The sequence below is a fragment of the Streptomyces sp. SA15 genome, from assembly GCF_002291145.1.
Lineage (GTDB): Bacteria > Actinomycetota > Actinomycetes > Streptomycetales > Streptomycetaceae > Streptomyces.
This window is the reverse complement of the sequence record NZ_NTGE01000026.1, coordinates 1-57,671: the sequence shown is the minus strand read 5'-3', so window position 1 is coordinate 57,671 and position 57,671 is coordinate 1. Positions and strand designations below refer to the sequence as shown.

Genomic DNA, 57,671 nt, shown 5'->3' with positions numbered 1-57,671 from the left:
GGCCGTCGGGGAAGTGGTCGCGGACCAGGGGCTGTTGCCAGGCTTCGTCGTTGTCCAGGAGGTCCTCACCGAGGGTGTTGCTGCCTACGTACTGGCGCAGGAAGCGGTGGGAGAACCACGGTTCGTCGTCCGTCTCACCGACCGCGCCCTGGGCGGCGCCCAGACGGTGGGCGTGCTCCACGTGCCGGGCGATCGACCAGCCCGTGGCCGGCTCACCGCGCACCCGCTCCAGCCACAACGCCACATCGCCGTCCGGCCGTTCGACGCGAGCCAGTAGCCGGGGCGAGCGGATGCCGTACGGCTGCCAGACCTGGGCGAGCCCCGAGGCGTACGCGTCGGCCTCGCGGCGCCAGTAGTTCCAGTGGCGGGGGTCGTCGGAGGCGGCCCAGCGTCCGGTGGCCGGCTTGTTGCGGGTGAGCACCTTCAGTACGGCGGAGTGGTCCCCGGCGGTGACGGCCCAGACGCCGCCGGTGACGCCGTTGTTGGGGTTGTGGGTGACGGGCGCCAGGAAGGCCGGGCCGGTGAAGGGGCCGAGGACCTCCCGGGCCTCCGTATACACGCCGTCGGCATCGCGGGCATCGACGTCCGGGGCCTCGGTGTCAGACATGCCCCAACCTTAGGCAGGGGGCTCCTCCGTCGCCCCGCGTCCGCGCAGCCACACGTACACCGGAATCCCCGCGAAGAGGAACAGCACGCCCTGGTAGACGGCCGCGTAGCCGGCGCCCGCGATCAGCCAGAAGGAGAAGGCGAAGGAGAGGGCGGCGACGATCAGGTCGCGGACCAGGCCGGCCGGGCGGACCTGTTCCCGGGTGCCCTTCGCCAGCCAGTACAGCTGGGCGGCGGCCGAGAGGAGGTACGGCACACATCCCGTGAACGTGGTGATCAGGACGAGGACGCGGAAGGTGGTGTCCGGGCCGGCTGTGTAGTTGAGCGCGATGAGCAGTGTGCCGAGGACCGCTACCGCCCAGACGCCGAAGCCTGGCACCCCGCCCTTGCCCACGCGGGCGAAGGGTGCCGGGAAGAGCCCGTCGCGGGCGGCGGCGTACGGCATCTGCGCGGCGAGCAGGATCCAGCCGTTGAGGCAGCCCGTGATCGAGGCGACGGCGACCAGGGCGATGGCGGTGCCGCCCCAGGTGCCGCCGGTGATGGTGTTCACGGCGTCGGCGAAGGGGGCGCCGGAGTCGACCAGCTTGTCGTGCGGGACCAGGCCGAAGACGGCGACCGTGCCGAGGATGTAGACGAGGGCGGAGCCCAGCGTGCCGAGGACACTCGCGCGGCCGACCGTGCGTTCGGGGTCGCGGACCTCGCCGGCGCTGACGGCGGCCGACTCCACGCCGAGGAAGCTGTAGAGGAGCAGCGCGGCGGAGGCGGCGAGAGCGCCGGGGACGCTGTCGCCGGAGGCGTTGAACGGGCCGAAGTTGTCCGTGTCGATGAAGAAGAGGCCGATCGTGGCGACCAGCAGCAGCGGCACGAACTTCAGGACGGTGGAAACGACTTGGACCGTGCCGACCCAGCGGGTGCCGGCGAAGTTCGCGGCGGCCGGCAGCCACAGCGCGGCGAGGGCGACCAGGGCTTCGAGGGTGTGGTTGCCGTGCAGCGGTATGAGGACGTCGACGTAGCCGACGACCGCGACGGCCAGGGCTGCGATGCTGACCCAGCACATCGTCCAGTACGACCATGCCGACAGGAAGCCCGCGAAGGGGCCGAAAGCGTCGCGCGGGTACACGTACAGGCCGCCGGTGACCGGGCTGCGCCGGGCCAGCTTGCCGAAGAGCAGCGCGAGCAGCACCGCGCCGACCGACAGGACCACGAAGGCGAGCAGGCTGACTCCGCCGTACGGGGCTACGGTGGCGGGCAGCACGAAGATGCCGCCGCCGATGATGTTGCCCATGACGAGGGCGGTGGCGGCGGTCACGCCGAAGGTACGGCGGCGCGGGGCGGCGGCCGGATCCGCCTCGGGCTCGGTGGGCTCGGCGGCCTCGGTGGAACTGGGGGCAGTCATGGCGGTTTTCCCTGGGGGACGGGGGCGGGACAGGGGGCGGGGGCGGGACAGGGGGCGGGGAGGGCGTGATCGTAACCCGGCATCCCACATGCTGGGCGACCTGTTCATGTAATGGACACATACGGCTGCCCCTCGCCGCTTCGACTAGCGTCGTGACATGACCAGCGACACGCCCATCTCGCCCGACACGCCCCTCGCCGACGCCCTCGCCGCCGGAAGGACGGTCGTCCTCGACGGCGGCATGTCCAACCAGCTCGAGTCCGCCGGGCACGACCTGAGCGACGAGTTGTGGTCGGCGCGGCTGCTCGCCGAGCGGCCCGAGGCGATCGCCGAGGCGCACCTCGCCTACTTCCTGGCGGGCGCGGACGTGGCGATCACCTCCAGCTACCAGGCGACCTTCGAGGGCTTCGCGAAGCGCGGGATCAAGCGGGACCGGGCGGCCGAACTGATCGGTCTGAGCGTCGAGTTGGCCCTCGACGCGGCGATGGAGGCACGGGCGAAGGGCGTCACCCGGCCGCTGTGGGTGGCGGCCTCGGCGGGCCCGTACGGCGCGATGCTCGCCGACGGCTCCGAGTACCGGGGCCGGTACGGGCTGAGCGTGGCCGAGCTGGAAGCCTTCCACCGCCCCCGCCTGGAGGTGCTGGCCGCCACCGGCCCGGACGTCCTCGCCCTCGAGACGGTCCCGGACGCCGACGAGGCCGAGGCGCTGCTGCGGGCGGTGCGCGGGCTCGGGGTGCCCGCCTGGCTGTCGTACAGCGTCGCGGGCGACCGCACCCGCGCCGGGCAGCCCCTGGAGGAGGCCTTCGGTCTGGCCGCCGACGCGGACGAGGTCATCGCGGTCGGCGTGAACTGCTGCGTCCCCGAGGACGTCGACCGCGCGATCGAGATCGCCGCCCGCGTCACCGGCAAGCCGGTCGTGGTCTACCCCAACAGCGGCGAGACCTGGGACGCCGAGGCCCGCGCATGGGCCGGCCGCTCCACCTTCGCGCCCGAGGAGGTGCGCCGCTGGCGGGAGTCGGGGGCGCGGCTGATCGGCGGGTGCTGCCGGGTGGGGCCGGAGGCGATCGCGTCGATCGCGGGGGCGTTGGCGGCGGCGTGAGTCCACGACCGCTGACGACCGCCGACCGACTACTGAAGACCGACTACCGACTACTGAAGATCGACAACTGAAGACTGACGACTGACGCCCGCACAACTCCTGCCAGTTGGCCGCTCCCGCTGCTAGCCTCCGTTCGGGAACCGGTTTCCATCCATGTTGCCGCAGTTCCCGAGGGGTGGGCGACGACGCCCGGGGAGAGGGACGAGGCAGGCATGACGAGGAAGAGCGAGGACGCGAGCCGGAGCACGATCCGGGATGTGGCGGCCCGCGCGGGGGTGTCCGCATCGACGGTGTCGCGGGTGCTCGGCGGGGTCTATCCGGTGAGTTCGGCGACCCGCGCGCGGGTGATGCGGGCGGTCCGCGACCTGGACTACGTCGCCGACGCGCGCGCCAAGGCGGTCGCGGGGGTCGGCACGCCCACGCTGGCGTTCGTGCTTGAGGACATCACCGGTCCGTCGTTCGCGCTCATGGCGCACGGCGTGGAGCGCGAGGCGACGCGGCTCGGCCATCTGTGCCTGGTGTGCAGTACGGAGGGCGATGTGCGGCACGAGCTGGAGTTCGTGGAGATGATGCGCTCCCAGCGGGCGGCCGCCGTGATCCTGGTCGGCGGCACCGCCGACACACCCGAGTACCGAGAACGCACCCGCCGTATGGCTGACTCGCTGGCGTCGGCCGGCTCCCGTCTGGTGCTGTGCGGCCGCCCGCCGCTGGGCCCCGGGGCGCCGGTGACGGTCATCGAGTACGACAACGAAGGCGGCGCCTACGCCCTGGTCGCCCACGTCCTCGCACAGGGCCACCGGCGGATCCTCTTCCTCGGGGGCGCGCCGGACCACACCACGGCGCAGGGCCGCGAGCGCGGCTATCTGGCCGCCCACCGCGCCCGTGGTCTGGAACCCGATCCGGCGCTGCTGCTGCACGGCGACTTCACCCGGGACGCCGGTCACCGACTGATGCGGGAGACGCTGAAGAACGGGCTGGAGTTCACGGCGGTGGTGGCCGCCACCGACATGGTCGCGGCCGGCGCCCTGACCGCCCTGCACGAGGCGGGCCTGGACGTGCCGGGCGACGTCTCGCTGGCCGGGTACGACGACATCCCGTTCGCCCGCGACCTGCACCCGGCCCTGACCACGGTCCACGTGCCCTATGAGGAGCTGGGCCGCCTCGCGGTGCGTACCGCGCTGGGCCGCACGTCCGAGGCCCCGGACGAGCATCTGCTGCTGGGGACGCACGTGGTGGTGCGCGACTCGGTGACGGCAACCGGTTCCTGACCTGCTCCGGCACCGACTCGGGTCAGGTGCGGCGGACCGAGCCGGGCAGCCGCAGCCGTCGTACCACCGACCGCAGCTCCACGCTCCGGGCGGGCACACCGTCCGCGGTCACGCCGTCCGCGGCCACGCCGTCCGCGGGCCCGCCCACCACCGCCTCGGCCTCCCGGGCGGCCGCGTCCGCCGTCCAGACCGCGAATTCACGATCCCGTGGACCGTATACCGTATGCGGTGCACCGTCGCCGAAGATCCGCACCGGATGCGAGGCGTCCCACCGCTGCCAGCCGGGGTCGCCGTCGGCGGCGAACCGCACCCAGGCCCCGTGCATCGCGTCGGCGAGGTCCTGCGGCGCGCCCCAGCCCGCCAGCTTGGCGGACTCGGGGACCTCGCCGGTGTCGAAGACGAAGCCGAGTTCCAGGGCGTGGCAGGAGCCGAGGTCGGGCAGCAGCGAGCGCCAGGCGAACTCGTAGACGTACGCGGGGTCGGGACGGGCCTCGGCGAGGCGGTGCAACGGGATGCGCAGCAGGTGGTCGGTGACCATCTGGCCGACGATCTCGGCGGTGCCGGCCTCGGGGTGCAGGGCTCGGTAGCCGCGTACCACCTCGTGGCCGCAATGGCAGCGGGCCATGGCGCCGGCCAGGGCGACCGGACCGAGCCGGTCGACGCGCTCCAGCAGGCCGCCCGGGACCAGCCACAGCCGGTACTCGTCGCGGGTCCAGCCCATCATGAGCTCGACGTGCCGCGCCGCGTCACCTTCGACCAGGGCTTCCAGGGGGTCGCGCGGGACGAGGTCGCCGTCGACGACGATCCCGAAGGCGGGTCCGCCGAGCACGGGGCTGCTGAGCCGTCCCACCTCGGCCTGGGTGCGCAGCAGCACGTCCCGGTCGACCTCGGCGAAGGCGGCGGCGGTGGCGGGGATCTTCAGCCGGGTCGCCATACGGCGCACCATCCGCCGTACCTTGTCACGGTCGCTCGCCTCGGGCGGCCCGCTCTGCAGGACCGCGCGCCGGAACAGCCCCTGGGCCTGCGGTGCGGCCAGCAGGGCCCCTGTGCTGATCGCCCCGGCGGACTGGCCACTGAGGGTGACCCGGTCCGGGTCGCCGCCGAAAGCCTCGATCGATTCGTGCACCCACTTCAGGGCGGCGAGCTGGTCGCGCAGGCCGAGGTTGGCGGGGGCGTCCGGGAACAGTCCGTAGCCCTCCACGCCCAGTCGGTAGTTGACCGAGACGAGGACGACGCCGTCGCGGGCGAAGGAGTGCCCGTCGTACACGGGCACGGCGGAGGAGCCGCGGGTGAGGGCGCCGCCGTGCAGCCACACGAGCACCGGGAGCCGGGCCCCAGGGCCCGGCTCCGGTGTCCACACGTTTAGATTGAGGCAGTCGTCACCGGGCACGACCGGGTCGGACAGGTACTGCGCGAAGGCCTCGGAGTACGGCGGTTTCGGCGGCGTCGGCCCGAAGGCGCCCGCGTCGCGCACGCCGCCCCAGGGTTCGGGCGGCTCGGGCGGCCTGAACCGTCGGGGGCCGAAGGGCGGGGCCGCGTACGGGATGCCCCGGAACACCGCGACGCCGTGTTCGTACCGGCCGCGTACGGCCCCGTACGGCGTCCTGACCACAGGTTCTTCTGCCTGGACTGCTGCCGTCATACGCCCACCAGCCTCCCGTGCCGCGCTCGTGCACCGTGAACTTCAGAGCACCACAGGGTGGCTCGGTATTCCGGCGCGCGAGCGCGGTTTTGCGGCTATACGGGCGACGTGCTCACGGGGCGTACACAGTATACACGGACATGTACACGAGTCACTTCGCGTACATCAGCGTGCCGAACCCCAGCTGGTCGAAGCCGCCGCTGTTGGTGCCGTAGTCGCCGCCACCTCCCTCCGGGTAAACCGTCGCGGCGATGCGCTGGAGGTAGGGGACGGACAGGTTGCGGCGCCGCCGGTAGTGGGAGTCGAGCATGGCCCACACCGGGCGGACCTGGCCCCGCGCGATGTCGGAGATGACGGTGTGCTCCCGGTAGTCGCAGTTGACGCCGGTTCCCCAGGTGTACTTCGTGAAGGGCACGGTCTCACCGAGGTTGTACTTGGCGACGTACTGAGCGGCCTTCATGAACCGGTTGCCGTCCCAGCCGTACAGGTCCTCGCCCTGATTCCAGGCCATCTCGCAGATCGCGCCCATCTGGCCCATGCCCATGATGCTGTGGCCCTGGTCCCGGCCGGACTCCTGCCACTGGCCGAGGTTGTCCGGGTGCAGGAACGGTACGGCCTTGCCGATGGCGCCGTTGCCCGCGCCGTTCTTGAAGTAGTTCACGGCCTGGTCGTACTTGGCGCCGTCGTCGCACAGGATGCCGATGGCCAGGACGGACGCCATGTTGCACAGGTCCCAGTTCGCCCAGTAGTTGGTGATGCAGGCGCCGTTGTGCTGGGTGAGGAACTGGTTGTTGAGCGGGTAGAAGACGTTGCGCATCATGTTCTGGAACCGGCCGAGGTCGAAACCGGCGTATCCGCGCATGAGTTCGGCCGCGTTGGCGAACTGCCAGCCGTAGATCCCCGCGGCGAGGAACCGGTCGGCGTTTCCGGTGATGGTGGTGAGCCTCGACGACCAGGCGTTGAGGATCCGCACGGCGCAGTCGGCGTTGTCGCGGGTGCCACCCACCTGCCAGCGCAGCGCGTTCTGGTAGGCGGCGGCGATGTCGTTGTAGAGGATTCCGTAGTTCTGGCCGTCGCCGCCGCGGATGATGGTCTCTTGCGGGTTGGCGGTCCAGGTGGACCGGGAGTGGGAGTTGGCGGTCAGCCGGTTCCAGCCGGACAGCCAGGGGTCGTCGCCCGCGGCGACCCTGACCTTGGCGCGGTTGATGTCGCCGGCGTTGTGCAGCATGCCGGGGTGGGTGAAGGTGGCCGGCGCCGCCTCGGCCGCGCCCGTGAGGGCGGTGGCCGAGGCGCCGACGGCGAGGGCGGCGGTGAGGCCGCCGGCGGTCTTCAGCAGACCGCGGCGGCTCACTTCGGTGTGCTGGAGGTGCTGGTGGGGGGAAGTGCGGCTCATTGCAGTGCAGCTCCGATCCATGACGGATTACATGGGAGTGATGCTCACCTCGTCGAACTCGGTGGTGCTGCGGACCAGGGGGCTGCGGGAGCAGACCACGAGGCCCACGTAGTAGGGGGCGTCGCCGAAGCCGGGGATCTCTCCCTCGGCGAGGGGGGTCCAGCTGACGCCGTCATCGGTGGAGGCGTACGCGGTGAAGCGCGTCCCGGTGCGCTTCAGCCGCAGCAGGCAGGGGGCGGTGACCGCCCCGTTGCCCGTGAAGGCGGATCGTCCGGCCACGGCGGTGCGCAGCATGAGCTGGGCGCTGGTGCCGCCGGTGACGATCGCACCGGCCGCCTGGTCGAACGGCGACAGGGACTTGGCCATGAGCAGGCCCACCCGGTCGCCGCTCGCACCGGTACGGGAGACCAGCCGGGCGGTGACCTGGCAGTCGCCGGTGACGGGCCGCCGTACGAACTGGCCGGTCATTCCCTGGTTGTTGACGGTGAGGTCGGTCCCGGCGCCCCGTACCACGAAGGTCCCGTCCTCGTGGGAGGTGCTGCCGGGGGTGCGGACGACGGCCACGCCGAAGGTGGCGAAGGCGCGGTCGTCGAGGACCACGTCGCCGAGGTCGCCGTACGTCCAGGGCTCGGGCGGCGGGGTGCCGACCGTGAGGGTGAGGGTGCCGGTGGCGGCTCCGGCGGCGTTGCCCGCGGTGGTCGTGACGGTGAACTCGCCGGTCTCGGTGGGTGTTCCGGAGATCAGGCCGGTGCGCGGGCCGACGTGCAGGCCGTCGGGCAGGCCCTGGGCGGTGAAGCGGACGGGCTCGTGCGCGGCTCGCAGCACGTGCCGGAACTCGGCGCCCTTGTTCGCGAACGCCGTGGCGGCGGAGGTGAGTTCGGGGACGGAGGGCTTCGGCATGGCGGCCGAGGCGGGTGCCGAGCGCGGGCCCTTGCCGCCCGCGTTCGTCTTGGCGACGGCGTAGTGGTACGTCGTGCCGGGCGTGCCGGTGGCGTCGGTGTACCGGATGCGGGTGCCGAAGCCGACCGGGCCGACCTCCATGGCGAGGGGGCGGTAGGGGCCGTCCGCGCTCTCGGCGCGCAGCACGGTGTAGCGGGCGGCCGGGTCGGGGTCGGTCCAGGCCAGTTCGACGGCGTCGGCGCCGGTGGCCGCGCTCAGCCCGGCCGCGGTGTGGGCGGGGCGGGGCACGGACCAGACCTCGCCGGTCGTGGAGGTCACGGTGACGTTGTCGAAGGCGCCGGTGCCGGTCTCGGCGTACTCCGCGTCCACGCCGAGGCAGGAGGTGAGGACGAGACCGGCGTATACGGTACGCCCCATACCGTCGACCTCGGTCGTACCGACTACGGTCCACTGCATACCGTCTGCCGAGATCTCCCCCGTACACGACCGACCCTTGCGGGTCACCCGCACCCAGTACGGCTCGCGCAGCCGGTAGCCGTCGCCCGCGCCCTCGACGTACGGCGCCTGGAGCGGCGTGGCCGACTCCGGCAGCGTCCCGAGGCTGGAGATCGGGAAGGCGGCGGACGTGGTGATCGCCTGCTGCTGGGAGGGCGGCACCGGTGTACTGCCGGTCGCGGACACGGACGCGCCGGCCTTCGGACGTACGGTCCACACCCCGCTCCAGGTGTGCAGCGGCAGCCCCTGGATCAGCATGGCGGCATGTGCCGCGTCCGCGTCCAGGCCCGCCCGCACGGTGACGCCGATCTTGGAGTACTGCGAGCTGAGCGGGAACACGATCCGCGCGGTGACCGTGCCGTCGCCGGGCAGCGGCAGATACGCCATGCGGTAGGTGTCGGCGGTGCCGGAGGCCTCCAGCACGAACCGCTCGCCGTCGAACACGGCCGAGCCGGGGATCCTCACGTCCCCGATGTCCCGGGTCGACCAGGGCGCGGGGAGCCCGGCGGCCGCGGACGCCCAGGCCGAACCGCGGCTCTTCCCATGGGAGTTGGCGGCGCTGACGGTGTAGTAGTAGGCGCGGCCCGCGCGGACGCCGCGGTCGGTGTACGTCGGCTTTCCGACGCCGGAGGCGACGGTCTCGTACGGCCCGTCGGGGCTGGTGGCCCGGCGTACGGTGTAGCCGCTCGCCCAGGCGGTCGGCAGCCAGGACACGGTGATCGCCCGGTCGGCGCCGGTCGCCGTGATGCCCGCGGGTGCCGTCGGCGCGCCCGGCGCGGCGGCCTTCGTACCGGCGTAGGTGAGGGTGCCCCAGCCGGGGTGGTCCTCGTGGTAGCCCTCGGTCACACGGGTGCCGTTCGGGCCCCGGAAGACGGCCTTCTCGGTGTACGGCGCGGAGATGCCGAGGCGGCCCGCGTAGTGCGCGTACCCCATCTCCCACACCGGCCGGAACGCCCCGCGCTGCCGGTCGGAGACGGCCGTCTTGACGTATTTGCCGGTGCGGTCGAGGTCGGGGGTGAACGGAACCGAGTCGTCGCCGAGGTTGTAGCGGGCGAAGTACTCGAAGTTGGCGAGGATCCGGCTCTCGGCGAAGCCGTACAGGTCGACGCCCTGCTGCCAGGCGACCTCGGCCGCGTCGGCGAGCAGGCCGACGGCGAGCTGTTCGTGGGCCTGGTCGCGGCCGGACTCCTGGCCCTGGCCGGCGGGGGTGACGATGCGGTGCAGCACGGAGCCGTTGCCAGCGCCGGTGGCCGCGAACCGCAGGGCGTCCTCGAACATCACGGGGTGGTCGCAGAAGACGGCGATGGCGAGGATGGTGCGCAGCGCGGCGATGTCCCAGTTGCCGTTGGCGTACAGGCAGTAGCCGGACAGGGCCGGGTACCAGACGTCGGTGAAGGAGCGCTCGCAGCGGCTGATGGATTCCGCGGACCAGCCGTCGTATCCGGAGTGCCGCAGGATCTCGGCGGCGTTGACGAACTTGAAGCCCTGGATCCCGGCGCCGAGCTGGCCGTCGGCGCCGGTGATGCCGGTGAGGGAGGCCGCCCAGACGTCGAGGATGTCGCGGGCCTTGTCGGCGTGGCGGACGTCGCCGGTGATCGCCCACATCAGGGCGTTCTGGTAGGCGGCGGCCGCGTCGGTGACGGCCTGGCTGGTGTTGTCGGTGGGGCCGCGGCCCCAGGTGCGGATCTGTCCGGTGTTGCGGACGGCGTAGGTGTGCTGGGAGCGGAAGTCGGCGGCCAGGGCCGCGAATCCGGTGGCGATCGGGTTGCTCCCGTCCGCGACGGCGGAGCGCATCCGCTCCAGGTCGGCGCGGGAGTGGAGGAGCCCGGGGTGGGCGAAGGCGTACGCCTGCTCGGCGGCCTGGGCCCAGGCGGGCGAGGCGACGGCGGACAGCAGTCCGCCCGCGGCCACGCCCGCGAGCCCGGCGGCGCCGAGGAACGTCCGTCGGCTGAGGGATTGCACGGATGACTCCTGGCTTACGCGTTCTGCACGGTGAGGGTGACGGACTGGGTCGCCGTAGCGGCGGTGTTGGTGGCCTTGACGGTGACCGTGTAGGTGCCGGGGACCTGCGGGATACCGGAGATGAGGCCGGTCTTCTCGTCGATCGTCAGGCCCTTGGGCAGTTCCTCGGCGCCGAACGAGGTCGGCAGCGCGCTTGCGGTGATCAGGTAGTTGAAGACCTGCTGCTTGACGGCCGTCGCCGTGCCGGCGCTGGTGATCTCGGGCGTGGCCGTGGAGGCCGCGGTGGCCGCGTCGAGGAAGCGGAGGTTCTTCACGTGCTCGTTGGCGAACGCCGGCACCATGTCGGTCGTCAGGTACCAGCCGGGCTTGCGCATCTTGTCGTGGACGACCGTGCCGTTGATCGCCAGGTTCTGGAAGGTGAGGTTCTTGATGGGGCGGTCGGCGTCGTAGCCGGTCAGGATCGCCATGTTGGCTTTCGTGCCGTCGTACGACAGGTTCCGCACGTACACGTCCTCGATACCCCGGCCGGGCGAGGCGTTGTACCGGTTGGCCATGACCCGCATGTTGAACAGCTGGCCCCAGGTGAAATCCTCCACGCGGACGTCCTGGATGCGGATGTTGCGGATGAGGTTGCTGTCGCCGGGGTTGAGGGCGAAGCAGCCCTGGTAGAGGACCTGCGGCTCACGGTGCTGAAGGACGTCGATATTGCTGAAGACGATGTTCTCGATGGTCTCCGGCTTCTCCGGGTTGCCGTGGGTGCCCATGTTCACCGGGTGCGCGACGTCGGCCCACAGGGTGGAGTTGCGAACGGTGACGTTGCGGCAGTCGCCGTACCAGTCCCAGCGGTGGGCGTAGATGGCGATGCAGTCGTCGCTGTTGCGCATCCAGACGCCCTCGATCAGGACGTCCTCGCTGCTGAACACGTCGATGCCGTCGCCCCACTGGCCGCTGCTGTAGGAGTGCAGGTTGCGGACGGTGACCTGCTTGGACTGGCCGATGGTGCAGGAGTAGCCGGTCTTCGGGTTGAGGGCGAGGATGCCGTCGATCTCGATGTTCTTGGAGAACGACACCAGGGTGGCGGCGTCCGAGTTCCAGATGATGCCCCGGCCGAGCAGGCGGGCGTTCTCCACGCCCACGAACTCCACGCGGGCGTTGAGCACCGCGCCACCGGCCAGGTACACCGTCTTGCCGCTGGGCACCTTCACCACGCCGCCCGAGGGGGTGTGCAGGCCCGGGCCGAAGTAGATGACGTCGGGGTCGCCCTCCTCCGGCCGCGTCATCTCGATGGGGTTGGCGTGCAGTTGCAGGTTGCCGTAGATGTCGCCGTCGATCTCGATGGAGAGGTTGCGCGGCTCGGTCAGGCTGAAGGTGATGGTGTCGCCGCTGACCTCGTGCTGGATGTCGTACGACAGCGGGCGGATGCGCGCGGAGGGGATGGTGCCCTTGGACCAGGTGACCTGTACTTCCACGGTGCCGGTGAAGTCGAGGTTGGCGACCGAGGTGGGGCGGATGACGCCTCCGCCGGTCTTCTCGTTGATGGTCTTCGTGGTGGCGCGCAGGACGGGCACCGGCTTCCACTGGCCGCCGGGTGTACGGGCCTTGACGACATAGGTGGTGTTGATCGGCAGCGCGCCCGGGACGGGGTGGATGACCAGCCGGTCGGCGGCCTCCGGTCTGTCGTCCGCCGCGGCGGCGGTGCCGGCGGCCGTGCCGAGCAGGGAGTAGGCCGCCGCGGCGGCGCCCGCGGCCTGGATGACGGTGCGCCGGGTCAGTCCGGTGCCCTGGGTGTTGTTCATGGCCAAGTTCCTTACGGTCTTGAGAAAAAGGGATGGGCTACTTCAGTCCGGACGTGGACATCCCGGCGACGAAGCCGCGCTGGGCGATGAGGAAGATCAGCAGGATCGGGACGACGTACATCACGGAGGCCGCGGCCTGGAGCTCGGGGACGGGCGTGCCGGCCTCGCTGACGTAGGTGGTCATCACGGCGACGGCGAGCGTGGTGCGGTCGGTGGACAGCAGCAGCTGCGGGGCGATGTAGTCGCCCCAGGTCCAGGTGAAGGCGATGATGAAGCTCGCGGACAGCACGGGCCAGGACTGCGGCAGGAAGATCCGCCAGAAGATCGTCCCGTATCCGCAGCCGTCGACGATCGCGGCCTCCTCCAGCTCACGCGGCATGCCCGCGAAGAACTGCCGGAAGAGGAAGACCAGATACGGCGCCGCGGACAGGCCCCACAGCACCCACGGCCAGTACGTGTCGACCATGCCGACCTTGGCGAAGATCAGGTAGGTCGGCAGCAGGGTGACCATCTGGGGCAGCATCATCGAGCCGAGCAGGACGCCGAACAGCACCTTCTTGCCGGGCGCCTCGAGCCGGGCGAAACCGAAGCCGACCCAGGCCGAGCTGAGGGTGACGAGCGTGGCGTAGATGAGGGCGATGACCAGGGAGTTGCGGGCGTAGCCGAGGAAGTCGATCTGGTTGAAGGCGTCGGCGAAGTTGTGCCACTGGAAGGCCTCGGGCAGCCAGTGCACGGGCGAGGCGGCGAGTTCGCCCTGGGTCTTCAGGCCGGAGAGGATCAGCCAGCCGAAGGGGCCGAGGAACAGCCCGGTGACGGAGACGAGGACCGTGTAGAGGACAAGGCGCTTGGCGCGCACCCGCACCCGTATGTCGGTCGTCGATGACTTGGGCGGCAGCGTGGTGGCGGTCACTTCTTCGCCTCCGGGTCGACGTTGTAGAACACCGCGCCGGACGTGAACTTGAAGATGAGTCCGGTCACGACGAGGATCAGGACGAAGAGCACCCACAGCAGTGCGGAGGCGTAGCCGTAGCGGCCGAGCGCGAAGTACTGCGCGAAGACGTGCATCATGTACAGGTAGTTGGACTGCGGGACCGTGGTGATGCCGCTCGTGTCGCCGAGCGGGGCCAGCAGCAGCGGCATGATGGTCTGCACCGAGGCGATCATCCCGGTCACCGTCTGGAAGAGCAGGACGGGCGACAGCAGCGGCACGGTGATGCTGCGGAAGGTGCGCCAGGCGCTCGCCCCGTCAATGCGTGCGGCCTCGTGGAGTTCGCGGGGTACGTCCTGGAGCCCGGCCAGCGAGATGATCATGACGTTTCCGGCGGCCCAGAGCACGGTCATCAGCAGCACGTAGCGGGCGTAGGGGTCGGCGAGCCAGCCGATGGCGTCGAAGCCGAAGATGGTCAGGACGCCGTTGGTGGCACCGGCGTTCTGGTCGAAGAGGAGCTTGAAGGCGAGGCCCGCGCCCACCGGCGGCACCACGGCGGGCAGATACAGCAGGGTACGGAACAGGCCGCGCGCCTTGATCGGCTGGTTGACCAGGACGGCGAGGCCGAGCCCCGCGATGATCGACAGTGGCACCGAGGTCACCGCGAACAGGCCCGCGCGGCCGAGCGCGTCCCAGGTCACCGGATCGTTCAGCAGCTCGCGGTAGTTGCCGAGTCCGACGTACTTCCAGTTGGGCGAGATGCCGTCGAACGTGGTGAAGCTCAGCCACAGCGCGTACACCATCGGCGTGATGGTCAGCAGCACGAAGCCGATGATCCAGGGCGAGGTGAACATGTAGAACGCCCGGTGCCTGCGCGCGGTCATGGAGGTCCGCGGCCCGCCGACGGCCGGTGCGCGCCTGGCGCTCGCGGCGGCATCGGGCCGGTCCGCGACGGAGGAGATCTGGTCGACCGTCATCCCACTTGCTCCTTACCGCGCTTCAGCTGCTCGTTGATGGCCGAGTTCAGGCGCCCGGCGAGGGTGTCGACGGAGATCTGGCCGTTCATCGCGGCGGGGGCGACCTGGTTGAAGAGGGCGTCGAGCGCGTCCGCCCTGGTGTATGGGGTGAAGGAGACCACCGAGAAGTGCTTCAGCTCGTTCTCCTGCACCTTCAGCGCCCGCTTCTGGTAGTCCTCCTGGGCCGGCATCAGCGAACGCATCGACTTCAGGGTGGGGATGCCCCAGCCGCCGGAGGCGCGGGCCTTGGCCGGCTCCTCGCCGAAGAACCACTCGAAAACCCGCCATGCGGCGTCCTTGTTCTTCGCCCCGCGCGGCATCCACAGGCCGGTGCCGCCCTGGCAGGCGCTGATCCGCTCGCCGCCCGCGAAGGCCGGAGCGGGTGCCAGGCGGGACACCTCCGCCAGCTTCTTGTCGGTGCCGATCATGCCGCCCAGCCAGTAGCCGGAGTTCGACATGGCCAGCCGTCCGGCCTGGTAGGTGGGCCCGTCCCAGCCGTTGGGGTCGGGCTGGATGAGGCTCGGCCCGACCTTGGTCTTGCAGTAGTCGATGTACCAGGTCAGGGCCTTGCGGGCCTCGGGGGTGGTGAAGTCGACCCGGGAGAAGTCGTCGTTGAAGAGGCTGCCTCCGGCGGACGCCGTCATGGTCGTCAGGAGCGTGGACCGGGTCAGGCCCTGGTAGCTGCCGCCGAAGACGGTGGTCTGGCCGCTCTTGCGCTGCACGAGCCGCTTGGCGGTGTCCATCCACTCCTCGTACGTGACCGGCTCGGTCTCCGACGGGTAGTCGACGCCACCCTTGTCGAAGGACGAGGTGTTGTACCAGTACATGGAGTCCTGGGAGAAGTCCTTCGCCATGCCGTAGCGCGGGCCCTTGCCCTGGGTGCGGCCGTCGTACCGCCACAGGTCGTTGACGGGGTCCAGGTCGTCCAGTTTGAGGACGCTGCTCCGGGCGAAGTAGGGGTCCAGCTCCTCGGCCACGTCCCGGGCGGCGAAGAAGGGCGAGTCCACCGCGCCGACGCCGCGCACCAGGTCGGGCGGGTTGCCGCTGGTGAGCATCGCGATCAGCTTGGTGATGTCGTACTTCACCAGGACGATCTTGATGCCGAGGTCCTTCTTGGCCTGCTGGATCTGCTCCGGGAGGATGTCCCCGGAGTTGACCATCACGGTGACGGTCTCGCCCGATCCGCTGACCCCGGACGACACCTGCATCGCACAGCCGCTCAACGCCGCCGCGCCGGTGGCGGCGCCGGCTGCCGAGAGGGAGAGGAATCGGCGGCGGCTCAGGGAAGCACCAGCATGTGGACGCATGAACGCACCACCTCCTGCTTCGTTCTGTTCGGGATTTCGACCAAGGATCGGCCATGGTTTCGGCCACGGACGCGGCCGAGGAACGGGTTCGGGGAACGGCACATCGGCCGCAGCTGCCCCCGAGTCGTCGGCAACCGGTTGTTGTGCGTTGGGGAGGAGCTTCTTCCTGTCCGGAAACTGCGTCAAGAGTCTTGACGAACTTTCGAAAGGACTCTGTAACCTCGGCGTCACGGGCCGACCGGTCGAACGGGACCGGTGGAACGCGGCCCGATCCGCGCAAGAGGCGAAGACTGGACAGCGATCTCCGGCCAGCTCGCGCGGGAACCGGTTGCCGCGCCGGAGCGAGAGCCGGACCGATTCACCGAGGGACCCGGAAACGGTCGGGAACGCTCAGTAAGCGATTCCACCCCATTCGCCGCTCCGGCGACCGTTTCCAGTCAACCGACTGCCACGCTCGGTAGTCCATCCTGCCGATTGACCGGCCCTCGTCGCCAGATCTACGGTAGAAGACGCTTTCAGAAACTGTTTCCGCCGAGTGTGTTGTCAGGAGAGACATGCCCAGCCCGCAGCCTCCAAGGGCCGTGTTCGCGATGGATCCCGTGCACCTCCCCCTGCTCTTCCCCCCGCCGCTCATGGCCCGGCTGACCCAGGCGGCCGACCTCGAGGCCGCGCTCGTCGTCCAGGACTTCACCGACCCGAAGGCGGCCGAAGCCCTGGCCGAGGCCGAGGTGCTGATCACCGGCTGGGGCTGTCCCCAGCTCGACGCCGGTGTCCTCGCCGCCACCCCCCGGCTGCGTACGGTCCTGCACGCGGCCGGTTCGGTCCGCTCGCTGGTCAGCGAGGCGCTGTGGGAACGCGGGATCACCGTCTCCAGCGCGGTGACCGGCAACGCCCTGCCGGTCGCGGAGTACACGCTCGCCATGATCCTGCTCGCCGGGAAGGACACGTTCAGCCACCGCGAGCGCTTCCGCGGCACACACGCCTACCCGAGCTCCGCCGAGACCGCCGCCACCGGCAACGTCGGCCGCCGGATCGGGGTCATCGGCGCGTCCCGGGTGGGCAGACGGCTGCTTGAGCTGCTGCGCCCGTTCGACTTCGCCGTGCTGCTGCACGATCCGTACGTCAGCCCCGCCGAGGCCGCCGCCCTCGGCGCCGAACTGCTGCCGCTGGAGGACCTGCTCCGGCACAGCGACATCGTCAGCCTGCACGCCCCCGACATCCCCGAGACCTACCGCATGCTCGACGGCGAACGGCTCGCCCTCATCCGGGACGGCGGCGTGCTGATCAACACCTCCCGCGGCGCCCTGGTCGACCCCGACGCGCTCACCGACGAGCTGGTCTCCGGCCGGCTGCACGCGATCCTCGACGTCACCGAGCCCGAGCCACTGCCCGCCGACTCCCCGCTCTACAGCCTGCCCAACGTCTTCCTCACCCCGCACATCGCGGGCTCCCTCGGCAACGAACTGGAACGCCTCGGCCGGATCGTCGTGGAGGAACTGGAACGCCTGGTCGCAGGCCTGCCACCGGTCCACGAGGTACGACACTCGGATCTCGCCCGTGTGGCGTGAAGCCCGGGCCGACGCGAAGCGGCGTCCCGGAGAAACAATGGGATACGGTTTCGCCACCGGCGCGGGGGCAAGGGGCGCCCCACGGATCCCGGCAGGACCCGCCAGGCACCCCCTGGCCCAGTCGCCGGGCGAGTCGGGCCCAACGGTTGTCCCAACGGTGAAGGAGCCGAAACGGTGAGTCAGCGCAAGGCGGTCGGCGACGCCGGACGGGCCACGATCCGGGACGTGGCTCAGCGTGCGGGCGTCTCCGTCGCGAGCGTGTCGCGCGTCCTGTCGGGCAACTACCCCGTCTCGGAGGACCTGCGCCGCCGGGTGATGAAGGTCGTCCGGGACCTGGACTACGTCACCAACGCCCACGCCCGCTCCCTCGCCGGCGGTGGCACCCCCACGGTGGCGATCCTCATCAACAACATCACCGGTGCCGCCTTCGCCCACGTCGCCAAGGGCGTCGAGGGCGCGGCCACCCTGCGCGGCTGGCTCTCGCTGGTCGGCACCACCGGGGACGACCCGGAGCGGGAGCTCGCGCTGGTCAACCTCATGCGCCAGCAGGGGGTCGCCGCGGTGGTCCTGCTCGGCGGCGCCTACGACTACGACGAGTACCAGTTGCGCATGGCCCGCTTCGCCCGCTCCCTGGACGCGGCCGGCTCCCATCTCGTCCTGGTGGGCAGGCCTCCCCTGGAGGGCGACGTACCGGCCACGACGGTCGACTACGACAACGAGGGCGGGGCCTATGCGATGGCCAGCCATCTACTGTCGGCCGGTCACCGCAAGGTCCTGGTCCTGCCGGGTCACGCCGAGCTCACCACCGCCCAGGGCCGGCTGAAGGGCGCCCAACGCGCCTTCGAGGCCTACGGCGTGCCGTTCGAAGCGGGCATGGTGCGACACGGGCCGTACGACTACGAGCACGGGTACGACGCCGTCGAGGAGAGCCTGCGCGAAGGGCTGGACTTCACCGCGGTGCTCGCCGGAACCGACGTCGTCGCCGCGGGCGCGATGCAGGCGCTGCGCGCGGCCGGACTGCGCGTGCCCGAGGACGTCTCGATCGTCGGCTACGACGACATCCCGCTGGCCTCCCAGCTCACGCCCCAGCTGACCACCGTGCACGTGCCCTACGAGGAGATGGGCCGGGTCGCCCTACGGGCGGTCGCCGACCGGCGCGAGGGCGGCTCGGGCCGCCGCAAGGGCAGTGACGGCGACCATCTGGTGCTGGGCACCCATGTCGTCGTACGGAACTCGGTGCAGCCGCCCGCCCGACGGGGATGACATGAGCAGCCGCAGGAGATCGTTTCGTAAACGTTTTCCCGAGGTTTTTCACCATGGACGGAACACCTGGCAGTTAGCCGCGCCACGCCTCGGGGATCCCCACCCACAGAGTCCCTGACCTGCGCAAATTCCGTCCGACAGGTGCGTGGCCGACCGGCGCCCGGACATAACCCCACGGACAAACCGCCGTAACAAATTGCCGCGCACCTCTTGCTATGAGCAGGACCGTCGGCCTACCGTCCCAGGAACCGCTTACTACAGCTTCCGCTTGGCCGTACCCCCCGCAACCGCGAGCCGATGATTTCCGGCCGTCGTTCCCGGCCGGCGCCGAGCCGCCGAATACTCCCCTCTCTGGTCTCTCTCCGAGAGCGCCCTACTTTCCGAAGGAACACGTCAGATGAACTTCACCAGCCCCCGGAGAAGGTTCGCCCGTGCCGCTGTCGCGGGTCTCGCGCTGACAGGTCTGCTCGCCGCCTGCGGAGGCGGCTCGGACTCCGGGGACGACGCGTCCTCCGGTCCGGTCACCCTCCCCTTCTGGGGATGGGCCAACGGCCAGGAGGCCGTCGTGAAGGCGTTCAACGCCTCTCACAAGGACGTCCAGCTCAAGTACACCAAGGTCACCGACCAGCTGACCATGCAGAAGCAGCTGACCAACGCGGTCAAGGCGGGCAACGCGCCCTGCCTGGTGCAGAACACCGCCGAGTACGTCACCAGCTGGGTCTCGCAGGACGCGCTCGCCGACATCACGAAATACGTCGAGGGCGAGCAGGACAAGTTCAACGCCGGTTCCTGGGCGAGCGCTCAGGTGCAGGGCAAGATGTACGGCGTCCCCACCAGCTCCTCGCCGAACTTCACGATCTACCGCACCGACCTGTTCAAGAAGTACGGCATCAAGGCCCCCGCCACCTGGGACGACTTCATCGCCGCGGGCAAGGAGCTGAAGAAGCACGGCATCAAGATCACCAACTACGCCGGTGAGGACCCCAGCACCCTGGAGGTGCTGGCCATGCAGGCCGGGGCGCACTGGTACTCCGTCGACGGCGACGCCTGGAAGGTGGACTTCCAGGACGAGGGCACCCTGAAGGCCGCCGAGGTGATCCAGGAGATCATCGACAACGACCTGAACTCCAAGCTGTCCTTCGCCGACTACGCGGCCGTGCAGCGCAACTACGACAACGGCGGCACCGCCACCCGGCAGATCTCCACCTGGCAGATGGCCGGCATGGTGCAGAACTTCACCAAGTCCTTCGGTGACTGGGCCCTGTCCCCCTGGCCGACGTTCACCGGCGAGCCGGCCAAGACCCCGGCCGGCACCAACCTCACCGGCAGCGTGACCCTGGTGACCAAGGACTGTGAGCACCAGGAGCAGGCCGCCGAGGCGGCGCTGTGGATGTCCACGAACACCGACGCGGTCAAGACGATGGCGAGCCCGGAGACCGGCAACGGCGTGATGCCGGCGCTGAAGGACAGCAACACCTACGTCAGTGAAGCGATCTCCGAGAAGCTGCTCAGCAAGAACTACGAGCCGGCCAAGAAGATCGTCACCGACAGCCTGGGCACCGTCACCACCGACTGGGTCTACGGCCCGAACTGGACCGCGATGTTCACCGAGATGCAGGCCGGCTGGGCCAAGGTCGTCAACAAGGAGCAGAAGGTCACCGACCTGCTGGCGCACATGCAGAAGTGGACGGTCGACGACCTGAAGTCCCGCAACATCAGCGTCAAGGGCTGAGGCAACGTCCGATGATTCGCTCTCTGCGCTGGAAGGGTGCCGCCTTCACGGTGCCCTTCCAGCTCGGCTTCGTCTTCCTCTATCTGCTCCCCATCGGCTACGCCGTCTACCAGTCGCTGTTCCGTGTCCAGCAGTCCGGGCTCGGGCTCGGCGGCTCGACGGAGAAGTTCGTCGGCCTCGACAACTACCAGCAGGGTCTGACCGACTCGGCGTTCATGGGCTCCGTGCTGCGGGTGGTGCTGTTCGCCTGCGTGCAGATCCCGGTGATGCTGCTCATCAGCCTGCTCATGGCGCTGTTCCTGGACGCGCTCACCTCCAAGGTGGCGAGCCGGTTCCGGATCATGCTGCTGGTGCCGTACATGATCCCCGGGGTGGTCGCCGCCCTGGTGTGGATCAACCTCTACAGCCCGGACGTCGGCCCGCTGACGCCGCTGGGCGAGATGTTCGGCTTCGACTGGAACTTCTTCGCGCCCTCGATGGTGTGGCCGTCCATCGGCAACCTGCTGACCTGGCACGGCATCGGCTACAACATGGTGATCATCTACTCGGCGCTGCAGGGCGTACCCCGCGAGCTGTTCGAGGCCGCGCGCCTGGACGGCGCCTCCGAGAAGCGGATCGCGCTGAGCATCAAGATCCCGCATGTGCGGGGGGCGCTGGTACTGACCGGCATGCTGTCGATCATCCAGATGCTGCAGATCTTCAACGAGCCCGCGCTGTTCCGGAACATCACCCCGCAGACGGTCAGCGACAGCTTCACCCCGATCATGATCATCTACAACCAGGCGTTCAACGCCGGCAACTACCACTACGCCGCCACCTTGTCGGTGCTGCTCGCCCTGATCCTCGGCGTCGCCTCCTTCCTGTTCTACCGGCTTACCTCGAAGGAGGTGGACTGATGACGCTCACCGAAGAACGTACGAAGACGGACCAGGTCCGGCGCCTCAAGAGGCCGGATCCGGCAAGTCGTTCACGCGGCAGCCAGCGGTTCCTCCTCGTCGGTCTGATCCTGGCCAGCGTCTACAGCCTGTTCCCGGTGTGGTGGCTGATCGTCGCCTCGACCAAGGACCGCACGGGCCTGTACCAGACCAACGGCCTGTGGTTCTCCGGCTGGCACCTGTGGGACAACCTGCAGCAGCTGTTCACGTACGAGGACGGCATCTTCCTGCGCTGGACGGCCAACTCGTTCCTGTACGCGGGTGTCGGCTCCCTCGGCGGCACGCTGCTCGCCCTCGCCACGGGCTACGGCCTGGCCCGCTTCGACTTCCCCGGTCGCAACCTGGTGTTCGCGTGCGTGGTGGGTTCGTTCCTGATCCCGATCGCCCTGCTCACGCTCCCGCTGTACCTGCTGTTCTCGGAGATCGGCCTGGTCGACACTCCTTGGGCGATGCTGATCCCCTGCCTGATCAACCCGTTCAGCGTGTACCTGGCCAAGGTGTACACCGAGGCCACGATCCCCTTCGAACTCCTGGAGGCGGCCCGTATCGACGGTGCGGGCGAGCTGCGGATCTTCTTCAGCATCGTGCTGCGGATGATGACGACGGGCGGCGCGACGGTCTTCCTGCTGGCCTTCGTCAACACCTGGAACGCCTTCTTCCTCCCCCTCACCGTCCTGCGCGGCGAGGAGAACTGGACCCTGAACCTGGGCCTGTACAACTGGTCCGGAAAGCGCCTGGAGTCCGGCGTCGACCTGACCAGCCTGGTGCTGACCGGCGCGCTGCTGTCCATCGTGCCGATGGCGATCATGATGGTCGCGATGCGCCGCTACTGGCGTTCGGGCGTGACGCTGGGGGCCCTCAAGTGACCGCGATCCAGGGAGCTGTGACGTGACCCTGCTGCGCAACCCCGTCATCCGGGGGTTCGCCCCCGACCCGTCCATGGTGCGGGTGGGCGACTGGTACTACGTGGCGACCAGTTCCTTCGAGTGGTTCCCGACGATCCCGATCCACCGCTCCCGGGACCTGGAGCACTGGGAGTACGCGGGTCATGTCCAGGGCGCGGTCCCCGGCGACTCGCTGGCCGGTGTCCCCGACTCGGGCGGCATCTGGGCGCCGTCGCTGAGCTGGGACGGCGAACGCCTCTGGGTGGTCTACTCGATCGTGCACTCGGTCGGCACGCCGTACTTCGACACGGACACCTACATCAGTACGGCCACGGAAGTGGGCGGCAAGTGGACGCCGCCGCGTCGCATCGCAAGCCATGGCTTCGACCCCGCGCTCTTCCACGAGGAGGGCAGGCTGTGGCTGCTCAACCTCCAGAACGACCACCGCCCCGGCGGCCGGCGCTTCGCCGGGATCGTCGTGACGGAGCTGGACCGGGAGACGCTCGCTCCCGTCGGTGACACGCACCTGCTGCTCCAGCACGAACGGCTTGTCGAGGGACCGAAGTTGCTGAAGCGCGACGGCTGGTACTTCCTCGTACTGGCGGAAGGAGGAACCGGTTTCGAGCACGGCGTGCTGGTGGCCCGCAGCCGCAGGCTCACCGGCCCGTACGAGCTGGACGACCGCCCGCTGCTGACGTCCCGGGACGATCCTTCGCTGCCGTTGCAGAAGGCGGGGCACGGCGAGCTGGTGCGGACGCCGGGCGGTGAATGGCTGTTGAGCCACCTGGCGGCCCGTCCGCTGGCCACGCCCGACGGACCGCGCTGCACGCTCGGCCGGGAGACGGCGATCCAGGCGGTGACGTGGGACGCGGCGGGCTGGCCGAGGATGCGGCACGGGGGTGCGCATCCTTCGGTCGAGGTCGAGGTCGAGGGCGAGGGCGAGGGCGAGGGCGAGGTGAAAGCCGAGGTGAAAGCCGAGGTCGCCGTACCGACGGATCCAGAGCCGTCGGCGTCCCAACTCACCGAATCCGCCGATCCGTTGGGCTGGCCATGGCGCACCCTGCGCGCCGCCCCCGACCCGTCCTGGGCGGACACCGCCACCCGCCCCGGCTGGATCCGGCTGCGCGGCCGGCACGGACCGGAGTCGCGCTGGGCGCACAGTCTGCTCGCCCAGCGGATCACCGAGCACCGTACGGAGGCCGAGGTCACCGTCGAGGCACGGCCGCGGACGTTCACGCAAGCGGCCGGGCTGGTCCTCTGGTACAACGCGGAGGCCTATCTCGCCCTCGACCTGACCTGGGCGGAGCCCGAGGGCGAGGAGCAGCGCGGCCAGCAGTGGCGGGGTGAGGGCCGTACGGTGCTCAGCCTCATGGAGCGCGAGGAGTTCGGGACGCGACAGGCGGCCGTCGTCGACGTCGACGCGGAAGGGCCGCTGACGCTCGGGGTGACGGTCGAGGGCGCCGAGGCGCGGTTCTGGTACGTCCAGGACGGGGAGCGTATGCCGGTCGGGCCGGTGCTGGACTTCAGCAAGCTGTCCGACGACTACGGGTCCAAGCTGCGTTTCACCGGGTCGATGGCCGGTATCCATGCCGTGGACCTGGTCGACGCGACGTTCACGGCCGACTTCACGGGCTTCCGGCTGGAGTGCACGCCCGACTGACGCCACCACTGTTCGGAGTTTCGAAAGTTCAGGCCCACGCAGTCCTGCGAAGTCCGGCCTCTTCCCGAGGTCTTGCGGCGAACCTAGGGTAGGAAGCGCTTACTATCCGCTCGGTCTCCCGACCCGCGGAAGCAGCGCTGGTCGAAACTTTTCATGGCCCTCGGGCGGGCCGGAGAGGTGGTTCCCGATGGTCCGTACGGGGAGTGCGAGCGTGACGGCCGGGCCGACCCTGGCGGTCGTGGCCCGCGAGGCGGGCGTCTCCGTGCCCACGGCCTCCAAGGTCGTCAACGGCCGGGAGGACGTCGCTCCCGAAACCCGCCGCCGGGTGACGGAGGCGCTGGACCGGCTCGGCTATGTCCGCAGACCCCGCTTCGACGCGGCGAAGGCGTCGGGCCTGGTCGACCTGGTCGTCCACTCGTTGGAGAGTTCCTGGTCGGGGGCGGTGCTGCACGGAGTGGAGGCGGCGGCGCACGACGCGGGCCTGGAGGTGGTGGTGTCGGCCGGCCTGACCAGGACCCGCAGCGGCCGCCCGGAGCGCGGCTGGCTCGACAAGCTCATCGCCCGCGGCTCGTCCGGCGTGCTGTTCAACCTGGCCGAGCTGACGGAGTCGCAGTACGCCTGGCTGGACCAACACCGCATCCCGTACGTGATGATCGACCCGGTCCTCGATCCGCCGGCCGGCGTGGTGTCGGTGGGCGCGGCGAACTGGCACGGCGGCGTGACGGCGACCGAGCACCTGCTCTCGCTGGGCCACGAGCGAGTCGCCGTGATCGCCGGTCACCAGCGCAAGATGTGCAGCAGTGCGCGGGTCGCCGGATACCGTTCGGCACTCGCGTCGGCGGGGGTCCGCCAGCACCCGGAATACATCTGCCACGCGGGCTTCGACGAAACGATCGCCCGCCGCCGCATGCTGGAACTCCTGGACCTCCCCGAACCGCCCACGGCCGTCTTCGTCTGCTCGGACCGTATGGCGCTGGGCGTCTACGAGGCACTGGCCGAGCGCGGCCTGACCGTGCCGGACGACATGAGCGTCGTCGGCTTCGACGACCTGCCCGAGGCCCGCTGGCTCACCCCGGCCCTGACCACGATCCGCCAGCCCCTGTCGGAAATGGCGGCCACAGCCCTTCACCTACTGGTCCGCATGATGCAGGGCGACCGCCCGGAGAGCACTCGGACGGAGCTGTCGACGCGGCTGGTGGAGCGGGCGAGTACGGCGGGGCCACGCGGTTAGCGCCCGCGCTCAGGGCCTGTCCGGCGAGCACCTCGAACGCGTCGATCAAGAAGAAGTTCGCTCACTTCCGCTCATAAACGGAGGTGTGGAACTGGCCAGGACGGCCGGGCGTCGAACGATGCGGCGGGGAGCGGGGCCGTTGTCCAGGGGCGGGGCGGCGGCGAGTGGTGGGGGGACGGGCATGACACGTTGGCGGCCACTGCCGGACTCGTTGCCGAGGGAGGCGCGGCATCTCGTCGAGCAGCTGCGGGCGCTGAAGGACCGTACGGGATTGAGCCTTGCCGAACTGGCCCGGCGGACCGCGTACAGCAAATCGTCCTGGCAGCGGTATCTCAGCGGGACCAAACAGCCGCCGAGGGGAGCGGTGCACGCGCTGTGCCGGGTGGCGGGAGCGGACCAGGCGCGGCTGCTGGCGCTGTGGGACCTGGCCGACGCGACCTGGCCGCGGGGCGCGATGGTGCCCGCCGGGCCGCCGGAGGCCGCGCCACCGATGCCCCTGCCGCCCGGGGCCGAGTACCGGCGCTGGCGGACGGCGGCGCTGGTCGCGTTCGCCGTCATCGTGCTGCTGGTGGCAGGGCTGCTGTGGGCGCTGCCGTCGAGGGGCGGGTGACCTCACGGCCACCCGCCCCGCCCCGGAGTCGGCTCAGCCGACCTTGTCGTAGTAGGCGTTCTTCCAGGATCCGGTGTTCTTGAGCTTCACCCGGTACTTGCCGCCGACCCGCTTGAAGGTGACGGTCCGTGCGTCGCCCCAGTACTGGACGCTGCTGCCCGCGTACGGGCCGTGGAGCTGGTTCTGGGCGTCCTTCCAGCAGTCGTCGGTGACGACGCCGTCGTTCTCCGGGAGGCCGTAGCGGTCCTGCCACCACTGGGTGGCCGACTCGGTCTCCGGGCCGAACGAGCCGTCGATCTTGCTCTTGGTGAAGGGGTGCCAGTCTCCGTCCTCATCCTCGTACTTGGCACCGTCCGCCCACAGGACGGCCTCCCACAGGGCGGTGGCGTTACTCGAGGCGTAGTCGTCGACGCTGAGGTTCTCCTCGTCCTGCCAGTCGTCGTGGACGGGTCCGCTGCCGTCGATGCCGTGGTACGGGGCGGCGTTCGCCGCCGGTGCCATGGCCGTTGCGGTACCCCCTGCGACCAGCAACGCGGCCGTCACCGTCGCGACAGCCCGATTGCGCATGCTCATGCGGTCTTCCTTTCCGAACCGCCGGCCCCCGTGGTTCCCCTGGGGCGGCTCGTTTCGCTTGGCATGGCACAGAGTCACGGCCGTGCGGTGGGTACGGCGAGGTCTGACGGCGTACCTGGACCGGCGGGGGACGACCCACGCCGCGTACGGCGGCGTCCCCGCCGAGGGCGGGTCGTACGGGGACGGGGTGGGACGGGACAGGGGCTCCCGTGACAGCTCGGCCGCGCCTGTGATCCAGCGACAGAGGAATCCTGCATTAGCCGTTGTGCGGAGTGTTATCAAGGCACGACACGCCGGCAGCAGTGTGAAGGAGCGTCAGCCCGGCCCCCCGGGCGGCTCAACTTCCTTGTCAAGTAGCTCTCATTGCTGCCTTTTTGATGGCCCATCACAAGCGCGCCCTGGGCTTTCGAACACCCGATCGGCCCCTTTTCGTCACCCCTCAGACATTTCTGAAGTGGCGTCATAAATAGGGCATGAGTATGTTCATTTCTGGTCGGCCACTCAGCTGACATCCACTGAGAGATGGAGAAGCGGAATGTCTGAGAGAAGGAGATACGGAGCGCGTAGGCGTGCCGTTGTCGCGATCGCAGCGTCGGTGGGAATTACGGCCCTGGCTGCAACCTGTGTGAACTACGCCTCGGCTTCCAGTTCCGTCCCGAAGTCCGCCCCGGCGGTGCAGGATGCCGCTGCCTCTGCTCCCCTCGGAGGTGACGGCCAGACGAACTTCGGAGGCGACGGCCAGACGAACCACGGCCACAGGAACGACGAGGATGGACGGATCCACGTCAACGAGCGAACGTATTCAGCGGAGCTGGGTGTGTGCACCCCTGTGATCAGTAGTCCCGCCACCAGCTTCAACGTCCGAAACGAGAGTGACAGGACCGTCGAATTCTTCAGCGGGATCACCTGCGACGCCGGCGCTCCCATTGCGACTATTGGACCCCGAGGCTCCAGCAGCGCAATCCCCGGCACGACGGTCACGGACGGGACCGTCGTGCCAGTCGCGCTCGTAGGCAGCTTCCGAGCAATCGACGGAACCGACAAACGCCACTGACCCCACGCGGACCAAGGGCAGCGACAAGCCTGCCTGCGGCACTTGGACCCCGGCCCGCCGCAATCGGGCCGGGGCCGGGCCCATCGAGCAGTGGCCGGCAGTGTATGCGATCCTCCGATGCGGGCCGCTCCATCCAGATTTGAAGCGACCGTATCGACGTGCTGGTTCAATGCTGAATTCAAGTTTCGTCATGCGAATGCGCGCACCACCTGTAAGGCTGCAGTGTGTCGACGCAGCGTCTCGCGGAAGGCCTCCATGGAGTAATCAAAGGCCTTTTCTTGATCTTTGTCCAGCACGACACCCCTTGCAGCACGGGCCTCACTCGCTGGCGCGCCGCGGTGCTCCCACTCTGGGCACACATCCCGGATTCCTCGACTTTCCGCCTCACCCACGAGGGAGCTCCGGGCAAGGCAAGGCAAGGCAAGGCGGTCAGGGACCGTTGCATTTTACGGCTCGCATACGCCGACTCAACCACGCCGGACCTTGCCGAGACGGCACGACGGCTCACCGCACGCGGGGCGCTGGTCGGGGCGCGACTCCAAAACCCCCACCGCCCCGCACCTCACCGTCACCCCGGCCACCTTGACCGCCTTGACCGCCTTGACCGCCTTCCTGAAGCTACCCAACAACCCCGGTTGTTGAGTCGGTTCGGCCCCCGTCGGCGCACGCGCCCCGCAACAATGCGTGCATGAACGATGACTGGCAGCAACAGATCCAGGCACTGCACGAGGAGTTGATCCATCGCGACGACCCCGCCGCCTGGGTGCGGGAGGCCGACGCGTTGGAGGCCACCCGGCGTTATCCCCACCTCGCGTTGCGCGGACCGGTGTTCGGGGTCGCCCGGCAGGATCCGGCGGTCGGGCCTCAGTGGCGGCTGGTGAAGCCCGTGGTGGACGGGATGCCGCAGATGGCCCGGGACGGGCTGAACTCGTATCTGTGGTTCACCGCGAAGGACGACACCGACGACCCTGCCGTACGGCGGGAACTGCTGGCGGCCGTGGCGGTGCTGGAGCGGGAGCCGGTGAACGAGGTCGAGGCGTGCGGGGTGCGCTACCGGATCGTGCGCGGGGACGAGTTCGCGCGGGTCGGGGACGACGGGCTGGAGCCGCCCCGGCCCACCGATCCGGAGCCGGTGGAGCGGTCGTGGGACCGGCGGGCGCGTGACACCCCGTCGCCCGACATCGGTTTCGTACTCGACCCGGACAGCGTGGACGGCCCCGCGGCCGGCGCGCTGAAACTGGGGCTCAGGGACTTCGCGTACAAGGGCTTCCGCTTCCCCTCCGACGTCCGCGCGGACTCCCAGCGGGCGGTCACGACCCATCCCGACGTCGTCCTGCTGCCCACCGGATTCGGCGTGGTCGAGCGCGACGGACACGGCTGGCAGCCACGCGGCGTCCTCATGTCCACCCCGCACGACGCCCGGCGCCTGCTCTACAGCGGCCTGTCCGAGGTGTGGGCCCTGCTGTACCGGTTCGACGACGAGAAGAAAGCCCGGTACGCAAAGGCGGCCGAGGAGTACCGGGCGCTCGAACGCGCCGACGGCTTCCGCTTCGAGGGGCGCGCCTTCCGGATCTGCCGCATCGGCCGCCTGCTGCGTATGGGACCGGACGGACCGGAGACGCCGCGTCCCTCGGACGAGGACGAGTACGGGCCCATGAAGATCCATCCGTCGATGGACGAGGACGGCACCATCACCTACGAGTGAGCCTCGGGACCCCTCCCACGGCCTCGGCCGTACGATCGCGGCCTTGTCGGGCACCCTCGAAGGCGGACGGATGGGTTGGTTCAAGCGGCGTCGGACCAGCGACGACACAGTGGGACCGATGCTGGTCTACGCGACCAGGGAAGAGGCCGACGCGGCCCAGGAGAGGGCCGCGGCGGCGGGTCTGGAACCCGGCTACAGCAGCCTCAGAAAGGGGAACGCGCAGTACATCGTCTTCCGGGGCAACGACACCGAGAAGGCCAAGCGGTATCTGCTGGAGGAACGCGAGGTCACGCAGGAGCTCTTCTACTACGTTGTCGAGACTCCCCAGGGCAACTGGGGCAAGGACATCGACGGCCTGTACCTGGAACAGCTGTTGCCGTGGCAACTGGACATCGCCCGCGCGGAATGCTCAGGCCGGCTCATCTCCGTCGCGAACACGACCGGGGTCATCGGGGCCGCCCGAGGGCGGGGCGACAACTTCGTCGTCACGGTCCAGTGCGGGAAGTGTTCCCACGAGTGGTACGACGGCGTGCGCTACCAGAACGTCACGGCGGTGCGCTGTCCGTCGTGCGCGGCGGTCAACAGGGTGGACAGCGGCGGCATAGTCGTTCACTGATCACTGATCACTGATCACTGAGGTCACTGATCACTGAGGTCGGCCGTCCGGGGAGGCGGCCCCGGCCTGGATGCCGTCCGAGAAGGTAGCCGAGGCCGAGGGCGAAGTTGGCGTCCCAGTCGTTGCCGACGAGCGGGCCGTGGGCGGCGAGGGTGGGGTACCGGTTACCTGTGAAGTAGCGCCTGGAGCAGCGTGCGGCGCGTACCCTCGGCGGCCATGAATGCCATCCCCGCGCTGCTGGACCACCTCGTCCTCGCGACCCCCGATCTGGCGGCGACGGTCGCCGACTTCGCCCGGCGTACCGCAGTGACGCCCGCTGCCGGCGGTGTGCACGTCGGTCTCGGCACGCGGAATTGTCTGGTGTCCCTCGGTGGCAGCCGTTACCTGGAGATCATCGGGCCTGATCCCGAGCAGAGCGCGCCCGGGCAGCCCCGGCCCTTCGACGTCGACGCGCTCTCCGGGCCCCGGACGGTGACCTGGGCGATCAGTGCGCCCGATCTGGACGCGGCGGTCGAGGCGGCCCGGGCGCAGGGCTACGACCCCGGTCACGTGCACCCGATGAGCCGTCGCAGACCGGACGGCACACTCCTCGAGTGGCGCCTGACCGACGGGGACACCGCGCACCCCTCGGGCCTGGTGCCCTTCCTCATCGACTGGGGTGCCACGGCCCACCCGACCGCGTCGGACCTGCCGGCCACTCCCCTGCTGGCGATGTCCGCGAGCGCCCCCGACCCGGACGAGATCCGTCCCCTGCTGTCGGCCGTCGGCACCTCACTCGCCCTCACCGCCGGGCCGGTCGGGATCTCCTTCACCGTGGACTCACCGAACGGGCCAGTGACGTTCGGGTGAGCGGCGGGAGGCGTCCGATTTCTTCAAGACGGGTCGGCGCGCCCTGCCTACGGTGGCCGCATGACTCCACGATTCGATGCGATCGGCATGGTGGCCTCAGACATGGCCGCCTCCGTCACCTTCTACCGCCGCCTCGGATTGGCCTTCCCCAAGGGCTCCGAGAAGCAGCCGCACGCCGAGGCTCAACTGCCGGGCGGGCTGCGTCTGATGCTCGACAGCGAGGAGACCGTCCGCTCGTTCGCGCCGGAGTGGCAGCCGCCGGCCGGGGGCGGGCGCATCTCGCTGGCCCTGCTGTGCGAGAGCCCGGCCGAGGTCGACTCCGTGTACGAGGAGATGGTGAGCACCGGGTACCAGGGCGGTCTCAAGCCGTGGGACGCCGACTGGGGACAGCGGTACGCGAGCCTGCTCGACCCGGACGGTAACGACGTCGGCCTGTTCGCGCCGCTACCCGGTGCGGCCCAGTAGCTCGCCCAGCGGCAGGCCCGCCAACTCCCGTACGTCCCGGGCCAGATGGGCCTGGTCGGCGAACCCGGTCCGCGCCGCCGTCTCCGCGAAGGGCATCCCGGCGCGGGCCAGGGCGAGGGCGCGCTGCAGCCGCAGCACCCGGGCCAGCGTCTTGGGGCCGTAGCCGAAGGCGGCCAGTGAACGGCGGTGCAACTGGCGGGCACCCAGGCCGAGTTCGTCGGCGGTCGCGGCGACGGGGCGGCCCGCGTCGAGGGCGGCCACGACCTGCTTCAGCAGTGGGTCGGGGGGTGCGGCTCCGGACGCCCACCGCAGCGCCACCTTTTCGAGCCCGCTCGCCGGGTCTGCGGCCGCGTTCACCTGCGCGGTGATCCGCCGCACCTGCGAGGCCGGCCACAGGTCGGCCAAGTCCACCCGCCGGTCGCGCAGTTCGTGCGCCGGCACGCCCAGGAGCGCGGGCGCGGTGCCCGGGTAGAAACGGACGCCCGCCCAACTGCTCGGGTCGCCCCCGGTGACGTACGCGCGTGTGTCGGGCCCGGCGACGAGCAGCCGTCCCTCTCTCCACAGCAGGTCCATGCAGCCGTCGGGCAGGACGCGCCCGGAGGCGGTCCCGGACGGAGTGTTCGTCCAGACGACGGCGCCCGCCAGACGGGAAGGCCTCTCCGCGTACACGTACGCCAGGCTACGCCGCTCGCGTCCGATGCTCCTGCGGGCTCACCCCGTACACCCGCTTGAACGCGCTGGACAGGGCGAACGCACTGCCGTAACCCACCTGGCGGGCGATCGCGTCCAGGGTGTCGTCCGTGTCGCGCAGACGGTCCGCGGCGAGGGCGAGGCGCCAGCCGGTGAGGTACGTCATCGGGGGCTCGCCCACGAGGTCCGTGAAGCGGCGGGCCAGCGCGGCCCGGGACACCCCGGCCTTGGTGGCGAGCGAGGCCACTGTCCAGGGGTGGGCGGGGTCCTCCTGGACCAGGCGCAGCACCCGGCCGACCACGGGGTCCGCGAGCGCCGCGTACCAGGCGGGCGGCTCCGCCTCCGGGCGGGAGAACCAGGCCCTGAGCGCGGCGATGACCAGCAGGTCGAGCAGCCGGTCCAGGACGACCTCCTTGCCCGGCTCGTCCCGCACGATCTCCTCCATCAGGAGCGGGGTGAGCGGACACTGCCACACGTCGTCGGTGAGGGAGAGCAGCGGCGGCAGCGCCTCCAGCAGCCGGCCGCTGACCTCGCCCTCCATCTGATACGTCCCGATCAGCACCACCGTGGAGCCGTCCAGTCGGTCGCCCCAGGTGCGGACGCCGAGGTCCATGGAGCCGTTCAGATCCCGGCCGTCGGGACAGCTGCAGACGCCGCCCGGCAGGATCAGCGCCTGCGGGGCCGTGCCGGGGTCGTCGGCGCAGGTGTACGGGGCCGGGCCGCGCGCGATGGCGAGGTCGCCGGCCCGCAGCCGGACCCGCTCCCCCGTGTCCGGGACGATCCAGGCGTCGCCGCGGACCATGAGCATGACCGTCAGCGGCGCCCGGTCCTCGACGCGCACGGCCCACGGCGGCTCGAAACACGCGCGGATCATGAAGGCGCCTCGTGCGCGAGGGCTCTCCAGAAGGCCGGCAAGGGGGTCCCCCCGCGTGAGCGCATTCGAGCGTGGGGGAGCGTCCATGGCGCCAGCGTAGACGCGCGCGCATGGGAATGAGCCGTTCAGCGATGGGCCGTTGGGGCGCACGGCCGTTGACTGGAGGCATGACGGAAAACACGGAGAACACGGTGGACACGGCGAACACTCAGGACATGACGGTGGTGGTGACCGGCGCCTCGGGGCGTACGGGCGGGCGCGTGGCCCGGGCCGCCGCGGCGGCGGGACTCACGGTGCGGGCCGCGTCCCGCGCCCGGGGCTTCGACTGGGAGCACCCGACGACGTGGGCGGAGACTCTGCGGGACGCCGACGCGGCATACCTCGTGTACCCGTCCGACGTCGGCGCCCCCGCGGCGGCCGAGGCGGTCGGGGCCATCGCCCGGGAGGCGGTCGGGCTCGGGGTACGACGGCTGGTGCTGCTGTCGGCGCGCGGGGCCGACCTGGCGGTGCCGGCCGAGGAGGCGCTGAAGTCGTCGGGCGCGGACTGGACGGTCGTACGGGCCTCGTGGTTCATGCAGAACTTCAGCGAGGGTCCGCTGGTGGAGGGGCTGCGGCAGGGGGAGCTGGTGTTCCCGGGCGGTGAGGTGCGGGAGCCGTTCGTCGATGTGCGGGACATCGCGGATGTCGTGGTGGCAGTGCTGATGTCCGGGGACCGGTATGTGGGGCGGACGCTGGAGCTCACGGGGGCGCGGTTGCTGACCTGGCGGGAGGCGGTCGGGGAGATCTCGGAGGCGGTCGGCACGAAGTTTGTCTACACGCCGGTGCCGGTGCGGGCGTATGGGGAGACGCCGGCGGGGTTCGGGGTGCCGGCGGAGGAGGTTCAGGCGCTGGTGGAGGTGTTCGAGGGCACGCTGGATGGGCGTAATGCGCATGTCACCGACGATGTGCGGCAGGTGCTGAGGCGTGACCCGCGGGACTTTCGGGCGTTTGCGCGGGAGGCCGCGGCGGAGGGGACGTGGGAGGGGTAGCGGGTGGCGGCGTAGGGGTGTGGGGTATCTGCCGGGCTGCTGGTTGTGTGTGGCTGGTCGCGCCCATGCGGCGGAGCCGCAAACCGATACAGCCCCGCGCCCCTAACGGCATTCACTCACCCTGTGCTGAATTGTCCCCTTGTTTGGTGCCGTTCTTGGCCGGCGGCCTCAGCCTTCCCGTAACATCCTCCGGCGGCAAGAACCGTGACCACCGCTCCGGGAACTCCGACGGCATGTCCGGGTCGTCGGGGTCGGTATCCCGGGCCGCGGCCGCTCGGGCGACGTACTCGGCGACCTGTGCCTCGCGCAGGCGTTCGTTGGCGGCGCGGGCCGCGGCCGTGGCGGCGGCCGGCCAGACCCGGTCGATGGCGGCGTTGACGGCGGCCCCGACGAGGACGGCGAAGGCGGAGACGCCGATCCACAGCAGGACGGCGACGGGTGCGGCCAGGGAGCCGTAGATGGTGGGGCCCTCGACGGTGTTGGTGAGGTAGATGCGCAGCAGGAAGCTGCCGAGCACCCACATGCCGAGGGCGACCAGGGCGCCGGGCACGTCCTCGATCCACGGGGAGCGGACGGGGACGGACACGTGGTACAGCGTCGTGAGGAAGGCGATGGACAGCACGATGACGACGGGCCAGTAGAGCACCTGTACGACGGTCGTCGACCACGGCACGATGTTCACCACCGCGTCCGGTCCCGCCACCATCAGCGGCAGCGCGATCGAGCCGATCAGCAGGGCCACGAGGAAGAGCAGGAAGGCCATCAGGCGGGTCTTCACGATGCCCCGGACGCCGTCGAGGCCGTACATCACGGTGATGGTGTCTATGAAGACGTTCACCGCGCGCGAGCCGGACCACAGGGCGAACAGGAAGCCGATGGAGATGACGTCGGGCCGGCCGCCCTTCATCACGTCGTGCAGGATCGGCTGGGCGATCTGTGTCACGCCCTTGTCGGACAGGACCGTGCGCGAGGCCTCCAGGATGTTGGTCTCCAGGCTCGCGATGGTGTCGGCGCCGGTCCAGTCGTCGACGTAGCCGAGCAGTCCGATCATGCTGAGCAGCAGGGGCGGCACGGACAGCAGCGTGAAGAACGCGGCCTCGGCCGCGAGGCCCAGGATGCGGTACTCGATGCAGGAGTTGACGGTGTCCTTGAGCAGCAGCCAGGCGGTCCTGCGCTTCGAGACGTTCCGGTAGAGGGCACGCGCCCGATGGAGGCGGCCGGAGGATGGTTGAGGGGATTCACTTGCTGGCTGCACGACCCAACGGTATCCGTCGTGCCTGGCCGCGCTCATCTCCCGGTGCCTGTTCCCCGAGAAGGCGTCCACTCGCCCGCGTGTAAATCGAACCATTTTTCTGTCATGTCCGCGTTGGCCGAAATGTTCGGCAGCGGGAAACGGAACCGGCGCCAGCGCATTACACCGGTATTTCGGTGAGTTCCCCGGTCGCGCGGAAAGCGGAACGGTGCGTCGAGATGATCGATTCGTCGTGCGCCGTCGGAAAAGCGTCAATGACTGAAACGCCCTTGAACCGTTCATGAACGTGCCGAAAGAATTTGAGCCGTATACGTTGTGCTCCACTCTGCTCCACTCCTTTCTCGCGGGCATCATTTTCTCCTCTTGTTCTTTTTTCTCTCATTTCATGTTCGACGCACCAGGAACACCATCAAGGAGCGCCCGTGGGGGGAAATCACGGCGCCGGCACCGAAAGCGTTCTCGCCGAGGTGCTGGCCGGTGTCGTACGCAGGGAACACATACCGGTCGACAGCCACTTCTTCGACGACCTCGGCGCCAACTCGCTGGTGATGGCCCATTTCTGCGCCCGGGTCAGAAAACGCCCCGACCTGCCGTCGGTGTCCATGAAGGACGTCTACGGCCATCCGACGATCCGCCGACTGGCGGCGGCGCTCGCCGAGACGCCGGCCGGCGGCGCCACGGTGGCGGTCGCGGCGGAACGTCCCGAGCCGGGCAGCACGGCGCGTTACGTCCTGTGCGGGACGCTGCAGTTCACCGTCTTCGCCGTCTACTGCCTGCTCGCCGGGACGGTCACCGCCCGGGGGTACGCATGGGTGTCCGCGGGGGACGGTGTGGCCGGGGTCTACTCGCGCTCCGTGGTCTTCGGCGGTGCGTTGTTCATCGGCGCGTGCGTCCTGCCGGTGGGGGCGAAGTGGGTGCTCGTCGGGCGCTGGAGGAAGGCGGAGTTCCCGGTCTGGAGCCTGGCGTACGTCCGCTTCTGGACCGTCAAGGCGCTGCTGCACGCCAGCCCGATGGTCCTGTTCGTCGGCAACCCGCTGTACGTGCTGTATCTGCGGGCGCTGGGCGCGCGGATCGGCGGGGGCGTCACGATCCTCTCCCGCTCGGTGCCGGTCTGCACCGACCTGCTGACCGTCGGCGCGGGCACGGTGATCCGCAAGGACTGCCACTTCCTCTGCTACCAGGCGCTGGCCGGCCGGATCCGCACCGGCCCCGTGACCCTCGGCAGCGGGGTCCACGTCGGCGAGCAGACCGTCCTCGACATCGGCACGTCGATGGGCGACGGCGCCCAGCTCGGCCACTCCTCCGCCCTGTACGGCGGCCTCGCGGTCCCGGCCGGCCAGCGGTGGCACGGCTCCCCCGCCCAGCCCACGGACGTCGACTACGTCCGGGTCCCTCCGGTGCCCTGCTCGACCGCCCGCCGGGCCGCCTACGCCCTGGCCGCCCTGCTCCAGACGCTCCTGCTGTACATCCCGCTCGCCGTCGGCGGCGCCCACCTGCTGCTCACGCTCGTGCCCGCGCTCGGCACGGCCTCCCGGGAGGTGTCCTCGGCCCGCTTCCTCACCGAGGCGCTCGTCCTGTCCCTCGCCGTGTTCGCGGCCTACGTCGTCCTCGGCCTCGCCGCGGTGACCCTGGTCCCGCGCCTGCTGACACCGTTCCTGCGCCCCGGCCGGGTCTATCCGCTCTACGGCTTCCACTACTCGGTGCAGCGCGCGATCGCCCGCCTGACCAACATCCGCTTCTTCAAGTGGCTGTGCGGTGACAGCTCGTACATCGTCCCCTACCTGCGGGCCCTCGGCTACGACCTCTCGCGGGTCGAGCAGACCGGCTCCAACTTCGGCACGGAGGTGCGGCACGAGACGCCGTACCTGGTCACCGTGGGAAGCGGCACGATGGTCGCCGACGGGCTGTCGATCGTCAACGCCGACTTCTCCGGTACGTCCTTCCGCGTCTCACGCGCCGTGATCGGGCCGCGCAACTTCCTGGGCAACCACATCGCCTATCCCGCGGGCGGCCGCACCGGCGACAACTGTCTGCTGGCGACCAAGGTGATGGTCCCGCTCGACGGCGAGCTCCGGGAGAACGTGGGCCTGCTCGGCTCGCCCTGCTTCGAGATCCCGCGCTCCGTGGAGCGCGACAGCCGCTTCGACCACCTCCGCGAGGGCGACGAGCTGCGCCGCCGCCTGGCCGCGAAGAACCGCTACAACCTGCGCTCGATGGGGTTGTTCCTGTTCGTACGGTGGCTGCACTGGTTCGCCCTCACGGTCCTCGGCCTCGCCGCCGTCGATCTCTACGGCGGCGAAGGCACCGTCGGCGGCCTGCTGATCGGCGCCGCGCTGATCGTGGGCCTGGTGTTCACCCTCGGCTACTACGTCCTGGTGGAGCGGCTGATCGGACGCTTCCGTCCGCTGCGTCCGCAGCTGTGCTCGATCTACGAGCGGGACTTCTGGCTGCACGAGCGGCTGTGGAAGGTGCCCGACCGGCACATCGTCGCGCTCAACGGGACGCCGTTCAAGAACGTGGTCTGGCGGCTGCTGGGCGTGCGGCTCGGCCGGCGGGTCTTCGACGACGGCTGCGTCATCACCGAGCGCACGCTCACCGCGATCGGCGACGACTGCACGCTGGCCGCCCACACCAAGGTGCAGGCCCACTCCCAGGAGGACGGCACCTTCAAGTCCGAGCACATCACGATCGGCGCCGGCTGCACGCTCCAGGTCGGCGCGCTGGTGCACTACGGCGTCGCGATGGGGGACGGCGCCGTCCTCGCCCCCGACTCCTTCCTGATGAAGGGCGAGGAGATGCCGCCGGGGGCGCTCTGGGGCGGGAATCCGGCGGTCGCGCCGCGGCACGCCTGAAGGGGGAACACAGTCATGGAGACCATTCCGCGCTGGACGCTGCATCCGGTACCGGGTGTGGCGGAGTACGAAGTGCCGCTGCCGGAGGGTACGGGGGCGGGGCCCGCCGCCCTGTCGGCTGCCCACAGCAAGGTCCTCGCCGCGCTGTCCGGCGAGGACATGTCCGCCGAGGACAACACCGGGCTGCATGTGAGCGTCACCGGCCGCACGCTGCGGCTGCGGTACCGCACCGACGTCCTGGACGCCGAGGCCGCCGCCCGCATCGCGGGCTATCACCTGACCGCCCTCGCCGACCCGGAGCGACGGAGTCTGGTGTCCGAGGCCGAACTACGGTTCCAGATAGACGGGTTGGCCGGTCCGCATCGCGAACTGCCCGACCGCCGGGTCCACGAGTTGTTCGAGGGGCGGGCGGCGGCCGATCCGGATGCCGTGGCCGCCGTACAGGGTGAGCGGCAGTGGACGTACGGCGAGCTCAACGCCCGGGCCAACCGGTTGGGGCGGGCCCTGCTGGCACGCGGGCTGCGCCCTGAGGGTGTCGTCGCCGTGGTGATGGAGCGGAACCTGGACTGGATGGCGGCCGTGCTGGCCGTGCTCAAGGCGGGCGGGGTGTATCTGCCGGTCGAGCCGCACTTTCCGGTCGGGCGCATCGCGGCGACGCTGGACCGGGCGGGCTGCGAGCTGATCCTGACCGAGCGCGGCAGTGCCGCCGCGCTACGGTCGCCGGCAACGAGCCGGACGGCCCTGTTCGTGGACGCGGCCTACGCCGAGGGACATCCGGACGCCAATCTCGGCGTCCCCGTCTCGGCGGACCAACTCGCCTACATCTACTTCACCTCCGGCTCCACCGGCGAGCCCAAGGGCGCGATGTGCGAACACGCCGGCTTCCTCAACCATGTGCTCGCCAAGCTGGACGACCTCGGGATCGGCGCCGGGGACGTGGTCGCGCAGACCGCGCCGCAGTCCTTCGACATCTCCCTGTGGCAGCTGCTGGCGGCACCGCTGGTCGGCGGGCGGACCCTGCTGGTGGAGCAGGAGACCGTGCTGGACGTGGCCCGGTTCGTGGACACGGTGGAGCGGGGCCGGGTCAACGTGCTCCAGGTCGTGCCGTCGTATCTCGAAGCCGTACTGGCCGAGCTGGCCCGGCAGCCGCGTGAGCTGCCGGATCTGCGCTGTGTGTCCGTGACCGGGGAGGCGGTGAAGAAGGAGCTGGTACAGCGCTGGTTCACCGCCCGGCCCGGGATCCCGCTGGTCAACGCGTACGGGCTGACGGAGACCTGCGACGACACCAACCACGAGGTGATGGACCGGGTGCCGGACGGGGAACGGGTGCCGCTCGGGCGGCCGATCGCCAACGTGCGGGTGTACGTCGTCGACGAGCGGCTGGTGCCCGTGCCGCTGGGGGCGCCCGGCGAGATCGTGTTCTCCGGGGTCTGTGTCGGGCGCGGGTACGTGGGCGATCCCGAGCGGACCGCGGCGGCCTTCGCCGAGGACCCGTACCGGCCCGGCGAGCGGCTGTACCGCAGCGGGGACCACGGGCGCTGGCTGCCCGACGGGAAGCTGGAGTTCCTCGGCCGGCGGGACAGCCAGGTGAAGATCCGGGGCTTCCGGATCGAGATCGGCGAGATCGAGAACGCGCTGCTGCGGGTCCCCGGCGTCCGGGACGGCGCGGTGGTCGTCGTCCGGGGCGCACAGTTGGTGGCGTTCTGCACCGGCCCCGAGCCGGTCGGCGCGGACGGGGTCCGGGAGCGGCTCGGCGCGTCGCTGCCCGCCTACATGATCCCCTCGGTCGTGCACTGGCGTCAGTCGATGCCGCTGACCGCCAACGGCAAGACCGACCGCAGGACCCTCACCGCGCTCGCCGAGGAACTCGACGCGGGCAAGGACGCTCCCGCCACGCCGGGCGAGCGGCGGATGGCGGACGCCTGGGCCGAGGTGCTCGGCATCCCCGCGGACCGGATCGGCCGCCTCGACCACTTCTTCGACCGCGGCGGCACCTCGCTGGCCGCCGTGAAGCTGGCGATCGCCCTGGACCGGGCGATCACCCTCCAGGACGTCACCCACCGTCCGGTCCTCGCGGACCTGGCGGGGCTGCTCGACACGGCTCGACCGCACCACGGCTGAGTTCGACCGTACCGCTGAAAGGAACACCGAGATGTCGTCGTCCTCGTCTCCGACTCTGCTCCCGGATGTCGATCTGGCCCCGGGCCGTCCTCCCCTCCTTCATGCCGATGCCGGTGGCGACCCCGCGGGCTGGGTGGCCGGGCACCGTGCCGCGCTGCGGGCCGTCGTCGCCGGGCACGGCGCGGTCCTGGTCCGCGGGCTCGGCCTGAGTGACCCCGCCTCGACGGAGGCCGTCTTCCGGCGGCTTGCCGACCGTCTGATGCCCGACCGGGAGCCGTTCGCGCCCCGGCGCCGTTACGCGGACGGCGTGTACTCCTCCTCCAAGTGGCCGGCGAACCAGCAGATGTGCGCACACCACGAGCTGAGTTACGCGCTGGAGTTCCCCGGCCTGCTGCTGTTCGCCTGCCTGGAGGCGCCCGCCTCGGGCGGCTCGACCGGACTGGCCGACGCGTCGGCCGTGCTCGACGCGCTGCCCGCCGCACTGGCCGGGCGGTTCGAGCGGGAGGGCTGGCTGCTGACACGGACGTACAACGACGAGATCGGGGCGTCGGTCGCCGAGGCGTTCGGCACCGACGACCGCGATGCCGTCGAGCGCTACTGCCGGACGCATGCCATCGACTTCGCCTGGCAGCCGGACGGCTCGCTGCGCACGTGGCAGCACCGCGGTGCCGTGGTCCGCCATCCGGCGAGCGGCCGCCGTTGCTGGTTCAACCAGATCGCCTTCCTCAACGAGTGGACGATGGAACCCGAGGTCCGCGAGTACCTGGTGGACGTGTTCGGACCCGACGGGCTGCCCTTCAACACCCGTTTCGGGAACGGCGATCCGATCGGCGCGGACGTCGTCCGCGCGATCAACGAGGTGTACGAGGCCCACACCGTGCGGGAACCGTGGCGCTCCGGCGATCTGCTGCTCGTCGACAACGTCCGTACCGCGCACGGCAGGGAGCCCTTCGACGGCCCGCGCGAGGTGCTGGCGGCGCTGGGCGACCCGGTGCGGCTGTCCGAGTGCGGGGTGAGGGCCGCATGAGCACTGTCGGAGCCCCGCCGTTCGCCGTGATCTCCGGCGAGCAGGTGCAACAGGCCCTTCAGGGACGGGAGTCGGAGATCGCCGACCTCGTCGAGGCCGTGTACCGGCTGCACGGTGCCGGTGACTCGGTGAACCCGCCGTCGTATTTCCTGCGCTTCCCGGACCGCCCGTCCTCCCGGATCATCGCGCTGCCCGGGTCGCTGGGCGGACCGCTGCGGGTGGACGGCCTGAAGTGGATCTCCAGCTTTCCCGAGAACACACGGTCGGGGCTGCCGCGGGCGTCGGCGGTGCTGATCCTCAACGACCCCGACACCGGCTATCCGTACGCCTGTCTGGAGGGTTCGGTGATCAGCGCCACCCGTACGGCGTCCTCGGCGGCGCTGGCGGCCGACCGGCTCAGCGCGGGACGGGTCCGGCCGCGGCGGGTCGGTTTCATCGGTACCGGTCTGATCGCCCGCTACATCCACACCCATCTCACCGCCACCGGCTGGGAGTTCGAGGAGACGGGCGTGTACGACCTGGCCGCCGACAGCGCGGCCGGCTTCCGGGGCTATCTGGAACGGTCGGGCGCCAAGGGTCGTATCACCGTGCACTCCACGGCCGAATCCCTCATCCGCTCCTGCGACCTGCTGGTCTTCGCTACGGTCGCCGCCGCGCCGCACGTCCGCGAACTGTCGTGGTTCGCGCACCACCCGCTGGTTCTGCACGTGTCGCTGCGCGACCTCGATCCGAGGATTCTGCTCACGTCCGCCAACTTCGTCGACGACGTCGAGCACTGTCTGAAGGCCGAGACCTCGCCGCACCTGGCCGAACGGCTCACCGGAAGCCGGGCGTTCATCGACGGCACCCTGAACGACGTACTGACCGGGCGGGTCACCGCCCCGGCGGACCGCACGGTGGTGTTCTCGCCCTTCGGGCTGGGGGTGCTCGACCTCGCGGTCGGCAGGTTCGTCCACGACGAGGTGGCCCGGCGAGGCGGGCTGCACGTCGTGGACGGGTTCTTCCACGAGCTGCGCCGGTACGGCTGACCGGCCGTGACGCACAAGGACGCATAAGGGGGGCATCGTGCCCGTCATTTCCGAACCCGCGGAATTCAACGAGGAGGAGCTCTACGTCGACCTGCGGGCCGCGCTGGGGCTGCCGCTGTACCTGAAGTGCGAGGGGTTCAACTTCGCCGGGTCGATCAAGCTGAAGGCCGCGGCCGAGATGGTGGCGGCCGCCGAGCGCGACGGCCTGCTGCGGCCGGGCTCGGTGCTGATCGAGTCCTCGTCCGGGAATCTGGGCGTGGCGCTGAGCGTGATCGCGGCGAGCCGGGGGCACCGGTTCCTGTGCGTGACCGACGCGCGCTGCAATCTGCCGACGATCCGGCTGATGGAGGCGCTCGGCAGCCACGTCCACGTCATCGGCGAGCCGGACGCGCACGGGGGGTTCCTGGGCGCCCGGCTGGCGTACGTGAGCGCGCTGTGCGCCGCCGACGAGCGGTACGTGTGGCTCAACCAGTACACGAACGCCGGCAACTGGCGGGCGCACTACCGCACGACCGCGCCCGCCATCGCGCGCCGCTTCCCGGACCTGGACGTCCTGTTCGTCGGGGCCGGCACGACCGGGACCCTGATGGGCTGCGCCCGCTGGTTCTGGCAGTGGCGGCGCCGGGTGCGGGTGATCGCCGTCGACAGCGTCGGCTCGGTCAGCTTCGGCGGGGCACCGGGCCGCCGGATGATCCCCGGCCTGGGCACGAGCGTGCCGCCGCCGCTGCTCGACGAGTCGTACGTGGACGACGTGGTCCGCGTCGAAGAGCCGGACGCCATCCGCGTCTGCCGCCGGCTGGCGGGGCGGGGCTTCCTGTTCGGCGGCTCCACCGGAACCGTGGTCAGCGGGGCGGATCAGTGGCTGGCCCGGCACTCCCGTCGACGGCACCTCACGGCGGTGGCGATCGCCCCGGACCTCGGCGAGCGCTACCTCGACACGGTGTACCGCGAGGGCTGGCCGGCCGACATCACCGAACCGGAGGCGCCGGCGGCCCTGGCGGGGCTGGCCTGAGGGCTGGGGCCTGTCAGACGGACAGGCCCCAGGGATGGCTGCCGTGTCATGGTGGTGACCTCCGCCGCGTTGGGTAGGTTCACACACATGGCAGGCAGCACCCAGAGCGTGACCAATCAGCCTCCGCCGCTGGTCGGGTACGACGTGTTCACCGCCGACCGTGCTCTGACGGCGGCGGTGGAGCGGCACCTCGATCCGGAGCTGCTCGACGGGGCGCGCGACGAGCTCGCGGCGCTCGGCCGGACCTCGGGCTCCGCGCAGGTGCAGGAGTGGGGGGCGCAGGCGAACGAGCATCCGCCGGAACTGCGCACGCACGACCGGTACGGCCACCGGATCGACGAGGTCGACTTCCATCCCGCCTGGCACCGGCTGCTCGGCAAGGGCGTCTCGGCGGGCCTGACCGCGGCCTGGGCGCGGCCCGGCGGCCATGTGCGGCGGGCGGCCGGGTTCCTGGTGTGGACGCAGGTCGACGCGGGCAACTGCTGCCCCCTGTCGATGACCCACGCGGCGGTGCCCGCCCTGCGCACCGACCCCGGGCTCGCCGCCGAGTGGGAGCCCCGTCTGACGTCCACGGTGTACGACCGTGAGCTGCGGCCCGCGCACCTCAAGGCGGGGGCGCTGTTCGGGATGGGCATGACGGAGAAGCAGGGCGGCAGCGACGTACGCGCCAACACGACGGCCGCCACGCCGCTCGCCGAGGACGGGACGTACGCGCTGACCGGGCACAAGTGGTTCTGCTCGGCGCCGATGTCGGACGGGTTCCTGGTCCTCGCCCAGGCTCCGGAAGGACTGACCTGCTTCCTGGTGCCGCGCGTGCTGGAGGACGGCACCCGTAATGTCTTCATGATCCAGCGGCTCAAGGACAAGCTGGGCAACCGGTCGAACGCCTCCAGCGAGGTCGAGTTCGACGGGACCTGGGCCCGCCGGGTCGGTGAGGAGGGGCGCGGGGTGCGCACCATCATCGAGATGGTGGCGGCGACCCGGCTCGACTGTGTGCTCGGTTCGGCGGGGCTGATGCGGCAGGCCGTCGCGCAGGCGATCCACCACTGCGCCTACCGCGAGGTGTTCGGCGGCAAGCTGGTCGACAAGCCGCTGATGCGCAACGTACTGGCCGATCTGGCCCTCGAATCGGAGGCGGCGACCACGCTCGCGCTCCGCCTCGCCGCGGCCTACGACGACGACGGCGAGCAGGAGCGGGCGCTGCTGCGGATCGCCGTACCGGCCGCCAAGTACTGGGTGACCAAGCGGTGTGCGCCGGTGGCGGTCGAGGCCGCCGAGTGCCTGGGCGGCAACGGGTACGTCGAGGAGTCCGGGCTGCCCCGGCTGGTGCGCGAGTCGCCGCTGAACTCGATCTGGGAGGGTGCCGGCAACGTCCAGGCCCTCGACGTGCTGCGCGGGCTGCAACGCGAACCGCAGGCTTTGAACGCCTATCTCCAGGAGGTCGGCAAGGCACGCGGTGCCGACCACCGTCTCGACGGGGCGATCAAGGACCTGCTGACCGAACTCGCCGACCTTGAGGGCATCGAGGGCCGGGCCCGGCGGCTGGCCGAGCGGCTGGCGCTGGTGCTCCAGGGGTCGCTGCTCGTGCGGTACGCCCCGCCGGAGGTCGCCGACGCGTTCTGCGCCGCGCGCCTGGGCGGCGACGGGGGCGCGGCCTTCGGGACGCTGCCGCACAGCCTGGACCTGGCCTCGGTGGTGGAGCGGGCCCGGCCGGTGGCCTGACCCGCACCCGCGCGGCGGAGGTGGTGCTGCGCCGACACGGCACCACCCCCGCCTGAGGCCCGTTCGAGCCGCGGACGCCGCGCGCGGCGGCGTCGCTCAAGTTTCAAACACGGCGGGGCGGTCCACCAGGGTTGCAGGGGGTTGCAACTTGACGGTGTCTGTGGGCGGACTGTGCCCCTCCGGCTGGGCCCCTTCGGCTGTGTGCCTCCGGCGGCTGTGTGCCTCCGACTGTGTGCCTCCGTCTGGGGCGGAGTGGCGGATTGGGGCGATTTGAGGAATCTCGGGGTGCATCTTCCGCATAATTGCAAGGTCTTCGTCCCCGGCGGCGCCCGACTGCCGTAGCATCCCTGTACGGGCCACCCCACCTGCTTCTCGGTCAACGTACGGATCACCAGGCGCAGTTGGCCCGCCTCGGGAGGTGCAATGAGACATCGCGGCAGACACCGTCGGCGCAAGCGGGGCCAAGCGCTGCGCGCCTTCCTGGCCGGGACCGCCCTCGCGCTGACCGCCGCCGCCACCATGATCAGCGCCTCCCAGGCCACGGTGGACGCCCCCGGGAAACTGAAGTCCCTCGCCGACACCGACGCGCTGCGGCTGACGGAGCACCAGGTGCCGCAGCGCACGCTGGACCGGCTCGCCTCCTCGATGGGCAGGCCTGTCGGGGTCGGCGCGGTCCTCGCCGGCGCCGACCGCACCCTGCGTGACGCGTCCGGCTGCACGACCGCCGAGCGGGAGGCGCTGCCCGTCGAGCCCGCCGCCACGCGCGCCTACTGTTGGGACGCGGCCGACACCCGCTCCTGGCGGCCCGGCGCGGTCACCACCTCCGGGGACGCCGACGACGACGGCGTCTGGGGCGAGAACCGTGTGATCCTCTCCGGCTGGACCCAGGACACGGACACGACCGGCCGCGGCCTGGCCCGAGTCGCCTTCGTCGACGCGAACGACCCGGACCGCCTCGACTACAGCTGGGTGCTCCTCGCCGTGCCGGTGGACGGCGGCCGCGACTACCGGGCGCTCGACTCCCAGCTCTCCGGCATGGTCTGGTATCAGGACAAACTGCTGGTCACCACGGACGACGGCGACGGCGACGTGCTGTACGTCTACGACATGAACCGGATCCAGCGCGCCACCGTCGACAGCTCCGCGGTCGGCCGGGTGCGCGGCGGCTGGTCGGCGCACGGCTCCCGGTACGTGCTGCCCGCCGTCGGCTCGTACCGGCTGGCCGGCAGTGATGCCGCCGTACGCCCCGCGAGCATCGCCCTCGACCGCAGCACGGCACCGGACAGCCTGGTCGCTAGCGAGCGGACGCCCGAGGACGGCGACCGGGCCGCCCGCCTGTGGCGCTACTCCCTCAGCTCGGCCCCGGACCGTGCCGGACTGCTGGCCACGGACGCGACCGGGCAGGCGAGGGCCGTCGAGGCGTACGAGACGAAGGCGGCGGGCAGCGGGGGCGTGCTGTCGTACGACTCCGAGTGGTACGTGAGCCGGGCCGCCGGCGAACCGGACGGGCGGGGCACGCTGTGGCGGCCGGACGGGGACGGCGGGCGGGCCACCGAGTGCGGCACCGACGAGACGAACCGCTGCTGGAGCGCTGGGACCGAGTCCCTCTCCTACTGGGAGGCGACCGGCGAGGTCTGGTCCCAGTCGGGACAGATGCTGTTCGCGCTGCCGCTGGCCTCGATCGACAGATCACTGGGATAGATGATTCCCTGACCACCATGGCCAACATCCCCGTGACCACCTGGTCCCTGGAGCAGACCGCCCCGACCGACCTCCTGCCGGCCGCCACGCCGGAGGGGGACGTGCGGATCGTCCGCTCCGAGGTGCCCTCGCCCGAGTTCAGCCGCTTCCTGTACGCGTCCGTCGGCGGGGACATCAACTGGATCGACCGGCTGGGCTGGACTTACGTGCGGTGGCAGGAGCACCTGGACCGGCCCGGCGTGGAGACGTGGGTGGCCTACGACCGGGGGACGCCCGCGGGGTACGTGGAGCTGGACCCGCAGGACGACGGGGTCGTGGAGGTCGTCTACTTCGGGCTGATCCCGGCCTTCCGCGGGCGGCGGATCGGCGGGCACCTGCTGTCGTACGGCGCCGCCCGTGCCTGGGACCTCGCGGACCGCTGGCCGAGCCGGACGCCGACCAAGCGGGTGTGGCTGCATACATGCAGCCTGGACGGCGAGCACGCGATGGACAACTATCTGCGCCGTGGCTTCAAGCTCTTCGACACCAAGGTCGAGGAGGAGCCGCAGGTCACCGCGCCGGGACCCTGGCCTGGGGCGTATCCCGCCTGACCTGCGCGGATACGGCGGCGACCGCGGGGTGTGACCGACAACACCCCTGTCTCACTTCTTGGGACCAGTGTGTCCACATGGCGGACAAAGCTGGACTGTGTCCAGATCGCCGTGACACGCTTCCGTCATGTCTGGAACTGGAATTGCCTTGGTGAGTCGGCGGCACGTCGACCTCGGCCGCATGTCCAGCGCCATCTGTCCGGCAAGCTGACCCTGCCCATAGTGGCCTCCGGCCACGGGCCCAGCCCTGCCCGACAATTCCTGACTCCCCCTCTCATCCTGCGCAAAGACGCGCCCTTATTGCCCATGCGCCCGTATGCGCAGGTCAGAGCCGCTTTCCCGCCTGTCCCGAAGGACGTATCAACCATGGCCGCCAACCCGCAGAAGCCTGCCGCCGCGACTCCCCGCCGCAAGGTGAGCCGTCACCGCGGTGAAGGCCAGTGGGCCGCGGGGCACTTCACCCCGCTGAACGGCAACGAGCAGTTCAAGAAGGACGACGACGGTCTCAATGTGCGGACACGCATTGAGACGATCTACTCCAAGCGCGGCTTCGACTCCATCGACCCGAACGACCTGCGCGGCCGGATGCGCTGGTGGGGTCTGTACACCCAGCGCAAGCCCGGGATCGACGGCGGCAAGACCGCGATCCTGGAGCCGGAGGAGCTGGACGACGAGTACTTCATGCTGCGGGTCCGCATCGACGGCGGCCGGCTCACCACGCGGCAGCTGCGTGTGATCGGCGAGATCTCGCAGGAGTTCGCGCGCGGCACCGCCGACATCACCGACCGGCAGAACGTGCAGTACCACTGGATCCGGATCGAGGACGTGCCCGAGATCTGGAACCGGCTCGAGGCGGTCGGCCTGTCCACCACCGAGGCCTGCGGTGACACGCCCCGCGTCGTCCTCGGCTCGCCCGTCGCCGGGATCGCCGCGGACGAGATCATCGACGGCACCCCGGCCATCGAGGCGATCCAGCGCCGGATCATCGGCAACAAGGCCTTCTCGAACCTGCCCCGCAAGTTCAAGTCCGCGATCTCCGGCTCGCCGCTCCTCGACGTGGCGCACGAGATCAACGACATCGCCTTCGTCGGCGTGAACCACCCCGAGCACGGCCCCGGCTTCGACCTGTGGGTCGGCGGCGGCCTGTCCACCAACCCGAAGATCGGCGTCCGGCTCGGCGCCTGGGTGCCGCTGGACGAGGTCCCGGACGTCTACGAGGGCGTCATCTCGATCTTCCGCGACTACGGCTACCGGCGGCTGCGCACCCGCGCCCGCCTGAAGTTCCTGGTCGCCGACTGGGGCTCGGAGAAGTTCCGGCAGGTCCTGGAGGACGAGTACCTCAAGCGCAAGCTGGTCGACGGCCCGGCCCCGGCCCAGCCCGTGGAGCGCTGGCGCGACCACGTCGGCGTGCACCGGCAGAAGGACGGCCGCTTCTACGTCGGTTTCGCCCCCCGCGTCGGCCGCGTCGACGGCGCCACTCTCACGAAGATCGCGGAGCTCGCCGAGGCGCACGGCTCGGGCCGGGTCCGTACCACCGTCGAGCAGAAGATGATCGTGCTCGACGTCGAGGAGGCGCAGGTCCAGTCGCTGGTCGAGGCGCTGGAGGCGCTCGACCTGACTGCCAAGCCCTCCCCGTTCCGGCGCGGCACGATGGCCTGCACCGGCATCGAGTACTGCAAGCTGGCCATCGTCGAGACCAAGGCGCGCGGCGCCTCCCTGATCGACGAGCTGGAGCGCCGTATCCCGGACTTCGACGAGCCGATCACCATCAACCTCAACGGCTGCCCGAACGCCTGTGCGCGTATCCAGGTGGCGGACATCGGTCTCAAGGGCCAGCTGGTCCTCGACGACGACGGCAACCAGGTCGAGGGCTACCAGGTGCACCTGGGCGGCGCGCTCGGCCTGGAGGCCGGCTTCGGCCGCAAGGTGCGCGGTCTGAAGGTGACGGCGGAGGAACTGCCCGACTACGTCGAGCGGGTCCTGAAGCGGTTCCAGGCCGAGCGCGAGGACGGCGAGCGGTTCGCGACCTGGGCCGCGCGGGCTTCCGAGGAGGCGTTGTCGTGAGTGAGCGGGCCGCCCCCTTCTACTGCCCCTACTGCGGTGACGAGGACCTCCGTCCGAGCGAAGCCCTGGAAGGCGGCCACGGCGCGTGGGAATGCGCGGCGTGCAACCGCGCATTCCAGTTGAAGTTCCTCGGGCTGCTCGCCCGCGGACTTCGACCCACCGAGGCAGGGGGAGATCAGATATGACCACGGCTCAGGAAGAGCGCACGACGGCGGATCTCAAGGCGCTCGCCGAACAGGCGGGCCGCGACCTGGAGGACGCCACCGCGCTGGAGATCCTCCAGTGGGCGGTCGACACCTTCGGCAAGCAGTTCTGCGTGACCTCCTCGATGGAGGACGCGGTCGTCGCCCACCTGGCGTCCCGCGTGCTGAAGGGCGTCGACGTCGTCTTCCTCGACACCGGCTACCACTTCCCGGAAACCATCGGCACCCGGGACGCGGTCGAGGCCGTGATGCACGTCAACGTCATCACGCTCACCCCGCGCCAGACGGTCGCCGAGCAGGACGCGGAGTACGGCCCCAAGCTGCACGACCGCGACCCCGACCTGTGCTGCGCCATGCGCAAGGTGGAGCCTCTGGAGCGGGGTCTGAAGAACTACCTGGCCTGGGCGACCGGTCTGCGCCGCGACGAGTCCCCGACCCGGGCGAACACCCCGGTCGTCGGCTGGGACGACAAGCGGCAGAAGGTCAAGATCTCCCCGATCGCCCGCTGGACCCAGGACGACGTGGACGCGTACGTCGCCGAACACGGCGTACTGACCAACCCGCTGCTGATGGACGGTTACGCCTCCGTCGGCTGCGCCCCCTGCACCCGCCGCGTCCTGGAGGGCGAGGACGCGCGCGCCGGCCGCTGGGCCGGCCGGGCCAAGACCGAGTGCGGGCTGCACGGATGACGATCCCCGAGACACGTCAGGAGACACACGTGACGACCGGAGCCACCATCTGGCTCACGGGTCTGCCGAGTGCCGGCAAGACCACCATCGCGCACGAGCTGGCCGGCCGGCTCCGTGCGGAGGGCCACCTCGTCGAGGTGCTCGACGGCGACGAGATCCGCGAGTTCATCTCGGCGGGCCTCGGCTTCAGCCGCGAGGACCGGCACACCAACGTGCAGCGCATCGGCTTCGTCGCCGAACTGCTCGCCCGCAACGGCGTCAAGGCGCTCGTCCCGGTGATCGCGCCCTACGCGGACAGCCGCGAGGCCGTCCGCAAGCGCCACCAGGAGAGCGGGGCCGCCTACGTGGAGGTGCACGTGGCGACTCCCGTCGAGGTGTGCTCCGTACGCGATGTGAAGGGGCTGTACGCCAAGCAGGCCGCGGGCGAACTGTCCGGGCTGACCGGGGTCGACGACCCGTACGAGGAGCCCGAGTCGCCCGACCTGCGGATCGAGTCGCAGCACCAGACCGTGCAGGAGTCCGCCGCGGCGGTCCACTCGCTGCTCACCGAAAGGGGACTGGCATGACGACGACCGTTGCCACTGTCGAGGAGGGCACGGATTCTCCGTACGCCCTCTCGCACCTCGACGCGCTGGAGTCCGAGGCCGTGCACATCTTCCGCGAGGTGGCGGGTGAGTTCGAGCGGCCGGTGATTCTCTTCTCCGGCGGCAAGGACTCCATCGTCATGCTGCACCTGGCGCTGAAGGCCTTCGCCCCCGCGCCGATCCCCTTCTCGCTGCTGCACGTGGACACCGGGCACAACTTCCCCGAGGTCCTCGAGTACCGCGACCGCACGGTCGAGAAGCACGGGCTGCGCCTCCATGTGGCCTCGGTACAGGACTACATCGACCGCGGTGTGCTGCGCGAACGGCCCGACGGGACTCGTAACCCGCTGCAGACGCTGCCGCTCACCGAGAAGATCCAGAGCGAGAAGTTCGACGCTGTGTTCGGCGGCGGACGGCGGGACGAGGAGAAGGCCCGCGCCAAGGAGCGGGTGTTCTCGCTGCGGGACGAGTTCTCGCAGTGGGACCCCCGTCGTCAGCGGCCCGAGCTGTGGAACCTGTACAACGGCCGGCACGCGCCCGGCGAGCACGTCCGCGTCTTCCCGCTGTCCAACTGGACCGAACTGGACGTCTGGCAGTACATCGCCCGAGAGGGCATCGAGCTGCCGGAGATCTACTTCGCCCATGAGCGCGAGGTGTTCCAGCGGGCCGGCATGTGGCTGACCGCCGGTGAGTGGGGCGGGCCGAAGGACGGCGAGACCGTCGAGAAGCGGCTCGTCCGCTACCGCACGGTCGGCGACATGTCCTGCACAGGTGCGGTCGACTCCGACGCCACCACGCTGGAGGCCGTGATCACGGAGATCGCCGCCTCCCGGCTGACCGAGCGGGGCGCGACGCGCGCCGACGACAAGCTCTCCGAGGCCGCGATGGAAGACCGCAAGCGCGAGGGGTACTTCTAGACATGAGCACGCTCACGACCGAGGAACTCTCGGCCACCACCCTGCTGCGGTTCGCCACCGCCGGCTCCGTCGACGACGGCAAGTCCACGCTCGTCGGACGCCTGCTGCACGACTCCAAGTCGATCCTCACCGACCAGCTGGAGGCCGTCGAACGCGCCTCCGCGAGCCGCGGTCAGGAAGGTCCCGACCTCGCACTCCTTACGGACGGTCTGCGGGCCGAGCGGGAGCAGGGCATCACGATCGATGTCGCCTACCGCTACTTCGCGACCCCGCGCAGGCGGTTCATCCTCGCCGACACCCCCGGCCATGTGCAGTACACCCGCAACATGGTCACCGGTGCCTCCACCGCCGAGCTGACGGTGATCCTGATCGACGCCCGCAACGGCGTCGTCGAGCAGACCCGCCGGCACGCCGCCCTCGCCGCGCTGCTGCGGGTGCCGCACGTGGTCCTCGCCGTGAACAAGATGGACCTGGTCGACTACCAGGAGTCCGTGTTCGCCGCGATCGCCGAGGAGTTCACGGCGTACGCGCTCGAGCTGGGCGTCCCGGAGGTCACCGCGATCCCGATCTCGGCGCTGGCCGGCGACAACGTCGTGGAGCCGTCCGCGAACATGGACTGGTACGGCGGTCCGACCGTCCTTGAGCACCTGGAGACGGTCCCGGTCGCCCACGACCTGAGCCACTGCCACGCCCGCCTTCCCGTGCAGTACGTGATCCGGCCGCAGACCGCCGAGCACCCGGACTACCGCGGGTACGCGGGCCAGATCGCGGCGGGTTCCTTCCACGTCGGCGAGCAGATCACGGTCCTGCCGTCCGGCCGGTCGACGAAGATCTCCGGCATCGACCTCCTCGGCAAGCCGGTCGACGTCGCCTGGACCACGCAGTCGGTCACCCTCCTGCTTCAGGACGACATCGACATCTCGCGCGGCGACCTGATCGTGCCCAGCAAGGACGCGCCGCCGACCACCCAGGACATCGAGGCGACCGTCTGCCACGTGGCCGACGCGCCGCTGACCGTCGGCCACCGGGTGCTGCTCAAGCACGGCACCCGCACGGTCAAGGCGATCGTGAAGGACATCCCGTCCCGGCTCACGCTCGCCGACCTGTCCCTGCACCCGCACCCGGGGCAGCTCGTCGCCAACGACATCGGCCGGGTGAAGATCCGTACCGCCGAGCCACTGCCGGTCGACTCCTACGCCGACTCCCGGCGCACCGGTTCGTTCATCCTGATCGACCCGAACGACGGCACCACGCTCACCGCCGGCATGGTCGGCGAGTCGTTCGCCTCTCCGGAGCCCGTCAAGGACGCGGCCGAGGACGACGGGTGGGACTTCTGAGCATGAACTCCACCGACTACTACTCCACCTTCGCGAAGGAGGGCGGCCGCGTCGGCAGCGGTGCTCTCGGCAGCGGGCAGGGCGGGGTGGCGCGATGTGTGCGCTGACGTACGCGCACCGCTCGCGCGCCCGCACCCCCCACCGCCGTAGACGAAAACCTGCCGAGTTCCCGGCCACGACCTGAGAGACCGTGACCGCCGGGCCAACGAGAGGAACACCTCCCGTGCCTGCCAACCGATCCGCCCTCCTGCGCCGCGGGATAATCGCCGTCGCCACGCTCCCTCTGCTCGCCCTCGCCGCCTGCGGCTACGGCTCCCAGGCCAAGGACGACGGCGCCGCCAAGGTCGCCGCCGGGGCGAAGAAGATCGACGGTCTCGACTCCGTCAAGATCGGCTACTTCGGCAACCTGACCCACGCGACCGCGCTGGTCGGAATGCAGAAGGGCTTCTTCCAGAAGGAGCTGGGGGCCACCAAGGTCGACCCCGCGATCTTCAACGCCGGCCCCTCCGAGATCGAGGCGCTCAACTCCGGTTCCCTCGACATCGGCTGGATCGGCCCCTCCCCGGCGATCAACGGTTACACCAAGTCGGACGGCAAGAACCTGCGCATCATCGGCGGTTCGGCGTCCGGCGGGGTGAAGCTCGTGGTCAACCCTGAAAAGATCAAGTCCCTGAAGGACGTCAAGGGCAAGAAGATCGCCACCCCGCAGCTGGGCAACACGCAGGACGTGGCGTTCCTCAACTGGATCGCGGACCAGGGCTGGAAGGTCGACGCGCAGAGCGGCAAGGGCGATGTCACGGTCGTCCGCAGTGACAACAAGGTCACTCCGGACGCCTTCAAGGCCGGTTCCGTCGACGGTGCCTGGGTGCCGGAACCGACCGCGTCGAAGCTGGTCGCCGAGGGCGGCAAGGTGCTGCTGGACGAGGCGACGCTGTGGCCGGACAAGAAGTTCGTGATCACGAACATCATCGTGCGGCAGGGCTTCCTCAAGGAGCACCCGAAGGCCGTCGAGGCCGTGCTGAAGGCCTCCGTCGAGACGAACAAGTGGATCAACGCCCACCCGGACGAGGCGAAGGCGTCGGCGAACAGGCAGTTGGAGCTCGAGTCGGGCAAGGCCCTGCCGGCGGACGTCCTGGACCCGGCATGGAAGTCGATCCAGTTCACCGACGATCCACTGGCCTCCACCCTCAACACCGAGGCGGAGCACGCGGTCAAGGCCGGCCTGCTGGAGAAGCCCGACCTGAAGGGCATCTACGACCTCACGCTGCTCAACAAGGTCCTCAAGGCCGAGGGCGCAAGCCCGGTCGACGACGCCGGTCTCGGCGTCAGCTGATCGAACGACCCCGATGAGTCCCCAGGAGGTGACGACCATGGCCACGACCCTCGCCAAGGCCGCCGACGGTACCGAGACGGCCGAGTACGCCGCCCGCATCGAGCACGTCTCGAAGTCGTTCGCGGGCCCCGCCGGGCAGCAGCTCGTGCTGGACGACATCACCCTCGATGTCGCGCCCGGCGAGTTCGTCACCCTCCTGGGGGCCTCGGGCTGCGGCAAGTCCACGCTGCTGAACCTGGTGGCGGGGCTCGACGAGCCCAGCGCGGGTGGCATCACGACGGACGGGCGTCCGGCGCTGATGTTCCAGGAGCACGCCCTCTTCCCGTGGCTGACCGCGGGCAAGAACATCGAACTCGCCCTGCGCCTGCGGGGAGTTCCGAAGAACTTGCGGCGCGACCAGGCCGAGGAGCTGCTCGAGCTCGTCCGGCTGAAGGGCGCGTACGGCAAGCGGGTGCACGAGCTGTCGGGCGGTATGCGCCAGCGTGTCGCGCTGGCCCGGGCGCTCGCGCAGGAGTCCAAGCTGCTGCTGATGGACGAGCCGTTCGCGGCGCTGGACGCCATCACGCGGGATGTGCTGCACGACGAGATCACCCGGATCTGGGCGGAGACCGGGGTCTCCGTCCTCTTCGTCACGCACAACGTGCGCGAGGCGGTACGGCTCGCGCAGCGGGTCGTCCTGCTGTCCTCCCGGCCGGGCCGGATCGCGCGCGAGTGGACCGTGGACATTGCGCAGCCGCGCCGCATCGAGGACGCCCCCGTCGCGGAGCTGTCCATCGAGATCACCGAAGTACTGCGTGGGGAGATCCGCCGCCATGGCCAGCACTGAGCCGAAGACCGCCGAGGCCAAGGCCCGGGGCAACGCCCAGGGGAATTACGGGCTGGACGGCCTGGAGGCGGGTCTGGACGCCCTGGAGGTCTCGGTCACCGGCCGTACGCCCTTCCGGCAGACCTTCGTCAACAAGATCCTGCCGCCGATCATCGCGATCGCCGTGGTCCTCGTGGGCTGGCAGATCACCTACCACGTCGTCGACGATCCGACCAAGATGGCCTCACCGGGCGACGTGTGGAACGTCGTGCACCAGGCGTGGCTGCAGGGCGAGCTGCTCGGCTACATCTGGACCAGCGTCTCGCGCGGTCTGCTGGGCTTCCTGTTCGCGCTGGTCATCGGCACCCCGCTGGGTCTGCTGGTGGCCCGGGTGAAGTTCGTGCGCGCGGCCATCGGCCCGATCCTGTCCGGCCTGCAGTCGCTGCCGTCGGTGGCCTGGGTGCCGCCGGCCGTGCTCTGGCTGGGCCTGAACAACTCGATGATGTACGCGGTGATCCTGCTCGGCGCCGTGCCGTCCATCGCCAACGGTCTGGTGTCCGGCGTCGACCAGGTGTCGCCGCTGTTCCTGCGGGCGGGCCGCACGATGGGTGCGACGGGTCTGAAGGGCACCTGGTTCATCACGCTGCCGGCCGCGCTGCCCGGTTATGTGGCCGGTCTGAAGCAGGGCTGGGCGTTCTCCTGGCGGTCGCTGATGGCGGCCGAGATCATCGCGTCCTTCCCCGACCTCGGCGTGGGCCTCGGGCAGCTGCTGGAGAACGGCCGCAACGCCAGCGACATGGCCATGGTGTTCGAGGCCATCCTGCTCATCCTGTTCGTCGGTATCGCCATCGACCTGCTGATCTTCAGCCCGCTGGAGCGGTGGGTGCTGCGCAGCCGCGGTCTGCTGGTGAAGAGCTGAAGTCCCATGTATCGGAAGCCGGTTCGTCCCGTCCTCGTGGTGGTCGCCCACGGCAGCCGTGATCCGCGGCATGCCGCGACCGTGCACGCCCTGGTGCGTCGCGTACGGTCGCTGCGGCCGGGCGTGCGGGTGGAGACCGGCTTCCTGGACTTCAACGTCCCTTCCGTGCAGGGCGTGCTGGAGTCCCTGGCGGCGGAGGGTGTGCGGGACGTCGTAGCTCTGCCGCTGTTGCTGACGCGCGCCTTCCACGCGAAGGCGGACATCCCCGCCGTTCTGCGGGACGCGCCGCCGCGGCTGCGGATCCGGCAGGCGGAGGTGCTCGGCCCGTCGCCGCTGCTGCTGACCGCTCTCGAGCGGCGGTTGTACGAGGCGGGGTTGACGCCCGCCGACAAGTCCTCGACCGGGGTCGTGCTGGCCTCGGCGGGGTCCACCGACCCGGAGGCGATCGCAGTGATCGCTGAAATCGCGCGGGAGTGGCGGCACACCGGTTGGTGCGCCGTGCGGCCTGCGTTCGCCTCCGCATCTCTTCCCCGCACTCAGGACGCGGTACGGGAGCTTCGGGCCCTTGGCTGTGCGAAGGTCGCGGTCGCGCCGTACGTCCTCGCGCCGGGCTTTCTTCCCGACCGCATCGCGCGGGGCGCCGCCGAGGCGGACGTGCTGGCCGAGGTGCTCGGTCCGGCGACGGAGGTGGCGCGGGTGCTGCTGGAGCGGTACGACGCGGCGCGGATGCCGCTGGCGGCCGCGGCCAGCGCCTGACGTGCGGTCTTCCTGACCGGTCCGACCTGCTCGGATTCCGTGGAAGTCGCCTCCTCCCGGCCGGAGATCTGCTGGGATGGTCCCTCGAGGAATCGGTCGGAGAGAGCGGACGAGTCAAGTGACCCTCGCCCAGCTGCACTACACCTCGGCTCCGCCCGGGCCCGAGGGGTCGGGCTTCCGGTTCACCGCGGTCAGCGCGGGCGTTCCGCAGGGGCTGCTGCGGGAGGCGGAACAGCTAATCGGGTACGAGCCGCCGCGCGACTTCCCGACCCGGCCCGACGCCGAACAGCTCAAGAGCTTCCCCACGGCCCTCAGTTTCAGCGAACTCACCGACGGAGGGCGGCTGCTGAGCCGCAGCGTGTACACCGGAGCCGACCACAGCGGGCGCTGGGGCAACTTCCACGCGCACGCCGTCCATCTACCGCCCGGGACGCGGCTCCCGGACGGCGCGCTGCCCATCACCGCGTGGGAGTCGCCGCGTTGGGCCGACGCCACTCCCCCGGGCGGCCGGCCCGAGCCGGTCGACCGCTTCGAACCGTCCGGCCTGTTCCGCAAGGAGGGGCTGGTCGCGTTCGCGGCGTCCCGGGCCGACCGGCTCGCGGCCTTCTTCGCCGATCTGCGGGCGCTCGCGACGGACCCGGACGCCGGCCGGCTCGTGATCGTGGAGCACGACAGTGCCGACGTGGCCCAGTGGATCGCGCTCGCCTGCACGGTGCTGCCCCGCGAACAGGCGCACCGGCTGACCTTCACCACGTACACGCGGCGCCCTCAGCAGGCCCGCCAGCGGATCATCGGCGCGCTGCCGTCGTCGGAGTCGGTCGCCCACGACCACCGCTTCCGGGTGCACGACTGCACCGGCAGCCCGCCGTCCGAGCCGGTCACCGACGCCTGGGCCGAGGTGTGCGCCCGGATCTGGTGTGCCGGGCGGCCGGAGCTGTTCCGCGACGCCGAGGACCTCGGCCCTCTCGCCGTGGCCGCCCTCACCTCGGGCATCGCCCTGCGCACCGACGCCCGCGCGGTCGCCGCACGCTGGGCGGCCGACCACGCCGGCACACTGCCCGATGCGACGCTGGGCGCGCTGGTGGAGGGGTTGTGTGCGGAGGGTGTCGCGGGCGTACGGCATCACGGTGCCGTCCCGTACCCGGGCTCGGTGGCGCGGGCCCCGTCGGCTGCGGCCGTCGATAGCCCCGCTGCCCCTCCTCCCCCTCCGCCCG

General features: G+C 70.4%; 48 protein-coding genes (1 of these 48 running past the window's edge). 35 read left to right on the top strand and 13 right to left on the bottom strand.

Annotated elements, in window-relative coordinates:
• Together CLM62_RS04505 and CLM62_RS04500 are read right to left on the bottom strand one after the other, a co-directional pair.
• Positions 1–607: the 5' portion of an aminoglycoside phosphotransferase gene (locus CLM62_RS04505; RefSeq protein WP_095748560.1), read on the bottom strand. It extends 539 nt beyond the left edge of the window; the window shows 607 of its 1,146 coding nt (coding positions 1–607); it begins with the start codon at positions 605–607; its stop codon lies beyond the left edge, outside the window.
• 9 nt (positions 608–616) lie between these two features.
• Complete coding sequence (locus CLM62_RS04500) at positions 617–2,002, bottom strand: amino acid permease (protein ID WP_095748559.1); 1,386 nt, start codon at positions 2,000–2,002, stop codon at positions 617–619.
• A 157-nt stretch (positions 2,003–2,159) separates the two neighbouring features.
• On the opposite strand from CLM62_RS04500, the gene mmuM reads away from it, so the two are divergent.
• Both mmuM and CLM62_RS04490 read left to right on the top strand, forming a co-directional pair.
• Complete coding sequence (gene mmuM, locus CLM62_RS04495) at positions 2,160–3,101, top strand: homocysteine S-methyltransferase (RefSeq protein WP_095748558.1); 942 nt, start codon at positions 2,160–2,162, stop codon at positions 3,099–3,101.
• Positions 3,102–3,313: 212 nt separating this feature from the next.
• Positions 3,314–4,369: a LacI family DNA-binding transcriptional regulator gene (locus tag CLM62_RS04490; protein WP_095748557.1), complete on the top strand. Its 1,056-nt coding sequence runs from the start codon at positions 3,314–3,316 to the stop codon at positions 4,367–4,369.
• 22 nt (positions 4,370–4,391) lie between these two features.
• On the opposite strand, the gene CLM62_RS04485 is transcribed toward CLM62_RS04490, so the two are convergent.
• From CLM62_RS04485 to CLM62_RS04455, 7 genes are all read right to left on the bottom strand, one after another.
• Positions 4,392–6,011, bottom strand: coding sequence for a carboxylesterase/lipase family protein (locus CLM62_RS04485; protein WP_095748556.1), 1,620 nt, complete (start codon positions 6,009–6,011; stop codon positions 4,392–4,394).
• A gap of 151 nt (positions 6,012–6,162) precedes the next feature.
• A complete protein-coding gene (locus CLM62_RS04480; protein WP_095748555.1) occupies positions 6,163–7,404 on the bottom strand; it encodes an alginate lyase family protein in 1,242 nt (413 codons plus the stop codon).
• Positions 7,405–7,431: 27 nt separating this feature from the next.
• Complete coding sequence (locus CLM62_RS04475; protein WP_095748554.1) at positions 7,432–10,761, bottom strand: alginate lyase family protein; 3,330 nt, start codon at positions 10,759–10,761, stop codon at positions 7,432–7,434.
• A 14-nt stretch (positions 10,762–10,775) separates the two neighbouring features.
• Positions 10,776–12,557 (bottom strand): putative Ig domain-containing protein, encoded by a 1,782-nt coding sequence (locus CLM62_RS04470; protein ID WP_095748553.1) that lies wholly within the window; start codon positions 12,555–12,557, stop codon positions 10,776–10,778.
• Positions 12,558–12,594: 37 nt separating this feature from the next.
• Positions 12,595–13,467 carry a carbohydrate ABC transporter permease gene (locus CLM62_RS04465; RefSeq protein WP_095748552.1) on the bottom strand — a complete coding sequence of 291 codons (873 nt, stop codon included), beginning with the start codon at positions 13,465–13,467 and terminating at the stop codon, positions 12,595–12,597.
• Positions 13,464–14,462 (bottom strand): carbohydrate ABC transporter permease, encoded by a 999-nt coding sequence (locus tag CLM62_RS04460; RefSeq protein WP_095748551.1) that lies wholly within the window; start codon positions 14,460–14,462, stop codon positions 13,464–13,466. The genes CLM62_RS04465 and CLM62_RS04460 overlap by 4 nt, the downstream gene beginning before the upstream one ends.
• The gene (locus CLM62_RS04455) at positions 14,459–15,808 is read right to left on the bottom strand and encodes an extracellular solute-binding protein (protein WP_095748550.1); all 1,350 of its coding nucleotides are present in this window, start codon (positions 15,806–15,808) and stop codon (positions 14,459–14,461) included. Before CLM62_RS04455 ends, CLM62_RS04460 begins: the two co-directional genes overlap by 4 nt.
• 554 nt (positions 15,809–16,362) lie before the next feature.
• On the opposite strand from CLM62_RS04455, the gene CLM62_RS04450 reads away from it, so the two are divergent.
• From CLM62_RS04450 to CLM62_RS04415, 8 genes are all read left to right on the top strand, one after another.
• Positions 16,363–17,376, top strand: a complete 1,014-nt coding sequence (locus CLM62_RS04450) for a hydroxyacid dehydrogenase (protein WP_179381934.1) — start codon at positions 16,363–16,365, stop codon at positions 17,374–17,376.
• Positions 17,377–17,550: 174 nt separating this feature from the next.
• A complete protein-coding gene (locus tag CLM62_RS04445) occupies positions 17,551–18,639 on the top strand; it encodes a LacI family DNA-binding transcriptional regulator (protein WP_095748548.1) in 1,089 nt (362 codons plus the stop codon).
• A 397-nt stretch (positions 18,640–19,036) separates the two neighbouring features.
• Positions 19,037–20,371: an ABC transporter substrate-binding protein gene (locus CLM62_RS04440; RefSeq protein WP_095748547.1), complete on the top strand. Its 1,335-nt coding sequence runs from the start codon at positions 19,037–19,039 to the stop codon at positions 20,369–20,371.
• Between the two features lie 11 nt (positions 20,372–20,382).
• Positions 20,383–21,267, top strand: a complete 885-nt coding sequence (locus CLM62_RS04435) for a carbohydrate ABC transporter permease (RefSeq protein ID WP_095748546.1) — start codon at positions 20,383–20,385, stop codon at positions 21,265–21,267.
• Positions 21,267–22,172, top strand: coding sequence for a carbohydrate ABC transporter permease (locus CLM62_RS04430; RefSeq protein WP_095748545.1), 906 nt, complete (start codon positions 21,267–21,269; stop codon positions 22,170–22,172). Before CLM62_RS04435 ends, CLM62_RS04430 begins: the two co-directional genes overlap by 1 nt.
• Positions 22,173–22,194: 22 nt before the next feature.
• A complete protein-coding gene (locus CLM62_RS04425; RefSeq protein ID WP_095748544.1) occupies positions 22,195–23,850 on the top strand; it encodes a family 43 glycosylhydrolase in 1,656 nt (551 codons plus the stop codon).
• 187 nt (positions 23,851–24,037) lie between these two features.
• A complete protein-coding gene (locus tag CLM62_RS04420; protein WP_095748543.1) occupies positions 24,038–25,081 on the top strand; it encodes a LacI family DNA-binding transcriptional regulator in 1,044 nt (347 codons plus the stop codon).
• Positions 25,082–25,262: 181 nt separating this feature from the next.
• Entirely contained in the window at positions 25,263–25,691 is a 429-nt protein-coding gene (locus CLM62_RS04415) for a helix-turn-helix transcriptional regulator (RefSeq protein WP_095748542.1), read from the top strand.
• A gap of 33 nt (positions 25,692–25,724) precedes the next feature.
• Here CLM62_RS04415 and CLM62_RS04410 read toward each other — a convergent pair whose 3' ends face one another.
• Positions 25,725–26,264, bottom strand: a complete 540-nt coding sequence (locus tag CLM62_RS04410; RefSeq protein WP_095748541.1) for a peptidoglycan-binding protein — start codon at positions 26,262–26,264, stop codon at positions 25,725–25,727.
• A 1,742-nt stretch (positions 26,265–28,006) separates the two neighbouring features.
• On the opposite strand from CLM62_RS04410, the gene CLM62_RS04400 reads away from it, so the two are divergent.
• From CLM62_RS04400 to CLM62_RS04385, 4 genes are all read left to right on the top strand, one after another.
• Entirely contained in the window at positions 28,007–29,023 is a 1,017-nt protein-coding gene (locus CLM62_RS04400) for a DUF5954 family protein (protein WP_095748539.1), read from the top strand.
• 118 nt (positions 29,024–29,141) lie between these two features.
• Entirely contained in the window at positions 29,142–29,639 is a 498-nt protein-coding gene (locus CLM62_RS04395; RefSeq protein ID WP_143658934.1) for a hypothetical protein, read from the top strand.
• A 216-nt stretch (positions 29,640–29,855) separates the two neighbouring features.
• Positions 29,856–30,488, top strand: coding sequence for a VOC family protein (locus CLM62_RS04390; protein ID WP_095748537.1), 633 nt, complete (start codon positions 29,856–29,858; stop codon positions 30,486–30,488).
• Positions 30,489–30,548: 60 nt separating this feature from the next.
• Positions 30,549–30,953: a VOC family protein gene (locus tag CLM62_RS04385; RefSeq protein WP_095748536.1), complete on the top strand. Its 405-nt coding sequence runs from the start codon at positions 30,549–30,551 to the stop codon at positions 30,951–30,953.
• Here the strand turns inward: CLM62_RS04385 and CLM62_RS04380 are convergent.
• Together CLM62_RS04380 and CLM62_RS04375 are read right to left on the bottom strand one after the other, a co-directional pair.
• Complete coding sequence (locus CLM62_RS04380; RefSeq protein ID WP_095748535.1) at positions 30,933–31,622, bottom strand: helix-turn-helix transcriptional regulator; 690 nt, start codon at positions 31,620–31,622, stop codon at positions 30,933–30,935. The two genes, CLM62_RS04385 and CLM62_RS04380, sit on opposite strands and share 21 nt — an antisense overlap.
• A gap of 10 nt (positions 31,623–31,632) precedes the next feature.
• On the bottom strand, positions 31,633–32,517 hold the full coding sequence (locus CLM62_RS04375) for an AraC family transcriptional regulator (RefSeq protein ID WP_257003665.1): 885 nt from the start codon (positions 32,515–32,517) through the stop codon (positions 31,633–31,635).
• A 167-nt stretch (positions 32,518–32,684) separates the two neighbouring features.
• Between CLM62_RS04375 and CLM62_RS04370 the strand changes: the two genes are divergently transcribed.
• On the top strand, positions 32,685–33,545 hold the full coding sequence (locus CLM62_RS04370; RefSeq protein WP_095748533.1) for an NAD(P)H-binding protein: 861 nt from the start codon (positions 32,685–32,687) through the stop codon (positions 33,543–33,545).
• 112 nt (positions 33,546–33,657) lie between these two features.
• On the opposite strand, the gene CLM62_RS04365 is transcribed toward CLM62_RS04370, so the two are convergent.
• Positions 33,658–34,800, bottom strand: a complete 1,143-nt coding sequence (locus CLM62_RS04365) for a YihY/virulence factor BrkB family protein (RefSeq protein ID WP_095748582.1) — start codon at positions 34,798–34,800, stop codon at positions 33,658–33,660.
• A 419-nt stretch (positions 34,801–35,219) separates the two neighbouring features.
• On the opposite strand from CLM62_RS04365, the gene CLM62_RS04360 reads away from it, so the two are divergent.
• From CLM62_RS04360 to CLM62_RS04265, 20 genes are all read left to right on the top strand, one after another.
• Complete coding sequence (locus CLM62_RS04360; protein ID WP_095748532.1) at positions 35,220–37,649, top strand: Pls/PosA family non-ribosomal peptide synthetase; 2,430 nt, start codon at positions 35,220–35,222, stop codon at positions 37,647–37,649.
• A 15-nt stretch (positions 37,650–37,664) separates the two neighbouring features.
• Positions 37,665–39,770, top strand: coding sequence for a non-ribosomal peptide synthetase (locus CLM62_RS04355; protein WP_095748531.1), 2,106 nt, complete (start codon positions 37,665–37,667; stop codon positions 39,768–39,770).
• 31 nt (positions 39,771–39,801) lie between these two features.
• Positions 39,802–40,797, top strand: coding sequence for a TauD/TfdA family dioxygenase (locus CLM62_RS04350; protein ID WP_095748530.1), 996 nt, complete (start codon positions 39,802–39,804; stop codon positions 40,795–40,797).
• Positions 40,794–41,825 (top strand): 2,3-diaminopropionate biosynthesis protein SbnB, encoded by a 1,032-nt coding sequence (gene sbnB, locus CLM62_RS04345; protein WP_095748529.1) that lies wholly within the window; start codon positions 40,794–40,796, stop codon positions 41,823–41,825. The genes CLM62_RS04350 and sbnB overlap by 4 nt, the downstream gene beginning before the upstream one ends.
• A 37-nt stretch (positions 41,826–41,862) precedes the next feature.
• Entirely contained in the window at positions 41,863–42,837 is a 975-nt protein-coding gene (gene sbnA / locus CLM62_RS04340; RefSeq protein WP_095748528.1) for a 2,3-diaminopropionate biosynthesis protein SbnA, read from the top strand.
• 87 nt (positions 42,838–42,924) lie between these two features.
• Positions 42,925–44,559 carry an acyl-CoA dehydrogenase family protein gene (locus CLM62_RS04335; protein WP_095748581.1) on the top strand — a complete coding sequence of 545 codons (1,635 nt, stop codon included), beginning with the start codon at positions 42,925–42,927 and terminating at the stop codon, positions 44,557–44,559.
• A 423-nt stretch (positions 44,560–44,982) separates the two neighbouring features.
• On the top strand, positions 44,983–46,260 hold the full coding sequence (locus CLM62_RS04330) for a hypothetical protein (RefSeq protein WP_095748527.1): 1,278 nt from the start codon (positions 44,983–44,985) through the stop codon (positions 46,258–46,260).
• 17 nt (positions 46,261–46,277) lie between these two features.
• Complete coding sequence (locus CLM62_RS04325) at positions 46,278–46,850, top strand: GNAT family N-acetyltransferase (protein ID WP_095748526.1); 573 nt, start codon at positions 46,278–46,280, stop codon at positions 46,848–46,850.
• A 127-nt stretch (positions 46,851–46,977) separates the two neighbouring features.
• Positions 46,978–47,061: a putative leader peptide gene (locus CLM62_RS52910; RefSeq protein WP_309486338.1), complete on the top strand. Its 84-nt coding sequence runs from the start codon at positions 46,978–46,980 to the stop codon at positions 47,059–47,061.
• Between the two features lie 155 nt (positions 47,062–47,216).
• Entirely contained in the window at positions 47,217–48,914 is a 1,698-nt protein-coding gene (locus CLM62_RS04320; RefSeq protein WP_095748525.1) for a nitrite/sulfite reductase, read from the top strand.
• Complete coding sequence (locus tag CLM62_RS04315) at positions 48,911–49,099, top strand: hypothetical protein (RefSeq protein ID WP_095748524.1); 189 nt, start codon at positions 48,911–48,913, stop codon at positions 49,097–49,099. The genes CLM62_RS04320 and CLM62_RS04315 overlap by 4 nt, the downstream gene beginning before the upstream one ends.
• Complete coding sequence (locus CLM62_RS04310; protein ID WP_095748523.1) at positions 49,096–49,806, top strand: phosphoadenylyl-sulfate reductase; 711 nt, start codon at positions 49,096–49,098, stop codon at positions 49,804–49,806. The genes CLM62_RS04315 and CLM62_RS04310 overlap by 4 nt, the downstream gene beginning before the upstream one ends.
• Positions 49,807–49,835: 29 nt before the next feature.
• A complete protein-coding gene (cysC, locus tag CLM62_RS04305) occupies positions 49,836–50,372 on the top strand; it encodes an adenylyl-sulfate kinase (protein ID WP_373559105.1) in 537 nt (178 codons plus the stop codon).
• The gene (gene cysD / locus CLM62_RS04300) at positions 50,369–51,307 is read left to right on the top strand and encodes a sulfate adenylyltransferase subunit CysD (protein WP_095748521.1); all 939 of its coding nucleotides are present in this window, start codon (positions 50,369–50,371) and stop codon (positions 51,305–51,307) included. Before cysC ends, cysD begins: the two co-directional genes overlap by 4 nt.
• A gap of 2 nt (positions 51,308–51,309) precedes the next feature.
• Complete coding sequence (locus CLM62_RS04295) at positions 51,310–52,644, top strand: sulfate adenylyltransferase subunit 1 (protein WP_095748520.1); 1,335 nt, start codon at positions 51,310–51,312, stop codon at positions 52,642–52,644.
• A 223-nt stretch (positions 52,645–52,867) separates the two neighbouring features.
• On the top strand, positions 52,868–53,977 hold the full coding sequence (locus CLM62_RS04285; RefSeq protein ID WP_095748519.1) for an aliphatic sulfonate ABC transporter substrate-binding protein: 1,110 nt from the start codon (positions 52,868–52,870) through the stop codon (positions 53,975–53,977).
• Positions 53,978–53,990: 13 nt separating this feature from the next.
• Entirely contained in the window at positions 53,991–54,803 is an 813-nt protein-coding gene (locus CLM62_RS04280) for an ABC transporter ATP-binding protein (protein ID WP_095748518.1), read from the top strand.
• Positions 54,790–55,701 carry an ABC transporter permease gene (locus CLM62_RS04275; RefSeq protein ID WP_095748517.1) on the top strand — a complete coding sequence of 304 codons (912 nt, stop codon included), beginning with the start codon at positions 54,790–54,792 and terminating at the stop codon, positions 55,699–55,701. The genes CLM62_RS04280 and CLM62_RS04275 overlap by 14 nt, the downstream gene beginning before the upstream one ends.
• A 6-nt stretch (positions 55,702–55,707) precedes the next feature.
• Complete coding sequence (locus tag CLM62_RS04270) at positions 55,708–56,457, top strand: sirohydrochlorin chelatase (protein ID WP_095748516.1); 750 nt, start codon at positions 55,708–55,710, stop codon at positions 56,455–56,457.
• 118 nt (positions 56,458–56,575) lie between these two features.
• Positions 56,576–57,671: GTPase-associated protein 1-related protein (locus CLM62_RS04265; RefSeq protein ID WP_257003664.1), on the top strand; the 1,096-nt coding region annotated here is incomplete at its 3' end.

What these genes read in the sequence shown, in the direction of transcription:
- CLM62_RS04500 (WP_095748559.1), bottom strand. Translation starts at nt 2,002, where the DNA reads ATGACTGCCCCCAGTTCCACCGAGGCCGCCGAGCCCACCGAGCCCGAG.
- mmuM (WP_095748558.1), top strand. Translation starts at nt 2,160, where the DNA reads ATGACCAGCGACACGCCCATCTCGCCCGACACGCCCCTCGCCGACGCC.
- CLM62_RS04490 (WP_095748557.1), top strand. Translation starts at nt 3,314, where the DNA reads ATGACGAGGAAGAGCGAGGACGCGAGCCGGAGCACGATCCGGGATGTG.
- CLM62_RS04485 (WP_095748556.1), bottom strand. Translation starts at nt 6,011, where the DNA reads ATGACGGCAGCAGTCCAGGCAGAAGAACCTGTGGTCAGGACGCCGTAC.
- CLM62_RS04480 (WP_095748555.1), bottom strand. Translation starts at nt 7,404, where the DNA reads ATGAGCCGCACTTCCCCCCACCAGCACCTCCAGCACACCGAAGTGAGC.
- CLM62_RS04470 (WP_095748553.1), bottom strand. Translation starts at nt 12,557, where the DNA reads ATGAACAACACCCAGGGCACCGGACTGACCCGGCGCACCGTCATCCAG.
- CLM62_RS04460 (WP_095748551.1), bottom strand. Translation starts at nt 14,462, where the DNA reads ATGACGGTCGACCAGATCTCCTCCGTCGCGGACCGGCCCGATGCCGCC.
- CLM62_RS04455 (WP_095748550.1), bottom strand. Translation starts at nt 15,808, where the DNA reads ATGCGTCCACATGCTGGTGCTTCCCTGAGCCGCCGCCGATTCCTCTCC.
- CLM62_RS04450 (WP_179381934.1), top strand. Translation starts at nt 16,363, where the DNA reads ATGCCCAGCCCGCAGCCTCCAAGGGCCGTGTTCGCGATGGATCCCGTG.
- CLM62_RS04440 (WP_095748547.1), top strand. Translation starts at nt 19,037, where the DNA reads ATGAACTTCACCAGCCCCCGGAGAAGGTTCGCCCGTGCCGCTGTCGCG.
- CLM62_RS04435 (WP_095748546.1), top strand. Translation starts at nt 20,383, where the DNA reads ATGATTCGCTCTCTGCGCTGGAAGGGTGCCGCCTTCACGGTGCCCTTC.
- CLM62_RS04430 (WP_095748545.1), top strand. Translation starts at nt 21,267, where the DNA reads ATGACGCTCACCGAAGAACGTACGAAGACGGACCAGGTCCGGCGCCTC.
- CLM62_RS04420 (WP_095748543.1), top strand. Translation starts at nt 24,038, where the DNA reads ATGGTCCGTACGGGGAGTGCGAGCGTGACGGCCGGGCCGACCCTGGCG.
- CLM62_RS04415 (WP_095748542.1), top strand. Translation starts at nt 25,263, where the DNA reads ATGACACGTTGGCGGCCACTGCCGGACTCGTTGCCGAGGGAGGCGCGG.
- CLM62_RS04410 (WP_095748541.1), bottom strand. Translation starts at nt 26,264, where the DNA reads ATGAGCATGCGCAATCGGGCTGTCGCGACGGTGACGGCCGCGTTGCTG.
- CLM62_RS04400 (WP_095748539.1), top strand. Translation starts at nt 28,007, where the DNA reads ATGAACGATGACTGGCAGCAACAGATCCAGGCACTGCACGAGGAGTTG.
- CLM62_RS04395 (WP_143658934.1), top strand. Translation starts at nt 29,142, where the DNA reads ATGCTGGTCTACGCGACCAGGGAAGAGGCCGACGCGGCCCAGGAGAGG.
- CLM62_RS04390 (WP_095748537.1), top strand. Translation starts at nt 29,856, where the DNA reads ATGAATGCCATCCCCGCGCTGCTGGACCACCTCGTCCTCGCGACCCCC.
- CLM62_RS04385 (WP_095748536.1), top strand. Translation starts at nt 30,549, where the DNA reads ATGACTCCACGATTCGATGCGATCGGCATGGTGGCCTCAGACATGGCC.
- CLM62_RS04375 (WP_257003665.1), bottom strand. Translation starts at nt 32,517, where the DNA reads ATGATCCGCGCGTGTTTCGAGCCGCCGTGGGCCGTGCGCGTCGAGGAC.
- CLM62_RS04370 (WP_095748533.1), top strand. Translation starts at nt 32,685, where the DNA reads ATGACGGAAAACACGGAGAACACGGTGGACACGGCGAACACTCAGGAC.
- CLM62_RS04355 (WP_095748531.1), top strand. Translation starts at nt 37,665, where the DNA reads ATGGAGACCATTCCGCGCTGGACGCTGCATCCGGTACCGGGTGTGGCG.
- CLM62_RS04350 (WP_095748530.1), top strand. Translation starts at nt 39,802, where the DNA reads ATGTCGTCGTCCTCGTCTCCGACTCTGCTCCCGGATGTCGATCTGGCC.
- sbnB (WP_095748529.1), top strand. Translation starts at nt 40,794, where the DNA reads ATGAGCACTGTCGGAGCCCCGCCGTTCGCCGTGATCTCCGGCGAGCAG.
- CLM62_RS04335 (WP_095748581.1), top strand. Translation starts at nt 42,925, where the DNA reads ATGGCAGGCAGCACCCAGAGCGTGACCAATCAGCCTCCGCCGCTGGTC.
- CLM62_RS04330 (WP_095748527.1), top strand. Translation starts at nt 44,983, where the DNA reads ATGAGACATCGCGGCAGACACCGTCGGCGCAAGCGGGGCCAAGCGCTG.
- CLM62_RS04325 (WP_095748526.1), top strand. Translation starts at nt 46,278, where the DNA reads ATGGCCAACATCCCCGTGACCACCTGGTCCCTGGAGCAGACCGCCCCG.
- CLM62_RS52910 (WP_309486338.1), top strand. Translation starts at nt 46,978, where the DNA reads ATGTCTGGAACTGGAATTGCCTTGGTGAGTCGGCGGCACGTCGACCTC.
- CLM62_RS04320 (WP_095748525.1), top strand. Translation starts at nt 47,217, where the DNA reads ATGGCCGCCAACCCGCAGAAGCCTGCCGCCGCGACTCCCCGCCGCAAG.
- CLM62_RS04310 (WP_095748523.1), top strand. Translation starts at nt 49,096, where the DNA reads ATGACCACGGCTCAGGAAGAGCGCACGACGGCGGATCTCAAGGCGCTC.
- cysD (WP_095748521.1), top strand. Translation starts at nt 50,369, where the DNA reads ATGACGACGACCGTTGCCACTGTCGAGGAGGGCACGGATTCTCCGTAC.
- CLM62_RS04295 (WP_095748520.1), top strand. Translation starts at nt 51,310, where the DNA reads ATGAGCACGCTCACGACCGAGGAACTCTCGGCCACCACCCTGCTGCGG.
- CLM62_RS04280 (WP_095748518.1), top strand. Translation starts at nt 53,991, where the DNA reads ATGAGTCCCCAGGAGGTGACGACCATGGCCACGACCCTCGCCAAGGCC.
- CLM62_RS04275 (WP_095748517.1), top strand. Translation starts at nt 54,790, where the DNA reads ATGGCCAGCACTGAGCCGAAGACCGCCGAGGCCAAGGCCCGGGGCAAC.
- CLM62_RS04270 (WP_095748516.1), top strand. Translation starts at nt 55,708, where the DNA reads ATGTATCGGAAGCCGGTTCGTCCCGTCCTCGTGGTGGTCGCCCACGGC.